At 61.1% G+C, this 56,259-nt stretch carries 56 protein-coding genes and 1 tRNA gene (1 of these 57 only partly in view); 34 read left to right on the top strand and 23 right to left on the bottom strand.

The features are described from left to right. The 5 genes from prpF to NR126_RS16235 form a co-directional block, all read right to left on the bottom strand. Positions 1-402, bottom strand: partial view of a 2-methylaconitate cis-trans isomerase PrpF gene (gene prpF / locus NR126_RS16255; RefSeq protein ID WP_027618046.1) — the beginning only. It extends 789 nt beyond the left edge of the window; 402 of the gene's 1,191 nt are visible here — the first part of the coding sequence; the start codon lies at positions 400-402; its stop codon lies off the left edge, out of view. A gap of 52 nt (positions 403-454) precedes the next feature. Beyond that, a complete protein-coding gene (gene acnD / locus NR126_RS16250) occupies positions 455-3,046 on the bottom strand; it encodes a Fe/S-dependent 2-methylisocitrate dehydratase AcnD (protein ID WP_027618047.1) in 2,592 nt (863 codons plus the stop codon). Between the two features lie 199 nt (positions 3,047-3,245). Beyond that, the gene (gene prpC, locus NR126_RS16245; RefSeq protein ID WP_027618048.1) at positions 3,246-4,373 is read right to left on the bottom strand and encodes a 2-methylcitrate synthase; all 1,128 of its coding nucleotides are present in this window, start codon (positions 4,371-4,373) and stop codon (positions 3,246-3,248) included. 185 nt (positions 4,374-4,558) lie between these two features. Then, positions 4,559-5,449: a methylisocitrate lyase gene (gene prpB / locus NR126_RS16240; protein WP_027618049.1), complete on the bottom strand. Its 891-nt coding sequence runs from the start codon at positions 5,447-5,449 to the stop codon at positions 4,559-4,561. Continuing rightward, positions 5,446-6,165, bottom strand: coding sequence for a GntR family transcriptional regulator (locus NR126_RS16235; RefSeq protein ID WP_177327233.1), 720 nt, complete (start codon positions 6,163-6,165; stop codon positions 5,446-5,448). Before NR126_RS16235 ends, prpB begins: the two co-directional genes overlap by 4 nt. Before the next feature lie 274 nt (positions 6,166-6,439). On the opposite strand from NR126_RS16235, the gene NR126_RS16230 reads away from it, so the two are divergent. The 4 genes from NR126_RS16230 (at position 6,440) to pabB (ending at position 11,030) form a co-directional block, all read left to right on the top strand. Then, complete coding sequence (locus NR126_RS16230; RefSeq protein WP_027618051.1) at positions 6,440-6,976, top strand: ATP-dependent zinc protease; 537 nt, start codon at positions 6,440-6,442, stop codon at positions 6,974-6,976. A gap of 5 nt (positions 6,977-6,981) precedes the next feature. Continuing rightward, positions 6,982-8,514 carry an inactive transglutaminase family protein gene (locus NR126_RS16225; protein WP_105754493.1) on the top strand — a complete coding sequence of 511 codons (1,533 nt, stop codon included), beginning with the start codon at positions 6,982-6,984 and terminating at the stop codon, positions 8,512-8,514. After that, a complete protein-coding gene (locus NR126_RS16220; protein WP_256830625.1) occupies positions 8,514-9,500 on the top strand; it encodes an alpha-L-glutamate ligase-like protein in 987 nt (328 codons plus the stop codon). The genes NR126_RS16225 and NR126_RS16220 overlap by 1 nt, the downstream gene beginning before the upstream one ends. Positions 9,501-9,686: 186 nt before the next feature. Next, a complete protein-coding gene (gene pabB / locus NR126_RS16215; RefSeq protein ID WP_256830624.1) occupies positions 9,687-11,030 on the top strand; it encodes an aminodeoxychorismate synthase component I in 1,344 nt (447 codons plus the stop codon). A 39-nt stretch (positions 11,031-11,069) separates the two neighbouring features. Here pabB and thrH read toward each other — a convergent pair whose 3' ends face one another. Continuing rightward, entirely contained in the window at positions 11,070-11,687 is a 618-nt protein-coding gene (gene thrH, locus NR126_RS16210) for a bifunctional phosphoserine phosphatase/homoserine phosphotransferase ThrH (RefSeq protein ID WP_256830623.1), read from the bottom strand. 174 nt (positions 11,688-11,861) lie between these two features. Between thrH and NR126_RS16205 the strand changes: the two genes are divergently transcribed. Beyond that, on the top strand, positions 11,862-12,596 hold the full coding sequence (locus tag NR126_RS16205) for a phosphoadenylyl-sulfate reductase (RefSeq protein ID WP_027618056.1): 735 nt from the start codon (positions 11,862-11,864) through the stop codon (positions 12,594-12,596). Between the two features lie 145 nt (positions 12,597-12,741). After that, entirely contained in the window at positions 12,742-13,461 is a 720-nt protein-coding gene (locus tag NR126_RS16200) for an aspartate/glutamate racemase family protein (protein ID WP_256830622.1), read from the top strand. A 9-nt stretch (positions 13,462-13,470) separates the two neighbouring features. Here the strand turns inward: NR126_RS16200 and NR126_RS16195 are convergent, their stop codons facing one another. Beyond that, positions 13,471-14,394: a LysR family transcriptional regulator gene (locus NR126_RS16195; protein WP_256830621.1), complete on the bottom strand. Its 924-nt coding sequence runs from the start codon at positions 14,392-14,394 to the stop codon at positions 13,471-13,473. A 125-nt stretch (positions 14,395-14,519) separates the two neighbouring features. Here NR126_RS16195 and NR126_RS16190 point away from each other — a divergent pair, with 125 nt between their 5' ends. Beyond that, on the top strand, positions 14,520-15,266 hold the full coding sequence (locus tag NR126_RS16190; RefSeq protein ID WP_027618059.1) for a 3-oxoacyl-ACP reductase family protein: 747 nt from the start codon (positions 14,520-14,522) through the stop codon (positions 15,264-15,266). 57 nt (positions 15,267-15,323) lie between these two features. Here the strand turns inward: NR126_RS16190 and NR126_RS16185 are convergent, their stop codons facing one another. Further along, the gene (locus NR126_RS16185; protein WP_256830620.1) at positions 15,324-16,016 is read right to left on the bottom strand and encodes an HAD-IA family hydrolase; all 693 of its coding nucleotides are present in this window, start codon (positions 16,014-16,016) and stop codon (positions 15,324-15,326) included. A 256-nt stretch (positions 16,017-16,272) separates the two neighbouring features. Here NR126_RS16185 and NR126_RS16180 point away from each other — a divergent pair, with 256 nt between their 5' ends. Together NR126_RS16180 and NR126_RS16175 are read left to right on the top strand one after the other, a co-directional pair. After that, positions 16,273-16,527: a type II toxin-antitoxin system RelE/ParE family toxin gene (locus NR126_RS16180; protein WP_027618061.1), complete on the top strand. Its 255-nt coding sequence runs from the start codon at positions 16,273-16,275 to the stop codon at positions 16,525-16,527. After that, positions 16,511-16,834: a helix-turn-helix domain-containing protein gene (locus tag NR126_RS16175; protein WP_105754487.1), complete on the top strand. Its 324-nt coding sequence runs from the start codon at positions 16,511-16,513 to the stop codon at positions 16,832-16,834. The genes NR126_RS16180 and NR126_RS16175 overlap by 17 nt, the downstream gene beginning before the upstream one ends. Positions 16,835-16,912: 78 nt before the next feature. Here the strand turns inward: NR126_RS16175 and NR126_RS16170 are convergent, their stop codons facing one another. From NR126_RS16170 to NR126_RS16160, 3 genes are all read right to left on the bottom strand, one after another. Then, positions 16,913-17,278: a glycine zipper domain-containing protein gene (locus NR126_RS16170; protein WP_027618063.1), complete on the bottom strand. Its 366-nt coding sequence runs from the start codon at positions 17,276-17,278 to the stop codon at positions 16,913-16,915. A gap of 320 nt (positions 17,279-17,598) precedes the next feature. Continuing rightward, a complete protein-coding gene (locus NR126_RS16165) occupies positions 17,599-17,790 on the bottom strand; it encodes a hypothetical protein (RefSeq protein WP_027618064.1) in 192 nt (63 codons plus the stop codon). Between the two features lie 142 nt (positions 17,791-17,932). Next, positions 17,933-18,253, bottom strand: a complete 321-nt coding sequence (locus NR126_RS16160) for a YbjQ family protein (RefSeq protein ID WP_256830619.1) — start codon at positions 18,251-18,253, stop codon at positions 17,933-17,935. A gap of 95 nt (positions 18,254-18,348) precedes the next feature. Between NR126_RS16160 and NR126_RS16155 the strand changes: the two genes are divergently transcribed. Beyond that, positions 18,349-18,543, top strand: coding sequence for a hypothetical protein (locus NR126_RS16155; RefSeq protein WP_051550495.1), 195 nt, complete (start codon positions 18,349-18,351; stop codon positions 18,541-18,543). 1 nt (position 18,544) lies between these two features. Here NR126_RS16155 and NR126_RS16150 read toward each other — a convergent pair whose 3' ends face one another. Continuing rightward, positions 18,545-18,880 (bottom strand): hypothetical protein, encoded by a 336-nt coding sequence (locus tag NR126_RS16150; protein ID WP_027618066.1) that lies wholly within the window; start codon positions 18,878-18,880, stop codon positions 18,545-18,547. Between NR126_RS16150 and osmE the strand changes: the two genes are divergently transcribed. Further along, a complete protein-coding gene (osmE, locus tag NR126_RS16145; RefSeq protein WP_372826637.1) occupies positions 18,879-19,271 on the top strand; it encodes an osmotically-inducible lipoprotein OsmE in 393 nt (130 codons plus the stop codon). The two genes, NR126_RS16150 and osmE, sit on opposite strands and share 2 nt — an antisense overlap. A gap of 115 nt (positions 19,272-19,386) precedes the next feature. On the opposite strand, the gene NR126_RS16140 is transcribed toward osmE, so the two are convergent. Further along, a tRNA-Ser gene (locus NR126_RS16140) sits at positions 19,387-19,476 on the bottom strand. Between the two features lie 308 nt (positions 19,477-19,784). On the opposite strand from NR126_RS16140, the gene NR126_RS16135 reads away from it, so the two are divergent. The 3 genes from NR126_RS16135 to NR126_RS16125 all read left to right on the top strand — a co-directional run bounded on the left by NR126_RS16135 (position 19,785) and on the right by NR126_RS16125 (position 22,454). Continuing rightward, positions 19,785-20,474 carry a crotonase/enoyl-CoA hydratase family protein gene (locus tag NR126_RS16135; protein WP_027618068.1) on the top strand — a complete coding sequence of 230 codons (690 nt, stop codon included), beginning with the start codon at positions 19,785-19,787 and terminating at the stop codon, positions 20,472-20,474. 216 nt (positions 20,475-20,690) lie between these two features. Beyond that, the gene (locus tag NR126_RS16130; RefSeq protein WP_027618069.1) at positions 20,691-21,413 is read left to right on the top strand and encodes a 1-acyl-sn-glycerol-3-phosphate acyltransferase; all 723 of its coding nucleotides are present in this window, start codon (positions 20,691-20,693) and stop codon (positions 21,411-21,413) included. A gap of 69 nt (positions 21,414-21,482) precedes the next feature. Next, complete coding sequence (locus NR126_RS16125; RefSeq protein ID WP_027618070.1) at positions 21,483-22,454, top strand: magnesium and cobalt transport protein CorA; 972 nt, start codon at positions 21,483-21,485, stop codon at positions 22,452-22,454. Between the two features lie 6 nt (positions 22,455-22,460). On the opposite strand, the gene NR126_RS16120 is transcribed toward NR126_RS16125, so the two are convergent. Further along, positions 22,461-22,940: a sigma-70 family RNA polymerase sigma factor gene (locus NR126_RS16120; protein WP_027618071.1), complete on the bottom strand. Its 480-nt coding sequence runs from the start codon at positions 22,938-22,940 to the stop codon at positions 22,461-22,463. Positions 22,941-23,264: 324 nt separating this feature from the next. On the opposite strand from NR126_RS16120, the gene NR126_RS16115 reads away from it, so the two are divergent. From NR126_RS16115 to NR126_RS16100, 4 genes are all read left to right on the top strand, one after another. Continuing rightward, positions 23,265-24,440 (top strand): efflux RND transporter periplasmic adaptor subunit, encoded by a 1,176-nt coding sequence (locus NR126_RS16115; RefSeq protein WP_027618072.1) that lies wholly within the window; start codon positions 23,265-23,267, stop codon positions 24,438-24,440. Next, complete coding sequence (locus tag NR126_RS16110) at positions 24,441-26,414, top strand: MacB family efflux pump subunit (RefSeq protein ID WP_256830618.1); 1,974 nt, start codon at positions 24,441-24,443, stop codon at positions 26,412-26,414. 7 nt (positions 26,415-26,421) lie between these two features. Then, a complete protein-coding gene (locus tag NR126_RS16105; RefSeq protein WP_105754482.1) occupies positions 26,422-27,807 on the top strand; it encodes an efflux transporter outer membrane subunit in 1,386 nt (461 codons plus the stop codon). A 156-nt stretch (positions 27,808-27,963) separates the two neighbouring features. Next, positions 27,964-30,423 (top strand): TonB-dependent siderophore receptor, encoded by a 2,460-nt coding sequence (locus tag NR126_RS16100; protein ID WP_256830617.1) that lies wholly within the window; start codon positions 27,964-27,966, stop codon positions 30,421-30,423. 83 nt (positions 30,424-30,506) lie between these two features. Here the strand turns inward: NR126_RS16100 and NR126_RS16095 are convergent, their stop codons facing one another. Continuing rightward, positions 30,507-31,679 carry an MFS transporter gene (locus tag NR126_RS16095; RefSeq protein WP_027618076.1) on the bottom strand — a complete coding sequence of 391 codons (1,173 nt, stop codon included), beginning with the start codon at positions 31,677-31,679 and terminating at the stop codon, positions 30,507-30,509. Between the two features lie 138 nt (positions 31,680-31,817). Between NR126_RS16095 and NR126_RS16090 the strand changes: the two genes are divergently transcribed. Next, positions 31,818-32,429, top strand: coding sequence for a TetR/AcrR family transcriptional regulator (locus NR126_RS16090; protein WP_256830615.1), 612 nt, complete (start codon positions 31,818-31,820; stop codon positions 32,427-32,429). Positions 32,430-32,487: 58 nt separating this feature from the next. Continuing rightward, a complete protein-coding gene (locus tag NR126_RS16085; RefSeq protein WP_256830614.1) occupies positions 32,488-34,314 on the top strand; it encodes a glycoside hydrolase family 15 protein in 1,827 nt (608 codons plus the stop codon). Between the two features lie 9 nt (positions 34,315-34,323). Here the strand turns inward: NR126_RS16085 and NR126_RS16080 are convergent, their stop codons facing one another. Further along, positions 34,324-34,998: a GNAT family N-acetyltransferase gene (locus NR126_RS16080; RefSeq protein WP_256830613.1), complete on the bottom strand. Its 675-nt coding sequence runs from the start codon at positions 34,996-34,998 to the stop codon at positions 34,324-34,326. 45 nt (positions 34,999-35,043) lie between these two features. Then, positions 35,044-35,568 carry a DUF3087 domain-containing protein gene (locus NR126_RS16075; protein WP_027618080.1) on the bottom strand — a complete coding sequence of 175 codons (525 nt, stop codon included), beginning with the start codon at positions 35,566-35,568 and terminating at the stop codon, positions 35,044-35,046. A 201-nt stretch (positions 35,569-35,769) separates the two neighbouring features. On the opposite strand from NR126_RS16075, the gene NR126_RS16070 reads away from it, so the two are divergent. Next, positions 35,770-36,075: a DUF2388 domain-containing protein gene (locus NR126_RS16070; RefSeq protein ID WP_027618081.1), complete on the top strand. Its 306-nt coding sequence runs from the start codon at positions 35,770-35,772 to the stop codon at positions 36,073-36,075. A 213-nt stretch (positions 36,076-36,288) separates the two neighbouring features. After that, positions 36,289-36,498, top strand: coding sequence for a PLD nuclease N-terminal domain-containing protein (locus NR126_RS16065; RefSeq protein WP_105754475.1), 210 nt, complete (start codon positions 36,289-36,291; stop codon positions 36,496-36,498). Between the two features lie 213 nt (positions 36,499-36,711). On the opposite strand, the gene NR126_RS16060 is transcribed toward NR126_RS16065, so the two are convergent. From NR126_RS16060 to NR126_RS16045, 4 genes are all read right to left on the bottom strand, one after another. Then, a complete protein-coding gene (locus tag NR126_RS16060; RefSeq protein WP_027618083.1) occupies positions 36,712-37,260 on the bottom strand; it encodes a cupin domain-containing protein in 549 nt (182 codons plus the stop codon). A 224-nt stretch (positions 37,261-37,484) separates the two neighbouring features. Next, positions 37,485-38,768, bottom strand: a complete 1,284-nt coding sequence (locus tag NR126_RS16055) for an FAD-binding oxidoreductase (RefSeq protein WP_027618084.1) — start codon at positions 38,766-38,768, stop codon at positions 37,485-37,487. A gap of 53 nt (positions 38,769-38,821) precedes the next feature. Next, a complete protein-coding gene (locus NR126_RS16050; RefSeq protein WP_256830612.1) occupies positions 38,822-40,312 on the bottom strand; it encodes an aldehyde dehydrogenase in 1,491 nt (496 codons plus the stop codon). Between the two features lie 147 nt (positions 40,313-40,459). Continuing rightward, positions 40,460-41,836, bottom strand: a complete 1,377-nt coding sequence (locus NR126_RS16045) for a glutamine synthetase family protein (RefSeq protein WP_027618086.1) — start codon at positions 41,834-41,836, stop codon at positions 40,460-40,462. Positions 41,837-42,117: 281 nt separating this feature from the next. On the opposite strand from NR126_RS16045, the gene NR126_RS16040 reads away from it, so the two are divergent. The 5 genes from NR126_RS16040 to NR126_RS16020 all read left to right on the top strand — a co-directional run bounded on the left by NR126_RS16040 (position 42,118) and on the right by NR126_RS16020 (position 47,293). Next, positions 42,118-42,879 carry a gamma-glutamyl-gamma-aminobutyrate hydrolase family protein gene (locus tag NR126_RS16040; RefSeq protein ID WP_027618087.1) on the top strand — a complete coding sequence of 254 codons (762 nt, stop codon included), beginning with the start codon at positions 42,118-42,120 and terminating at the stop codon, positions 42,877-42,879. Between the two features lie 220 nt (positions 42,880-43,099). Further along, complete coding sequence (locus NR126_RS16035; RefSeq protein ID WP_027618088.1) at positions 43,100-44,242, top strand: ABC transporter ATP-binding protein; 1,143 nt, start codon at positions 43,100-43,102, stop codon at positions 44,240-44,242. Between the two features lie 29 nt (positions 44,243-44,271). After that, positions 44,272-45,153, top strand: a complete 882-nt coding sequence (locus NR126_RS16030; protein ID WP_177327234.1) for an ABC transporter permease subunit — start codon at positions 44,272-44,274, stop codon at positions 45,151-45,153. Continuing rightward, entirely contained in the window at positions 45,150-46,016 is an 867-nt protein-coding gene (locus NR126_RS16025) for an ABC transporter permease subunit (RefSeq protein ID WP_027618090.1), read from the top strand. The genes NR126_RS16030 and NR126_RS16025 overlap by 4 nt, the downstream gene beginning before the upstream one ends. 179 nt (positions 46,017-46,195) lie before the next feature. Next, positions 46,196-47,293 carry a polyamine ABC transporter substrate-binding protein gene (locus NR126_RS16020; RefSeq protein WP_027618091.1) on the top strand — a complete coding sequence of 366 codons (1,098 nt, stop codon included), beginning with the start codon at positions 46,196-46,198 and terminating at the stop codon, positions 47,291-47,293. Between the two features lie 186 nt (positions 47,294-47,479). Here the strand turns inward: NR126_RS16020 and NR126_RS16015 are convergent, their stop codons facing one another. Next, positions 47,480-49,843, bottom strand: coding sequence for a DNA polymerase II (locus NR126_RS16015; protein ID WP_256830611.1), 2,364 nt, complete (start codon positions 49,841-49,843; stop codon positions 47,480-47,482). 95 nt (positions 49,844-49,938) lie between these two features. Here NR126_RS16015 and NR126_RS16010 point away from each other — a divergent pair, with 95 nt between their 5' ends. From NR126_RS16010 to NR126_RS15980, 7 genes are all read left to right on the top strand, one after another. Then, complete coding sequence (locus tag NR126_RS16010; RefSeq protein WP_256830610.1) at positions 49,939-50,232, top strand: hypothetical protein; 294 nt, start codon at positions 49,939-49,941, stop codon at positions 50,230-50,232. 211 nt (positions 50,233-50,443) lie between these two features. Further along, a complete protein-coding gene (locus NR126_RS16005; protein ID WP_027618093.1) occupies positions 50,444-50,773 on the top strand; it encodes a hypothetical protein in 330 nt (109 codons plus the stop codon). Between the two features lie 195 nt (positions 50,774-50,968). Next, positions 50,969-51,403 carry a CBS domain-containing protein gene (locus tag NR126_RS16000; RefSeq protein WP_027618094.1) on the top strand — a complete coding sequence of 145 codons (435 nt, stop codon included), beginning with the start codon at positions 50,969-50,971 and terminating at the stop codon, positions 51,401-51,403. Positions 51,404-51,564: 161 nt separating this feature from the next. Beyond that, positions 51,565-52,161 (top strand): paraquat-inducible protein A, encoded by a 597-nt coding sequence (locus NR126_RS15995; RefSeq protein ID WP_105754471.1) that lies wholly within the window; start codon positions 51,565-51,567, stop codon positions 52,159-52,161. Then, positions 52,158-52,802, top strand: coding sequence for a paraquat-inducible protein A (locus NR126_RS15990; RefSeq protein WP_033866079.1), 645 nt, complete (start codon positions 52,158-52,160; stop codon positions 52,800-52,802). The genes NR126_RS15995 and NR126_RS15990 overlap by 4 nt, the downstream gene beginning before the upstream one ends. Then, entirely contained in the window at positions 52,783-54,438 is a 1,656-nt protein-coding gene (locus NR126_RS15985; RefSeq protein WP_256830609.1) for an intermembrane transport protein PqiB, read from the top strand. The genes NR126_RS15990 and NR126_RS15985 overlap by 20 nt, the downstream gene beginning before the upstream one ends. A 16-nt stretch (positions 54,439-54,454) precedes the next feature. Further along, positions 54,455-55,021, top strand: a complete 567-nt coding sequence (locus NR126_RS15980; RefSeq protein ID WP_256830608.1) for a membrane integrity-associated transporter subunit PqiC — start codon at positions 54,455-54,457, stop codon at positions 55,019-55,021. Between the two features lie 13 nt (positions 55,022-55,034). Here NR126_RS15980 and NR126_RS15975 read toward each other — a convergent pair whose 3' ends face one another. Next, the gene (locus NR126_RS15975; protein WP_256830607.1) at positions 55,035-56,081 is read right to left on the bottom strand and encodes a hypothetical protein; all 1,047 of its coding nucleotides are present in this window, start codon (positions 56,079-56,081) and stop codon (positions 55,035-55,037) included. Positions 56,082-56,259: the final 178 nt, after the last annotated feature.

The raw sequence follows: 56,259 nt of genomic DNA, 5'->3' as shown, positions 1-56,259 counted from the left end.
CACCACGGCCACGCCGTTGTGCGGCACACGGCCGGCGTCGACCAGGCCGCTGCTGATGGCGAAGGAACCGACGGCTGCCGAGAGGTTGCCGCAGTTGCCGCTCCAGTCGACAAAAGGCTTGTCGATCGAGACCTGGCCGAATAGGTAGTCAACGTCGTGATCGGCCTTGATGCTTTTGGACACGATCACCGTCTTGCTGGTGCTCGATGTCGCCGCGCCCATGCCATCGATCTGTTTTTCATAAGGGTCGGGACTGCCGATGACCCGCAGCAGCAATGCGTCGCGGGACGGGCCCGGGACCTGCGCCGACTCGGGCAGATCCTGCAGGCTGAAGAACACGCCTTTGCTGGTGCCGCCGCGCATATAGGTGGCGGCAATTTTGATTTGCGGTGCGTGAGCCATGATGCTCCTTTTGGCCTGCGCGGAACCTGCGTCCCGCGCGGCGCGTCGGGGGTTAAACGGCGGCTGCCGATTCGAGGAAGTCCTGGGCAAAACGCTGCAGCACGCCACCGGCCTCGTAGATCGAAACTTCTTCGGCGGTGTCGAGGCGGCAGGTCACCGGCACCGACACCTGCTCACCGTTCTTGCGAGTGATGACCAGGGTCAGGGTCGCACGCGGAGTGCGCTCGCCGACCACGTCGTAGGTTTCGGTACCGTCGATGCCGAGAGTCTTGCGGTCGGTGCCCGGCTTGAACTCCAGCGGCAACACGCCCATGCCCACCAGATTGGTGCGGTGGATGCGCTCGAAACCTTCGGCGGCAATCGCTTCGACACCGGCCAGGCGCACGCCCTTGGCCGCCCAGTCACGGGACGAGCCCTGGCCGTAGTCGGCACCGGCGATGATGATCAGCGGCTGTTTGCGGTCCATGTAGGTTTCGATCGCTTCCCACATACGCATCACTTGGCCTTCCGGCTCGACACGGGCCAGCGAACCCTGCTTGACCTTGCCGTTTTCCTGGACCATTTCGTTGAACAGTTTCGGGTTGGCAAAGGTTGCGCGCTGCGCGGTCAGGTGGTCGCCACGGTGGGTCGCGTAGGAGTTGAAGTCCTCTTCCGGCAGGCCCATTTTCGCCAGGTATTCGCCAGCGGCGCTGTCCATCATGATCGCGTTGGATGGCGACAGGTGGTCGGTGGTGATGTTGTCCGGCAGCACCGCCAATGGACGCATGCCCTTGAGCGGACGCGCGCCGGCCAGTGCGCCTTCCCAGTACGGCGGACGGCGAATGTAGGTGCTCATTTCACGCCACTCGTACAGCGGCGCCACTTTCGGGCCGGTGTCTTCGTGGATCGCGAACATCGGGATGTAGACCTGGCGGAACTGCTCCGGCTTGACCGAGGCCTTGACCACGGCGTCGATTTCCTCGTCGCTTGGCCAGATGTCTTTCAGGCGGATTTCCTTGCCGTCAACCACGCCCAACACGTCTTTTTCAATGTCGAAACGGATGGTCCCGGCAATAGCGTATGCCACCACCAGCGGCGGCGAGGCGAGGAACGCCTGCTTGGCGTACGGGTGGATCCGGCCGTCGAAGTTACGGTTACCGGACAGCACGGCGGTGGCGTACAGGTCACGGTCGATGATCTCTTGCTGGATCACCGGGTCCAGTGCACCGGACATGCCGTTGCAGGTGGTGCAGGCGAAGGCCACGACACCGAAACCAAGCTGGTCCAGCTCTTGGGTCAGGCCTGCCTCGTCGAGGTACAGCGCCACGGTTTTCGAGCCCGGGGCCAGGGACGATTTGACCCATGGCTTGCGGGTCAGGCCCAGCTTGTTGGCGTTACGCGCCAGCAGGCCGGCGGCAATCACGTTGCGCGGGTTGCTGGTGTTGGTGCAGCTGGTGATCGCCGCGATGATCACCGCGCCGTCCGGCATCTGGCCAGGGACTTCTTCCCATTTGCCGGAAATGCCTTTGGCGGCCAGGTCCGACACCGCGACACGGGCGTGCGGGTTGCTCGGGCCGGCCATATTGCGCACCACCGACGACAGGTCGAAGGTCAGGCCGCGCTCGTATTGCGCGCCTTTGAGGCTGTCTGCCCACAGGCCAACCTGCTTGGCGTAGCTCTCCACCAATTGCACTTGCTCGTCTTCACGGCCGGTGAGTTTGAGATAGTCGATGGTCTGCTGATCGATGTAGAACATCGCTGCGGTGGCGCCGTATTCCGGGGCCATGTTGGAAATGGTTGCGCGGTCGCCGAGGGTCAGGGCCGAGGCGCCTTCGCCGAAGAACTCCAGCCAGGCACCCACGACTTTTTGCTTGCGCAGGAACTCGGTCAGCGCCAGCACCATGTCAGTGGCGGTGATGCCCGGTTGCAGTTTGCCGGTCAATTCGACGCCGACGCTTTCCGGCAGGCGCATCCAGGACGCACGACCGAGCATCACACTCTCGGCTTCCAGGCCACCCACGCCAATGGCGATCACACCCAGCGCATCGACGTGCGGGGTGTGGCTGTCGGTGCCGACGCAGGTATCAGGGAAGGCCACGCCATCACGGACCTGGATCACCGGAGACATTTTCTCCAGGTTGATCTGGTGCATGATGCCGTTGCCTGGCGGGATCACGTCGACGTTCTTGAACGCCTTCTTGGTCCAGTTGATGAAGTGGAAACGGTCTTCGTTACGGCGGTCTTCGATAGCGCGGTTCTTCTCGAACGCCTCGGGATCGAAACCACCGCGCTCGACGGCCAGGGAGTGGTCGACGATCAATTGGGTCGGCACCACCGGATTGACTTGCGCCGGGTCACCGCCTTGCAGGGCGATGGCGTCACGCAGGCCGGCGAGGTCGACCAGCGCGGTCTGGCCGAGAATGTCGTGGCAGACCACGCGGGCGGGGAACCACGGGAAGTCGAGATCGCGCTTGCGCTCGATAAACTGCTTCAGGGATTCGGTGAGCGTGGCCGGATCACAGCGACGCACAAGGTTTTCCGCCAGCACGCGGGAGGTGTACGGCAGGGTGTCGTAGGCGCCAGGCTGAATGGCTTCGACCGCCGCACGGACGTCGAAGTAATCCAGTTGGCTGCCTGGCAGCGATTTGCGAAATTCTGTGTTCATCGTCGGGACTCGGTCACGGTAGTTTCAAGAGGTGGGGCCAGGCGCCGAATTCGAAATTCACACTGTCCACTGTGGGAGCTGGCCTGCCAGCGATGGTGGGTCATTCAACATCATCATTGATTGACCCACCGCCATCGCGAGCAGGCTCGTTCCTACAGGGATCTGCGTTGATTCAGATCCCGCTACCGGCCCCCACCATTCAGCGTTGTTCGATTGGCACGAACTTGCGCTGTTCGACGCCGGTGTACTCGGCGCTCGGGCGGATGATGCGGTTGTTGGCACGCTGTTCGAACACATGCGCCGCCCAGCCAGTCAGGCGCGAGCAGACGAAGATTGGCGTGAACAGCTTGGTCGGGATGCCCATGAAGTGGTACGCCGAGGCATGGTAGAAATCGGCGTTGGGGAACAGTTTCTTCTGCTCCCACATGGTCTTGTCGATGGCTTCCGAAACCGGGAACAACACGTTGTCGCCCACTTCGTCAGCGAGTTTTTTCGACCAACCCTTGATCACTTCGTTACGCGGATCGCTGTCTTTGTAGATCGCATGGCCGAAGCCCATGATCTTGTCCTTGCGCTCCAGCATGCCGAGGGTGCCCTTGATCGCCTCTTCAGGCGAATTGAAGCGCTCGATCATTTCCATCGCCGCTTCGTTGGCGCCACCGTGCAGCGGACCGCGCAGCGAGCCGATGGCGGCGGTGATGCAGGAGAACAGGTCGGACAGGGTCGAGGCACAGACGCGCGCGGTGAAGGTCGAGGCGTTGAACTCGTGCTCGGCGTAGAGAATCAGCGAAACGTTCATCACCTTGACGTGCAGCTCGCTCGGCTTCTTGTCGTGCAGCAGGTGCAGGAAGTGCCCGCCGATTGACTCTTCGTCGCTCACGCAGTCGATGCGCTTGCCATCGTGGCTGAAGCGATACCAGTAGGTCATGATCGCCGGGAATGCGGCCAGCAGGCGGTCGGTCTTGTCGTGCTGCTCGGAGAAATCGTTCTCCGCTTCCAGGTTGCCGAGGAACGAGCAACCGGTGCGCATCACATCCATCGGATGGGCGTCGGCCGGAATGCGCTCCAGCACTTCCTTCAGCGCTTGCGGCAGGTCGCGCAGCTTGCTCAGCTTGGTCACGTAGGCAGCCAGTTGCGCCTTGCTCGGCAATTCGCCGTAGAGCAACAGGTAGGCCACTTCTTCGAAGCGCGCCTCGGCCGCCAGTTCGCGCACGTCATAACCGCGATACGTCAGGCCTGCGCCTTCCTGGCCAACGGTGGACAGTGCAGTTTGTCCGGCCACCTGGCCACGGAGCCCGGCGCCACTCAGTACTTTTGCTTCGGCCATTGCTGTCTCCAGTTTTCTTGAATTTGTTAGGGAATCGGCAAATACATTGATCGGGATTCACACCCGACCTTGTAGGAGCGAGCCTGCTCGCGATGCAGGTCCCGACACCACGGTGTGTCAGGGGGCCCGCGTTATCGTTGACGCCCATCGCGAGCGGGCTCGCTCCTACAGGTACAGGGGGTTCATCATTTTTTCGCGGCGAACAACGCATCGAGCTTCTGCTCGAAGGTGTGGTAGTCGATGCGATCGTAGAGCTCCATGCGAGTCTGCATGGTGTCGATGACATTTTGCTGGGTGCCATCGCGGCGGATTGCGGTGTAGACGTTTTCCGCGGCCTTGTTCATGGCGCGGAACGCCGACAGCGGGTACAGCACCAGCGACACATCGGCGGCCTTGAGCTGCTCGGTGGTGTACAGCGGGGTGGCGCCGAATTCGGTGATGTTGGCCAGGATCGGCGCTTTCACACGGCTGGCGAACAGCTTGTACATTTCCAGCTCAGTAATGGCTTCCGGGAACACCATGTCGGCACCGGCTTCGATGCACGCGGCGGCGCGATCCAGCGCCGACTCCAGGCCTTCAACGGCCAGGGCGTCGGTACGGGCCATGATCACGAAGCTGTCATCGGTACGGGCATCGACGGCGGCCTTGATGCGATCGACCATTTCCTGCTGAGTGACGATTTCCTTGTTCGGGCGGTGACCGCAACGCTTGGCGCCAACCTGGTCTTCGATGTGAATCGCCGCAGCGCCGAACTTGATCATCGACTTCACGGTACGGGCCACGTTGAAGGCCGAGGAACCGAAACCGGTGTCGACATCGACCAGCAGTGGCAGGTCGCAGACGTCGGTGATGCGGCGGACGTCGGTCAGCACGTCATCCAGGCCGGTGATGCCCAGGTCCGGCACGCCGAGGGAGCCGGCAGCGACGCCGCCACCCGACAGATAAATAGCTTTGAAACCGGCGCGCTTGGCCAGCAGCGCATGGTTGGCGTTGATTGCGCCGACCACTTGCAACGGTTGCTCGCTGGCAACCGCATCACGGAAACGCTGGCCTGGTGTGCTCTTGTTGGAACTCATGACTCACCTCGTGGAGTGACTGTCTGATGGGCGCCGTCCTGATAGTGACGGGCGATGTTGCGTTTCGAGGCGCCGATGTGACGGCGCATCAGTAACTCGGCCAGCTCACCGTCACGGTCGGCGATGGCATCGAGAATTCGGTGGTGCTCAGCGAACGCCTGGCGCGGCCGATTGGGCGTGGCGGAAAACTTCATGCGATACATACGCACCAATTGATACAGCTCGCCGCAGAGCATTTGGGTCAGCGTGCGGTTGCCGCTGCCCTGGATGATTCGGTAGTGGAAGTCGAAATCGCCTTCCTGCTGGTAGTAGCCGACACCGGCCTGGAACGCGGCATCACGCTCGTGGGTTTCCAGCACCTGGCGCAGCTCGTCGATTTCTTCATTGCTCATGCGCTCGGCGGCCAAACGACAGGCCATGCCTTCGAGGGACTCGCGAATTTCGTAGAGCTCAATCAGCTCGGCGTGGTTCAGCGATACCACACGGGCGCCGACATGGGGCACGCGCACCAGCAGGCGCTGACCTTCGAGACGGTGTATCGCCTCGCGCAGCGGGCCGCGACTGATGCCGTAGGTGCGCGCCAGCTCCGGCTCGGAGATTTTGCTACCCGGGGCGATGTCGCCTTTGACGATGGCTGCCTGAATACGCCGGAAGACGTTTTCAGAGAGGGTCTCCGAATCGTCAGGGGTAATCACCGGGGGATCGAGTTGATCCAGCATATTGTCGACACCTTGTAAGTCAATGAGGCAAAAACTAACCAATATCCTCATCGCAGTCAAAGGAAATAGTGAGATTGTCGACAATCGTCTAATAAACGTTTTTGCTAAAGCAAAATCAAAGGACCGCCTCGGCGCTGGCACCAGAAAAACAGCGTGTTAGAATGCCGCCCGCATTTGCCTGTCATCTTCGCGTGATAGGCATACGAGGGCGCTTGTGCAGTTAATGCCAGTCTCCTTGAACTGAAGAATGGACAGCAACGCGCCAGGATTTATGAGACTCAAGCACCTCCCTTCATTACTTTGCCTTCTCTGCCTGCCAGGCCTCGGTCATGCAGGCGAAAAAACCGTGTACGGCCTCAACGAGTACGCCCAACTGTCAGGCATCGACCTGGAAGTCGCGGCCAAGCTCGACACCGGGGCAAAAACCGCCTCCCTCAGTGCCCGCGACATCAAGCGCTTCAAACGCAACGGTGAGTCCTGGGTGCGTTTCTACCTGGCCATCGACGCCGCACATTCGCACCCGATCGAGCGTCCATTGGCGCGGGTCAGCAAAATCAAACGACGTGCCGGCGACTACGATCCCGAGGAAGGCAAGAAGTACACCGCGCGCCCGGTCATCGAACTGGATATCTGCATGGGCACCGCCTTGCGCAGCATAGAAGTGAACTTGACCGACCGAAGTGCATTCCAATACCCGCTCCTGATCGGCTCCGAAGCGCTGAAACGCTTCGATGCACTGGTCGACCCAAGCCTTAAATACGCTGCCGGCAAGCCTGCCTGCGCTACCGCCGCTCACACCGCAGAGTAATACCCATGCGCTCTCTTACCCTCCACCTGAAAGTCCTCATCGCCATCCTGGTGGTCCTGGGCATTTCAGTTACGGCCTACCAGATTTTCGTGCTGGGCATTCCGGTGACCGAAGACGCCACCGACGACCTGTGGAACATCGACGCCAAGGTCGAGTTCGTCGCCAGCGCCAAGGATCCGGTGAAGATCCAGATGTTCGTGCCGCCGCTGAGCCGCGACTACGTGAGCCTCAATGAGAGCTTCATCTCCAACAACTATGGGGTTGCGGTGAACCGTGTCGACGGCAACCGCAAGGTCACCTGGTCTGCTCGTCGCGCCAAGGGCAACCAGACCCTGTACTACCGCCTGGTGCTGACCAAGCGCTACACCGGGGAAAAACCCAAGGTCAAAGGCCCGACTTTCCGCGACAGCATTGCCATCGAAGGCCCGGAAAAAATCGCCGCCGAAGCCCTGCTCGCGCCGATTCGCCAGCACTCGGCGGACGTCGAGACCTTCATCAGCGAAGCGATCAAGCGGGTCAACAACAGCAACGACGACAACGCCAAGATGCTCCTGGCGGGCGACCCGACGCCGGCGCACAAGGCCAAGATCGTCGAACTGCTGCTGTCGATCGCCCACGTTCCGGTGGAAAAGGTCCACACCATTCGCCTGGTGGCCGACCAGCCGCAGTCACCTGAACTGTGGCTGCGCAGCTTCAACGGCACCGACTGGCTGTACTTCAATCCGGAAACCGGCGAGCAGGGCCTGCCCAGCGATCGCCTGCTGTGGTGGACCGGCGATGACAACCTGATCACCGTCGACGGCGGCAAGAAAGCCACCGTGACCTTCAGCATGAACAACAGCGAAATGAACGCCATTCGCCTGGCCAAGCTGACCGACGAAAATACTGACGCCAACTTCCTCGAATACTCGCTGTACGGCCTGCCGCTGCAGACCCAGCAGACCTTCATGATCATGGTGATGATCCCGATCGGCGTGCTGGTGATCCTGATCCTGCGCAACCTGATCGGCCTGCAGACCCTCGGCACTTTCACCCCGGTACTGATCGCCCTGGCCTTCCGCGAGACCCAACTGGGCTTCGGCATCGTGCTGTTTACCGTGATCACCGCGCTCGGCCTGTCGCTGCGCTCGTACCTTGAGCACCTCAAGCTGCAGATGCTGCCGCGACTGTCGGTGGTGCTGACCTTCGTCGTGGTGCTGATCGCCGCCATCAGTCTGTTCAGCCACAAGCTGGGCCTGGAACGCGGCCTGTCGGTGGCGCTGTTCCCGATGGTGATCCTGACCATGACCATCGAACGCCTGTCGATCACCTGGGAAGAACGCGGTGGCGGACATGCGATGAAAGTGGCCATCGGCACGCTGTTCGCCGCGTCCCTGGCGCACCTGATCATGAGCGTGCCGGAACTGGTGTATTTCGTATTCACCTTCCCGGCGATCCTGCTGATCCTGGTGGGCTTCATGCTGGCCATGGGTCGTTATCGCGGCTACCGCCTGACCGAACTGGTGCGTTTCAAAGCCTTCCTCAAGGCTGATTCGTAATGTTCGGTTTCTGGAAGACCTGGAAGGCCCTGGAAGCGCGGGGCATCATGGGCATCAACCGGCGTAACGCCGACTACGTGCTCAAGTACAACAAGCGCAGCCTGTACCCGATCGTCGATGACAAGATCATCACCAAGGAACGGGCGATCAAGGCCGGCATCCATGTGCCGCAAATGTACGGGGTGATCTCCACCGAGAAGGAAATCGACAAGCTCGGCGAGATTATCGACGGCCACAGCGACTTCGTGATCAAGCCGGCACAGGGGGCCGGCGGTGACGGCATCCTGGTCATCGCCGATCGCTTCGAGGGCCGTTACCGCACGGTGTCGGGGAAGATCATCAGCCACGAGGAAATCGAGCATCAGATCTCCAGCATCCTCACCGGCCTATATTCCCTGGGTGGGCACCGCGACCGTGCGCTGATTGAATACCGGGTGATCCCCGACCAGATCTTCAAGAGCATCAGCTATGAAGGTGTACCGGACATCCGCATCATCGTCCTCATGGGCTACCCGGTGATGGCCATGCTGCGCCTGCCGACCCGGCAGTCTGGCGGCAAGGCCAACCTGCACCAGGGCGCGATTGGCGTCGGCGTCGACCTGGCCACCGGCCTGACCCTGCGCGGTACCTGGCTGAACAACATCATCAACAAACACCCGGACACCACCAACGCCGTCGACGGCGTACAACTGCCCTACTGGGACGGCTTCATGAAACTCGCCGCCGGCTGCTATGAGCTGTGCGGCCTGGGTTACATCGGCGTCGACATGGTCCTCGACCAGGAAAAAGGCCCGCTGATTCTTGAGCTGAATGCGCGGCCGGGGCTGAACATCCAGATCGCCAACGACTGCGGGCTGACGTTGCGCACCCATGCAGTCGAAGCCCGCCTGGAAGAACTGAAGGCACGCGGTGTGACGGAGAGCGTCGAAGAGCGCGTGGCGTTTGTTCAGGAAATGTTTGGGCATATTCCGCCGGTTGAGGGTTGATCCAGATTTTTTCGCGAGCAGGCCCGCTCCTGTAGGAGCGGGCCTGTCGAATTGTCGCACCGTCGCGAAGCCCCTCTGACAAACACCTAAACCCTCAACCTGCCAATTCCCGACATCTCCTCTAGAGGCATTTCCTACAGAGGAATACAATCGCCACCCCGCCTCAATGGCTGATCTACCCCGCTCATGCAGACTTGCTCCGTATACCCCCTGCCCTATCGCTCCAATCCCGCCGACTATTTTGCGGCGATCCGCCATGCCCCCGGCAGCGTGCTCCTCGACAGCGGACGGCCGAGCGCCGAGCGCGGCCGCTACGACCTGCTCAGCGCCTGGCCATTGGCGACCCTGGCGGTAGCGCCAGAGGAAAGCGGTGCGACGTTTCTGCAACGCCTGCGCGACACCCTCGGCCAACTGGGCAACGCTTTGCTGCCGAGCGGCCTTGAATTGCCATTCGCCGGTGGCTTGATCGGCTACCTCAGCTACGACTTCGGCCGTCACCTGGAAGCCCTGCCCGCCCAGGCCCATGACGACCTGCAACTGCCCGACGCACGTTTCGGCCTGTATCCCTGGGCACTGATCAGCGATCACCAGGCGTGCAGCAGCCAACTGGTGTTTCACCCACAGTTGGTGGACAGCGAACGCCAGCGCCTGATCGACCTGTTCAGCCAACCAACCCTGGCCATCGACTCGAGCTTTCACCTCAAGGGCGTGATGCAGGGCGACTTGAGCGCCAGCGAATACCGGCAGGCCTTCGAGCAAATCCAGCAGTACATCCAGGCCGGCGACTGTTATCAGGTCAACTTTGCCCAACGCTTCCGCGCCCAGTGCCAGGGCGATGCCTGGGCCGCCTATTGCGCCTTGCGCGCAGCGTGCCCGACGCCATTCTCGGGCTTCCAGAGCCTGCCCGGCGGCGATGCGATTCTCAGTCTGTCACCGGAACGCTTCGTCAAAGTCACTGCCGGTCATGTCGAAACCCGACCGATCAAAGGCACCCGCCCACGCGGGGCAAACGCCAGCGAAGATGCGGCCAACGCCGCCGAACTGCTGGCCAGCCCCAAGGATCGGGCGGAAAACCTGATGATCGTCGACCTGCTGCGTAACGACCTTGGCCGCACCTGCCGTATCGGCTCGGTGCGGGTGCCGGAGCTGTTCAGCCTGGAAAGCTATCCCAACGTTCACCACCTGGTGAGCAGCGTCACTGGCGAACTGGCCGCCGATAAGGATGCCCTCGACCTGATCGGCGGAAGCTTTCCCGGCGGCTCGATCACTGGCGCACCGAAGATACGGGCGATGCAGATCATCGACGAGCTGGAGCCTACCCGCCGTGGCTTGTATTGCGGCTCGCTGTTGTATCTGGACGTGCGCGGGGAAATGGACAGTTCGATCGCCATCCGCAGCTTGTTGGTCAAGGACGGTCAGGTGTGCTGCTGGGGCGGCGGCGGGATCGTGGCCGACTCGGATTGGCAGGCGGAATACCAGGAATCGATCACCAAGGTCAAAGTGCTGCTGGACACCTTGCAGGGGCTATGAGGCTGACCGGCCGGGGGAGCGCACTCCCCCGCCAGTTACTTACAAGCTCAACTCACGATTCGACGCTTTGAGGAACTCTTGCTTGAGATCGTCGAAGCTGTGCACCGCAGGGAATTGCGGGAATTCCCGAATCACGTTGTCCGGCGCATGGAACAGAATCCCGGCATCCGCCTCACCAAGCATGGTGGTGTCGTTGTACGAATCACCCGCCGCAATCACCCGGTAGTACAGGCCCTTGAAGGCCAGTACCGACTGACGCTTGGGATCTTTCTGACGCAGTTGATAGCCCGTGACGCGCCCGGTTTCGTCAGTGATCAGACGATGGCAGAGCAAGGTCGGGAAGCCCAGTTGGCGCATCAGCGGCTGGGAAAATTCGTAGAAGGTGTCGGACAGAATCACCACCTGGAAGCGCTCGCGCAGCCAGTTGACGAACTCGATGGCGCCGTCCAGCGGCTTCAGGGTGCCAATCACTTCCTGGATGTCGGCCAGTTTCAGGCCGTGTTCATCGAGAATCCGCAAGCGCTGCTGCATCAGCACGTCGTAGTCGGGAATATCCCGGGTGGTTGCCCTGAGGGATTCAATCCCGGTTTTTTCGGCGAAGGCGATCCAGATTTCCGGAACCAGGACACCTTCCAGATCGAGACAGGCAATTTCCACAACACACTCCCATTTGTACTGATTATTGAGTTGAGCGAGCAAAAGGACTGCCGAACTCTAGCGAGTCGCAACCGGCGGCGCAACGCAGACGAGCGCGCCAGGCGCCCCGGGTTTTTGTTACCATCGCCAACATATAGAGCGCTTAGCGCCACCGACCTGTAGGAAACCGCCCTGATGAGCCCATCGTTCGACGTCGCCGAACTCGCCGCGACCTATGCCAACAAATCCGCCCAGGACATTCTCAAGCTGGCGTTCGCCGAATTCGGCGACGAGCTGTGGATCTCGTTCAGCGGCGCCGAAGACGTGGTGCTGGTGGACATGGCCTGGAAGCTGAACAAGAACGTCAAGGTGTTCAGCCTGGATACCGGGCGCCTGCACCCGGAAACCTACCGTTTCATCGATCAGGTGCGCGAGCACTACAACATCCAGATCGAACTGGTCTCGCCGGATCACAGCAAGCTCGAGCCGTTCGTCAAGGAAAAAGGCCTGTTCAGTTTCTACAAGGACGGTCACGGCGAGTGCTGCGGCATCCGCAAGATCGAACCGCTGCGCCGCAAGCTGTCCACCGTGCGCGCCTGGGCCACTGGCCAGCGCCGCGACCAGAGCCCGGGCACCCGCAGCCAGGTGGCGGTGATGGAGATCGACAGCGCGTTCTCCACCCCTGAGCGCACCCTGTACAAGTTCAACCCCCTGGCACAAATGACCAGCGAAGAGATCTGGGGCTACATCCGCATGCTGGAATTGCCCTACAACAGCTTGCACGAGCGCGGCTTCATCAGCATCGGCTGCGAACCCTGCACCCGTCCGGTACTGCCAAACCAGCACGAGCGCGAAGGTCGCTGGTGGTGGGAAGAAGCCACGCAGAAAGAGTGTGGTTTGCACGCGGGCAATATCATCAAGAAAGCCTGATTCCCCTCTCCCCCGTAGGAGCCAGCTCCTACGGGGTGCAATTTGCCCGCCCCATATATTGCATGCAATTTTTGTATGCAATCATCTCGAATCACGGTACAACTGCCATTCCCGCACCCACAACAGAACGTTGCAAGGACGGTCCATGCGCATACTCGTGGTCAACGTCAACACCTGCGAATCCATCACCCAGGCCATCACTCGCCAGGCGCAAAGCGTGGCAGCGCTCGGCACCGAAATCATCGGCCTGACCCCGCACTTCGGTGCCGAGTCGATCGAAGGCAACTTCGAAAGCTATCTGGCAGCCGTCGCTGTGATGCAGCGGGTCATGGCCTATGACCAGCCGTTCGATGCAGTGATCCAGGCCGGCTATGGTGAACACGGTCGCGAGGGTTTGCAGGAGTTGCTTGAGGTGCCCGTGGTCGATATCACCGATGCTGCCGCCAGTACCGCGATGTTCCTGGGGCACGCCTACTCGGTGGTCACTAGCCTCGACCGCACGGTGCCGTTAATCGAAGATCGCCTGAGACTGTCCGGGCTCTGGCAACGCTGTGCCTCGGTGCGTGCCAGTGGGCTGGCAGTACTGGAACTCGAGCAAGATCCCGAGCGCGCCCTGCAGGCCATCCTGCAGCAGGCCGAAATCGCTGTGCGCGAGGACAAGGCCGAAGTCATTTGCCTCGGCTGCGGCGGCATGGCCGGGCTGGCGGAGCAGATTCGCCAGCGCAGCGGCGTGCCGGTGGTGGACGGGGTGACGGCGGCGGTGACTTTGGCCGAATCGCTGGTTCGCCTCGGCCTGTCGACCTCCAAGGTACGCACCTATGCCGCCCCGCGGGCGAAAGCCATCGTCGGCTGGCCCGCCCGCTGAAATCGAGGCTCAGAGCGCACTGAAACGCCGCGCCATGCCCTGTTCGGTAAATTGCTCGATAACAAAATCGACGAACGCTCGGGTCTTGCCCGGCAACAGTTTGTGCTCGGCGTAATAGATCGAGATATTTCCATCATCGACATACCAGTCCGGTAACACTCGCTGCAGGGTTCCCGCCTGCAAATACCCCAGCGCGAACGGCATGCTTACCAAAGCGATGCCCAGGCCCTGGGCCGCCGTGGCGCAAGCCGCCTCCGAATCGCTCATGGTCATCCGCGCCCGCAGGCTCAGCGGACTGTGCCGCTGATCACGACTCGTCAGCTGCCAGGAACGCACACGCCCGGTCTGCGGCGAACGAATCAAGATGCCGTCATGCAGTTTCAGATCATCCGGCTCGAGCACCGCAGGATTGCGCGCCAGGTACTCGGCGGATGCCACCAGCACCCGATGCGCCGGCGTCAGCTTGCGCGCCACCACGCCCTGGGGCAGCTCGAAACCGCCGCCGATGGCCGCATCGAAACCCTGCCCGATCAAGTCGACCTGACGGTTATCGAAGTGCCAGTCAGGGTTGATCGCCGGAAAACGCCGCAGAAACTCGCCGAGCAACGGCACGATGTACAGGCGCCCGAACACTGTCCCCATGCTGACCTTGAGTGTGCCGGCCGGTCGCCCCTCGGCGCTGGCCAGGTTGGCCACCGCGTTCTGGATGGTGTGCAGGCTGACGCTGACCTCACTCAAAAACAGCTGTCCGGCCTCGGTCAGTGTCAGGCTGCGGGTGCTGCGCTGGAACAGCCGCACACCGAGGCGCACCTCCAGTTTGGCGACACTCTTGCCCACCGCCGCCGGCGTCAGACTCAAGCGCCGCGCCGCCTCGGCGAAGCTGCCGACTTCGGCGCTGCGGACGAAGCATTCGATACTGCTGAAGGTTTCCATGGCCGCCACTATCAACTTCTGGTTTACACAGACTATCGCAATTACCGTCTACACAGCAGGTAATCGGAAATCGATACTAGGCTCCATCAACCGCGGCATCTCGCCTCGGGACTTTGGAGATCAACATGACCACTCACACCCTCAGCGGCAAAGTAGCGCTGATCCAGGGCGGCTCCCGCGGCATCGGTGCAGCCATCGTCCAACGCCTGGCCGCTGAAGGCGCCGCCGTGGCCTTCACCTATGTCAGCTCCGCCGCCAAGGCCGAAGCACTGCGTGACAGCATCACCGCCAATGGTGGCAAGGCCCTGGCGATCAAGGCCGACAGCGCCGACGCAGAGGCCATCCGCAGCGCGGTCAACGCCACGGTGCAGACTTTTGGCCAGTTGGACATTCTGGTCAACAACGCCGGCGTACTGGCAGTCGCACCGCTGGAAGATTTCAAACTGGAAGACTTCGACCAGACTCTGGCGATCAATGTGCGCAGCGTGTTCATCGCCACCCAGGAAGCCGCCCGCCACATGACTGAAGGCGGTCGCATCATCAACATCGGCAGCACCAACGCCGACCGCATGCCCTTCGCCGGTGGCGGCCCCTATGCCATGAGCAAGGCGGCGCTGGTCGGCCTGACCAAGGGCCTGGCGCGCGACCTTGGTCCACGGGGCATCACCATCAATAATGTGCAACCCGGCCCGGTCGACACCGACATGAACCCGGCCCACGGTGACTTTGCCGAGAGTCTGATCCCGCTGATGGCTGTGGGTCGCTACGGCACTGCCGAGGAAATAGCCAGCTTTGTCGCCTACCTGGTGGGCCCGCAAGCGGGTTACATCACCGGCGCGAGCCTGACCATCGATGGTGGTTTCGGCGCCTGACGCCAGACCAGCAAAACCAACGCCGGGAAACCCTGATCAGGTTACCCGGCGTTTTGTTCAGACCGTCTCGAACACCGGCAAGCCATAGGCCTGCAGCGGGAAGGCATCGAGACTGCGCAGAATGCGATCGGCATGAGCATACTTTTCATCGGCCATGGCCGCGTCCGGCACCGCAATGGCGGTCATGCCTGCCGCCTTGGCCGCGGTCACGCCGAACGGCGAATCCTCGAACACCAGGCAATCGGCGGGCGCCACGCCCAGGCGTCGCGCGGCGGTGAGGAAGATATCCGGTGCCGGCTTGGCCGCGCCCACCTCTGGGTCATCCGCTGTGACAATGGTGTCGAACAGGGCAAACCAATCACCATGCCGGGTGGCTTTCTGGGCGAATGAACCGCTCGAGGAACTGGTGCCAATGGCGATCGGAATCCGCCAGGCCTTCAAGTGCTCAACCAACTCGCGCGCGCCCGGCATTGCCGGGGCGTGGGGGAATCGCTCCTGCAGCAACGGCTCGCGAATCCGCAGGAACTCCTCGGCGCTGATCGGCAAGTCCAATGCCTGCACCACGTAACCCGCCAGGTCCAGAGCACCGCGACCAATGATGTTCTGCTTGATGGTCCAGTCGAAATGGCGGCCATAGCGCTGCGCAATGATCTGCGTAACCTCGGTGTAAATCCCCTCGGTATCGAGTAACAGACCATCCATATCGAAAATAACGGCCTTGATCGGGGCCAGCTTCAACGGTGCATTCATCGCATCTGATCCGTTATCAACACAACATTCCGGGAACGGCTCAGGTAAAGCCATGACCCAATCCACCTCGCAGCCTGGCGCGATGAAAGGGTTCAGCAGCATAGCGAGACAGGTTTACATGGAGCAACCATTTGCCAGCTACTCCTCTTCGATCCCTGTCTAGGGTGATTCGTGAGCGCAAGGAAAGCGTGGTTCAATGACTTATTTTTTTATAAGTCAAGCATTGCAAGTCTTATGCTTAACTTATTAAACTCTCATGAATTCAATTTTCTGGACCCGCAAAGCCGTCAAGCAGTTGTTGCGAATACACAGCGAACACCGTGTCAGGATCCGCGATGCGGTCACTCAACTCGAACACATGCCCGATGTGCCCAATGTCAAAGCTCTCACCTTGCACACCTATGGCTATCGGCTGAGAGCCGGCGATTACCGGGTGTTGTTCGACTGGGACGGCGCGATTCAGGTGACCAGCATTCAAGAGGTTAAAAAACGCGATGAACGCACCTACTGACGTACAAATCATCCACGGCCCCGACGGCGAGCCGGCCTTCGTGGTGATCCCCTACCAGCAGTACGTCGCCCAGCAAGGTAGCGACGAACTGATTCCCCATGCCGTGGTCAGCCGTATTGTCGACGGCGCGACCCCAATCCGCGCCTGGCGCGAACACCTGAACCTGACCCAGGATGAAGTCGCCCGACGCCTGGGCATCTCCCAGCCGGCGCTTGCCCAGCAGGAAGCGGTCAACAAACCGCGCCGGGCGACTCGCGAAAAAATTGCCGCAGCGTTCGGCATCCGCGCTGATCAACTGGAGTTGTAACGGCTCCCGCGCCCCTCCCGGCACCATGCAAAAGCCCGGCATTTCGCCGGGCTCTGGTGCTGCAGACGGGGCGAAGGATCAGTGCCCTTTCTTGCCCATGCTGTTGCCCACTGCGCCACCTGCCGCGCCGCCAAGACCGGCACCGATAGTCGCGCCGTCCTTGCCACCCAACGAACGGCCGATCACCGAACCACCGGCAGCGCCAACGCCACCGCCGATAGCCGCCTTGGTGCGGTTACCCTTGTGCGCACCGGCTGCGCCACCGGCCGCACCCGCGACACCGGCACCGATGGTCGCGCCAGTGCTGCCGCCGAGCTTTTGTCCAACCACGTTGCCCAGCGCACCACCCAAGCCACCGCCCAGCGCTGCGGTGCCATTGCTGGCCGCCATTGCACCTTGAGCAACCAGAAGGCCCAGAACCAGAGCAGGCAGAGTTAAACGCATGACATGAACCTCAAAAAGTGTACGAATCCGTTGATTATTGGCTGCGGATGAAGGGCGTATGTTCAGCCAATACGGCGGCAACCCTTCTACGCGCGAGGGTTGGACAGCATTTTCGCCAAGAGTTTTATCGCAGGCAAAAAAAAGCCCGCTGGGGAACGGGCTGACAAACTTGCTTCTAACGGATGATTCAAGACTACGGCCTGAGTTGTGAAAGAAACGTGAAAGGACCAGGCCGTCCCAACCGACTTCAATACAAGATGTGACACCAATAAGCAGACAGAAAAAACCCCGCACATCGGCGGGGTCAGTGGGGCGTTGGATCACTTGCGCAAGCGCATTGCGACTTTGGGCATAAAGGGTTTCGTCGTGGTTTTGCTGGTTGAAGGTAACCGGGCCTGGCCTGGCTTGATCGGCGTTTCACCAAACCCCGAGACGTAGTCCGTCTGCCCGCAGTGCACGCAGTTATTCACCGGGTACTCAGCGCCATCATCTTCAATATACGGATTGCTCATCTCTGCGTCCCTCCACACGGGCCTGCGCCGGCAAGCAACTGATTGCCTAAAGAACACAGCCCCTCAAGAGATTCCAGACTAGCCGGTCATTCCAGGACCACCCATTCAACCTGCAAGCAACCGACGAATGGCTCTAAACCGCCTATTTGAGCCTGACCGCCGTGCCCGTCACGAACACCACCAGCATACTGCCCTTGCCCGACGGCATGCTGATTTCAAAGTTGACCCCCACCACCGCATCGGCTTGCAGTTTTGCAGCACGCTCCTTGAGCTCGTCGGTCGCCTGGGTCCGTGCTTCGCGCAAAGCTTTCTCCAGCGTCTGCGAGCGCCCGCCGAAGAAGTCGCGCATCCCGGCGAACATATCCCGCACAACGTTGATGCCCTGTACCGACTCGGCGCTGACGACGTCCAGGTAGGCAGCAATCTGCCGGCCCTCGACACTGTGGGTCGTGGTGATAATCATGAAGTGTTCCTTGTAGAACTGGCCGAAGCCTTGGAGACGTACATACTCAATGATGACGGCAGTTGCCTGCCGCTCAAGGATGCGCAGGAGTGTGTATGACGGTATTTCTGTTGCTGTACCTGTGCACCGACGCGTCGCGCAGCAGTTGCCAAGTGATCCCGGTCGAACACTGGGTGCAGGCTGACGCCTACCAACTGTGCGTCGCCGAGGCCAAGCGGTTGACCCGCGACCTTACCGCGAAAAACCGCCAAAGCAACTACTTCGTCTGCGAAACCCAGGTCGCCCCCTGACCTACAGGCAATCGCGCACCGCCTTGCGCAATGCCCCGGACTTGGCCCACGGCGGCCCCTGATAGAGCGAGACCTTGCTGCCGTCCTTGTATTTGACGATGTCCAGAATCTCGTCAGCGGTGATCAGGCTAGGTGCGTTGATCCTGTAACCATTGGATACCGAGGTCTGACTCGCTTTGGGCACCTCACGCTGCCAGGCTGGCAGCACGCATTCGGCGACCTCTTTGGGTGGCTTGGCCGATTCCTTGCTCAGGTTCGGCTCACCCGGCACCAGCGAAGCCGGCAACGAGCATCCTGCCAACAGCACACCCGCCAGCGCCGCGATCCATATCCGCATGATTGTTCCTTGCACCCAAAAGGGAAAATGTAGCTGCACTTGCTCTCCCCGACCAGCACCCACAACTGTCCAGACGCTGGCAACGGGCTGCAGCACCAACGCACAGGTCTTCGCCAACCAGCCGTTGGTGGCCAAGGTCAAAGACGGCATGAGCCAGGCCCAAGTCGAGCAAATCGGCGGCAAACCGCTCTCCACCAGCGCCCGCACCATCGAACCCGGCACCTGCAACGACTACCTGCTGACCGAGACGGATCGCACGCAACACTACAACGTCAGTTTTGATGGCAACGAAAAGGTCGATCACAAAAGCTTCATGACCTGCGCCGAATGGAGCATGGCGCAGAAAAAAGCGCGGGAACCTTCGAGTGGGGGTGGTGGGGGCGGGTATTGAGAATACTTGAGTCGAAATTCCCACGACCGCTCCCATATCGCCCATTTTCCACACGCCAAAAACCACAAACCCCCGACTTTCTCTAGGAAAATCAGGGGTTTGTGTTTGCAGAATGTGGCGGTGAAGGAGAGATTCGAACTCTCGATACAGTTTCCTGTATACACACTTTCCAGGCGTGCTCCTTAAGCCACTCGGACACTTCACCGTATCTCTTCAAACAAGTTCTGTCTGTCGAGGCGCGCTAATGTAGTCGAAAGCTTTTCTGATGGCAAACATTTTTTTCAGAATTTTCATGCGCTTAAGCGATTTGGCGATTCCTGTGGGTTTGCGGACAGGGCAAACCGGCCAATCTTCGGCCAGGCGCGTGCGTCTATATAGAAGCGAAGGCTGTGCAAGCGTGGCTGATAGTAGAGGGCGGCGTTGGTTTGGCTGACTGGCCGGTCAGTCACGGCGCTTTACCTGGCCTGCGGCCATGGGTAACGTCTGCCCCACTTCTCTATAAGGAATAGCGTCATGAGTGAGTTGATTTCGTACCACCTCGAAGACGGTATCGCGACCCTGACCTTGAGCAATGGCAAGGTCAATGCCATCTCGCCGGACGTGATCGGCGCTTTCAATGCTGCGCTGGATCAGGCGGTAACGGATCGGGCGGTGGTGATCATCACCGGTCAGCCGGGCATCCTCTCTGGCGGCTACGATCTGAAGGTCATGACGTCCGGGCCGAAAGAAGCCGTGAGTCTGGTCACTGCCGGCTCAACCCTCGCCCGCCGGCTACTGGCCCACCCGTTCCCGGTGATCGTCGCGTGCCCTGGGCATGCGGTGGCCAAGGGTGCGTTCATTCTGCTGTCAGCCGACTACCGGATTGGTGTCGACGGCCCGTTCAGCATTGGCCTGAACGAAGTGCAGATCGGCATGACCATGCACCATGCCGGCATTGAACTGGCCCGTGATCGCCTGCGCAAGTCGGCGTTCCACCGCTCAGTGATCAACGGCGAGATGTTCGATCCGCAAGGCGCGGTGGATGCAGGGTTCCTCGACAAGGTGGTGACCGCCGAAGAACTGCACGGCGCAGCGTTGGCCGCAGCGCGCCAATTGAAGAAGATCAACATGACCGCACACAAGAACACCAAGCTCAAGGTACGCAAGGCCCTGCTGGATACCCTGGATGCAGCGATCGTCCAGGATCAGGCCCATCTGGTTTAACGGCTCAGCCGCCAGCAAAGAAAAGTCCGACAAAAGAGTCGGGCTTTTCCCTACACTGTAGATGAATCCAGCCTCAACAGCTCTAGCCTGCGTCTGACAGCAAATCCCGGAAACATGCGCTTAAACATCGCCCATCTCCCGTCGCTATCGCAGTAATTGCCGAAAACAGTGCACATCCGTACACTGCGCCACCTTTTGTCCCCGGTGGGCCTGTTGATGCTGTTTGTGTTTCGTATGTTATTGATGGGCCTGCATTTTGTTCTGGCCGGCGTGCTCGGCGTGGTGCTCGGCCTGGTTCGCCCGTTCAATCCGGACAATAGTCGCCTGTGTGCCCGGCTGTATGCCTGGCCGGCCATGTGCATTCTGCGCTTGCGGGTCAGTGCCGATGTCGACTCGCTGACACACAAGCAACAGAGCTGCGTGGTGATTGCCAATCACCAGTCCAACTACGATTTGTTCGTGCTGGGCAACGTGGTGCCCCATCGTACGGTGTGCATCGGCAAGAAAAGCCTGAAGTGGGTGCCATTGTTCGGCCAGTTGTTCTGGCTGGCGGGCAATGTGCTGATCGACCGCGGCAACGCGCACAAGGCGCGCCAAGCGATGCTGACCACTACCGATACGCTGCAACACAAGGACACCTCGATCTGGGTGTTCCCCGAGGGTACGCGCAATCTCGGCAAGGAGCTGCTGCCGTTCAAGAAAGGCGCGTTCCACATGGCCATCGCCGCCGGCGTGCCGATTGTCCAGGTGTGCGTCAGCAACTACATCAATCACATGCGCCTCAATCGCTGGAACAGCGGCAGGATCCTGATCCGCTCGCTGCCGCCGATTCCGACCGCCGGCCTGACCCTGGATGACATACCGGCGTTGATCGAACAGTGCCAGGCGCAGATGCGCGAGTGCATCGATGGGCTGGATCGGCAACTGCAGGCGGCCTGAGCACCCCGCTCCACCCACAAGCAGGCTAAGCTGCACGCTGATTGTCACTGGAAGAAGTGAATAGGCACTATGGGTAGAGTCGTTGCGGCTGCTGTTTACAGCGCCGGGAAGAAAGTCACCAATATCACCCTCGATGAAGGCGCGGCCTGGGCGGCGAAACCGGATCACTTTGTCTGGATCGGTCTCGAAGAGCCGAACGCCCAGGAGCTGGCCAACCTGCAACGCCAGTTCAACCTGCACGAACTGGCCATCGAAGACGCCCTGGAAAAGCACAGTCGACCCAAGCTCGAGACCTTTGGCGACGCCCTGTTCATCGTCACCTACTCACCGGTGCGCGAGAACGGCGTACTGGTGTTTATCGAGACCCATATTTTCGCCGGCAACGGCTACATCATCACCTGCCGCAATGGTCACTCAGCCTCCTACGGCCACGTGCGCCAGCGTTGCGAAGCGCGACCGCTGCTGCTGGAGCATGGCGAAGATTTCGTGCTCTATGCCTTGCTGGATTTCGTGATCGAGAACTATCAGCCGGTGGGCGAAGCGATCCATGCCGAGATCGATGAGCTGGAGCGCAACGTGTTATGCAGCGCTCTCAACGAGCGAGATATCCAAAACCTCCACGGCCTGCGTCGCGACGTGCTCCGCCTGCGCCGCTATGCCGCGCCGATGGTGGAGATCAGTGAGGAATTGCAGAAGCTCAAGTTCCCGTTTATCGACAAGAACATGCGCCCCTACTTCCGTGACGTGCAGATCCATGTCACGCGGCAGATGGAAGACCTCACCACCCTGCGCGACATTGCCAGCCAGACCATCGAGATCGGCGTCCTGCTGGAGGCTTCACGGCAAAGCGTGGTGCAACGCAAATTCGCCGCCTGGGCGGCAATCCTCGCGTTTCCCACGGCCGTGGCAGGGATCTACGGGATGAACTTCCAGAACATGCCGGAATTGAGCTGGCACTACGGCTATTTCGGTGTGCTGGGGTTCATCACCGTCGGCTGTATTGGTTTGTGGGCGAGCTTCAAACGCTCGGGATGGCTATAGGAGGACTCACGTGCCCTCCCATTGCCGCAGGCGCACGCGGCAATGTTTCATCGCGTTGACGATGTGCTTCTCCACCAGGCTGCGGGAAATACCCAGGCGTTCGGCGATTTCCGGGTGCGACATGCCGTCGAGTTTGCGCAGCAGGAAACTCTCGCGGCATAGCGGCGGCAGTTCGTCCAATGCCCGTTGCAGCAAGTCCAGCCGCTGGCCGTGGTCGAAGCTGCCATGGGGTGACGGCGTCTCGAAACGCTCTTCGCTGTCGAGCACTTCCAGGGGCTCGACCTGACGCACGACATTGCGCCGATGACCGTCGATCACCAGGTTCAATGCGGTGCGATAGAGAAAGGCCCGGGGTTGCTCGATGGGCGTATCGCTGGCCCGCTCAAGCACCCGGACATAGGCGTCGTGCACCACATCTTCGGCCACCTGACGGTTGCCCAGCTTGGCGTTGATAAAACACACCAGCTCGCGATAGTAGTTTTCCAACCTGACTCCCGACCGCTTGAATGAGCAGCTTCAATCCCTGAACCCGAGCCATGCCTGCGAAAAAAGGTAAAGGCACGATGATGGCAACTTCCAGTGGTGTAATTTATAGTAATTCTCATATAGATTTAAAGCACCGCTTCCGTTGCGCAGCAAATAAAGCTCGATCACAGGTAAAAACCTTTGTGTCGAGGCCTAAATTTGCGTGTTTTTTCTTCGTACTAAGGACAGTTCCCCATAGCTGCCAGTGGCATGGCGGCGCCCAGTGCTGCGCGGGACGCGCCGCCGGCTGGGCAACGGGACGATTTCCATTGACCGGAACCCTGCATGAAACACCCCCGAAAGCCTCGTCGTGCCCTGCTTGTCGCCCTGTGCCTGATTCCCGCAATTGCGTTCGCCGCCTGGCAGATGATTCCGCCCGGGCGCGATAAATTCGCTACCGTGCAGGTCAGTCGAGGCGACATCGAAAGCAGCGTCACCGCCCTCGGCACCCTGCAACCGCGACGCTATGTCGACGTTGGCGCTCAGGCGTCGGGGCAGATTCGCAAGATCCATGTCGAGGTCGGCGATCGGGTCAAGGAAGGCCAATTGCTGGTGGAAATCGACCCTGCGACCCAGAACGCCAAGCTCGATGCCGGGCGGTTTTCCATCGACAACCTCAAGGCGCAACTGCTGGAACAACGGGCACAGAACGAGCTGGCGCGACAGAAATACCAGCGCCAGCAAAACCTCGCCGCCGGCGGCGCCACTCGCGAAGAGGACGTGCAGACCGCCCACGCCGAACTGCGCGCGACCGAGGCGCGGATTCAGATGTTCCAGGCGCAGATTCGCCAAGCCGAAGCCAGCTTGCGCAGCGATCAGGCCGAACTGGGCTACACGCGCATCTATGCGCCAATGTCCGGCACCGTGGTCGCGCTCGATGCCCGCGCCGGCCAAACCCTCAACGCCCAGCAGCAGACACCGCTGATCCTGCGCATTGCCAAACTGTCGCCAATGACCGTCTGGGCGGAAGTCTCGGAGGCCGATATCGGCCACGTCAAACCTGGCATGCAGGCCTACTTCACCACCCTCGCCGGCGGTGCACGGCGCTGGCAAAGCACAGTGCGGCAGATCCTCCCGGTGCCGCCCAAGCCTCTGGATCAAAGCAGCCAGGGCGGTGGAGGCAGCCTGTCCAGCAGCAGTAAAAGCGGCAGCGGCCGGGTGGTGCTGTACACCGTGCTGCTCGACGTCGACAACACCGACAACGCGCTGATGGCGGAAATGACCACCCAGGTATTTTTCGTCAACGGCGAGGCAAAAAACGTCCTGACCGCACCGGTGTCCGCCCTGCAGAACGGCACGCAGGCCGGCATCCAACGCGCACGGGTCGTGGCGAAAAACGGCGACATTCAGCCGCGGGAAGTGCGCACTGGCCTCAGCGACCGCTTGCAGGTGCAGATCCTCGAGGGCTTGAACGAGGGCGACCACCTGCTGATCGGCCCACTCGACGGTCACGAGGGTTGAATGCAAACGCCGCTGATCGACCTTAAAGACCTGCGTAAATCCTACGGCGGCGGTGACGCCCCGCAAGTCCATGTGCTGCGCGGCATCGACTTGGCGATTCACGCCGGCGAGTTCGTGGCGATCGTCGGCGCCTCCGGTTCCGGCAAGTCAACGCTGATGAACATCCTTGGCTGCCTGGATCGCCTGTCCTCAGGCGAGTACCGCTTTGCCGGGGAGAACGTCGCCCATCTGGACAGCGATGAACTGGCCTGGCTGCGCCGCGAAGCGTTCGGCTTCGTGTTCCAGGGCTATCACCTGATTCCTTCCGGCTCGGCCCAGGAAAACGTCGAGATGCCGGCGATCTATGCCGGCACCCCGGCAGCCGAACGCCATGCCCGCGCCGCCGCGCTGCTTGCCCGTCTCGGCCTGGCCGAACGCACTGGCAATCGCCCACATCAACTCTCCGGTGGTCAGCAGCAGCGGGTGTCGATTGCCCGTGCACTGATGAACGGCGGGCACATCATTCTCGCCGACGAACCCACCGGCGCCCTCGACAGTCACAGCGGCGCCGAGGTCATGGCCTTGCTTGATGAGTTGGCGAGCCAGGGCCACGTAGTGATCCTCATCACCCACGACCGCGAAGTGGCTGCCCGGGCAAAGCGGGTGATCGAGATTCGTGACGGCCTGATCATCAGCGACAGCGCCGTCGACAATCCCGACGCGCAGCACTCGGCCAACCCCGGCGCCTTGCAGGCCGTCGATCTGCGCAAGCGTCTGAGTGAAGGCAGTGAAGCCACCGGCGCCTGGAAAGGCGAATTGGTGGATGCGCTGCACGCCGCCTGGCGAGTGATGTGGATCAACCGCTTCCGCACCGCCCTGACCCTGCTCGGGATTATCATTGGCGTGGCGTCAGTGGTGGTGATGCTGGCGGTGGGTGAAGGCAGCAAGCGCCAGGTCATGGCACAAATGGGCGCCTTCGGCTCGAACATCATTTACCTCAGTGGCTCGGCGCCCAATCCGCGTACGCCGCCGGGCATCGTCACCTTGAGCGACGTCGCCGCTTTGGCGCGCCTCCCGCAGGTCAAGCGGATCATGCCGGTCAACGGCTCGGAGGCCGGGGTGCGTTTTGGCAACGCTGACCACCTGAGTTACGTCGGCGGTAATGACACCAATTTCCCGGACATTTTTAATTGGCCAGTGGTCGAGGGCAGTTACTTCACCGACGCCGACGAGCGCAATGCCGCCGCCGTAGCGGTGATTGGCAAGAAGGTCCGCGACAAGCTGTTCAAGGACATGGCCAGCCCCATCGGCCAGTACATCCTGATCGAAAACGTGCCGTTCCAGGTGGTCGGCGTGCTGGCTGAAAAAGGCGCCAGCTCCGGGGACTCGGACAGCGACGACCGCATCGCCATCCCCTATTCCGCCGCCAGCGTGCGCCTGTTCGGCAAGTACGAGCCGGAGTACATCGCCATCGCTGCGGCGGACGCGCGCAAGGTCAAGGAAGCGGAACAGGCCATCGACCAGTTGATGCTCAAACTGCACAACGGCAAGAAGGACTACGAGCTGACCAACAACGCGGCGATGATTCAGGCCGAAGCGCGCACCCAGAACACCCTGTCGCTGATGCTCGGCTCGATTGCCGCGATCTCGCTGCTGGTGGGCGGCATCGGGGTGATGAACATCATGCTCATGACCGTCCGCGAGCGCACCCGCGAGATCGGCATCCGCATGGCCACCGGCGCCCGTCAACGCGACATCCTGCGCCAGTTCCTGACCGAAGCGCTGATGCTCTCTGTGGTCGGCGGTATTGCCGGGATTGCCCTGGCCTTGCTGGTCGGCGGCGTGCTGATCCTCAGCGAAGTCGCGGTGGCGTTTTCCCTATTCGCGGTCCTCGGCGCCTTTGCCTGCGCACTGGTTACCGGCGTTGTCTTCGGCTTCATGCCGGCCCGCAAAGCTGCCCGGCTTGACCCGGTCACGGCCCTTACCAGTGAATAATCGAGTGATGAAGTCGCCCTTGAGCCTGTTGTCCCTGTGCCTGTTACTCAGCGCCTGCGCCTCCCCCACCGAGCCGTTGGACAGCGGCATCGTCGCGCCGTCGACCTGGCAATCACCCAACACCCGTGCCGCCGCCGAGCACCGCCAGCAATGGTGGACGACCTTTGGCAGCGCCGAACTCGACCGCCTGATTGCCCAGGCGCAACTCGGCAGCCATGACCTCGCCGCAGCGGTCGCGAGAGTGCGCCTGGCACAGGCCAGCGCGGTGGTCGCCGGCGGCCCGCTGCTGCCCCAGGTGCAGGCCGGCTTCAACGCCAGCCGCGAGAAGCTGCTGCGCGGCAATGGCTACAGCCAACTGGATGCCGACAGCAGCAATAAGGCGGTGGATTACTTCGACACCAGCCTCAGCGCCAGCTATGAAGTCGACTTCTGGGGTGGCCGCCACGCCGCCCGCGACAGCGCCTTGCAAGGAGTACGCGCCAGCGAATTCGACCAGGCCACCGTTGAGCTGACCCTGCTCAGCGGCGTCGCCAACAGCTACACGCAGAGCCTGGCGCTAATCGAGCAAAGGCGCATTGCCGAGCTGAACCTGAGCAATGCGCAAAGCGTGTTGAAGCTGGTGCAGACCCGCTATGACTCAGGCTCGGCCACCGCCCTGGAACTGGCCCAGCAAAAAAGCCTGGTGGCCGCCCAGCAACGGCAACTGCCGCTTGTACAGCAACAAGCTGAAGAAGCGCGGATCACCCTCGCCGCCCTGCTCGGCCAGCCGGTGCAGGCGCTGCCGCCCAGCAGCGAGCGCTTCGAGCAGTTGCATTGGCCGCAAATCAACGCCGGCGTGCCCAGCGACCTGCTGCGCCGCCGCCCTGACATTGCCCGCGCCGAGGCGCAACTGGCCGCCGCTCGGGCCGACGTCACTGTGGCCCGCGCCGCGATGCTGCCGACCCTGACGCTGACGGCCAACCTCGGCTCGGGCGCCGATACCTTTGGCGACCTGCTGCGCAGTCCTTTCTATAACCTCACCGCTGGCTTGGTGGCGCCGATCTTCAACAACGGCCGCCTCAGCGCCGAACGCGACCGCGCCACCGCGCGCCAGCAGGAGCTGCTGGAAAACTATCGCGGGGCGATCATCAACGGCTTTGCCGACGTCGAAAAAGCCCTGACCGCGATCCACGGCCTCGACCAGCAGCGTCAGTGGCAAACCGAAGAACTGAATCACGCGCAGACCGCCTTCGACATCGCCCAAAGCCGCTACCAGGCCGGCGCCGAAGACCTGCTGACGGTGCTGGAAACCCAGCGCACCCTGTACGCCGCCCAAGACCTCAACGTGCAACTGCGCCTGGCACGGGTGCAGGCCAGTGTCGGGCTGTACAAGGCCTTGGGGGGTGGCTGGTAACCCGACGCAAAAGCTGGTCCTAGAGCCGTAGCGAGCATGACTGTGAAAATTTCGTAAATAAAAACGTAGGAACTTTCCGGTTTCCCGAAGGTGCAACGTCTTACTTACAGCGAATAGAAATAGTTCTCAGTCAACACCTTGAAGAGTAAAAGAATAATGCCCGCATCACTCGGTCTCCACCCACTCGCCAAGGCTCTGCGCCTGCGCCATTCCTTCCGTCCACGCCTGCCGACGCTTTGCGCCCTGGCGCTGACCGCACCGCTGATGAGCCAGGCCCAGGCACAGGTGGTCGAGGTCAACATCCAGGCCCAACCCCTCGCCAGTGCGCTGCAGGAATTTGGCCGCCAGACCAACCTGCAAGTGCTGTACAGCCCGGATGACGTGGCCGGCCTGCGCAGCACCGCAATCAAGGGCAGCCTGGATTCCAACGCGGCGATTGCCCAGTTGCTGCAAGGCACCGGGATCAATTACAGCGTGCAAGGCAACACCGTGACCCTGCGGGTGCGCAGCAGCGCGAACTCGGTGGACCTCGACCCGACCAACGTATTCGCCATCCAGGAGCAGGCCTACGGGCCGGTCGACGGGATTGTCGCCAAGCGCAGCGGCACCGGCACCAAAACCGATACCCCGCTGAATGAAATCCCGCAGACCGTCAACGTGGTCACCGCCGACGAAGTCAAGGTGCGGGGTGCGCAGACTGTCACCGAAGCCCTGCGCTACACCGCCGGCATGACCGGTGGCGGCTTCTCCGACCGCGTAGGAATTTTCGACGAGCCGACCTCCCGTGGCTTCTCGCCCACACCGGTGTACCTCGATGGCCTGCACCTGCCCTACGGCGGCGGCAGCACCGGCGGTTCGCTGCAGATCGACCCCTACACCCTGGAACGCATCGAAGTGCTCAAGGGCCCGGCCTCGGTGCTCTACGGACAGAACCAGCCAGGCGGCATCGTCAACCTGGTGGGCAAGCGCCCGACCGCCACGCCGCTGCATGAAGTGGTGCTGGGCACCGGCAGCTACGACCGCAAATACGGCGCCTTCGACTTCGCCGGGCCAATCGACGATCAGGGCGAGTTCCTCTATCGCCTGACCGGCCTGGCCAGCGACGCCAACTCGAGCATCGACTACGCCGACACCAACCGCATGCTGCTCGCGCCCAGCCTGACCTGGCTGCCGAACGACCGCACCAGCGTGACCGTATTCGCCCAATACCAGAAAGACCGCGACACCCCGGAAGCCCAGGGCCTGCCGGCGGAAGGCACGGTATTCGACAGCCCCAACGGCAAGATCAGCCGTGACCTGTTCATTGGCGAGCCGGGCCTGAACAAGTACGACCGCGAACAGTTCGTGATGGGCTACGACGTCGCCTACGAGCTCAACGACATCTGGACCCTCAAGCAGCGCACCAGCTACGCCTACGTCGATGACCAGTACGTCGCGCCGCTGCACGGTTACTCCTATGCGACTAACCCGAACACCGGGATCAATGACCGACGCTACCAGAATCGCTTCGGCGTGGACTGGTCGCAGACCAACAAGGTGTACGGCATCGACAGCACCGCCCAGGCCAAATTCAAGACCGGCGAACTGGACCACACGGTGCTCCTGGGCGTCGACTACTACCACTTCAACACCCAGTTCCTCGGACTGTACGACCGCAGCGGTCCGCCAATTGACCTGTTCAATCCGGTGTACGGCAGCGAATTCACTTTCACCCAACCCTATCGCTGGGACAACACCATCAAGCAGACCGGCCTGTACGTGCAGGACCAGATGAAGTGGGACAAATGGTTCCTGACCCTCGGTGGCCGATATGATTACGCCACCACCGAGAACACCCAGCCTGGCAGCGCTGCGGCGGATACCAAGTCCACCGACGAGAAATTCACCGGGCGTGCCGGCCTTGGCTATATGTTCGAGAACGGTCTGACGCCGTATGTCAGCTATTCCGAGTCGTTCCTGCCACAAGCCGGTGTCGACTTCGACAACAAGCCGTTCAAGCCCACCGAAGGCAAGCAGTACGAAGCCGGGGTGAAGTACGAGCCAACCATCATCGATGGCTTTATCCAGCTGTCGGTGTATCAGATCGACCAGGAAAACATGCTGACCAACGACCTCTTCAACCCGGGTCGCAGCGTGCAGAGCGGTGCAGTACGTTCGCGCGGTGTGGAGCTGGAAGGCAAGGTCAACGTCACTCAGAACCTGCGAGTGCTGGGTGCGGTGTCGCGCAATCAGATCAAATGGCAGAGCATCAACGACGGTCGCGAAGGCCGCACCCTGGCCACGATGCCGCCATTGACCGCCTCCGGCTGGGTTGACTACAGCTTCGACCAGGGCGCCCTCGCCGGCCTCGGCGCTGGCTTGGGCGTGCGCTACGTGCGCAGCAGCTACGGCTCGGATTACGAGGACGATTCGTTCCAGATCCCGTCCTACACCGTGTACGACGGCATGGTCTCCTACGACCTCGAACGTTCGCCACTGCGGGTCAAGGGCGTCAAGGTCAAGCTGAACCTGGAAAACATCGAAGACAAGAAATACGTCGCCAGCTGCAACAGCACCCTGGACTGCTACTACGGCGAAGGCCGCACCGTCACCGCGGACATGACCTACAACTTCTGATCACTTCCCCGAGCAACACAACGCCGCTGACCCAAGGATGGGCAGCGGCGTTTTTTTTGCGCCAGCGGTGGGTGTGCCGTCGCTCACTTCAAGCAGCGATGACTCTGCCACGCCGCCAGCAACACCACCAGGCCGCCCACCAGCGCCAGCCAGAAACCGCTGCGCGCGCCATAGGCATCCACCAGCCAGCCGGAACCGGCGGCGCCAACCGCCACGCCGATGCTCAGGCCCGTCACCAGCCAGGTCAGGCCTTCGGTCAATTTGGCCGGCGGCACGATGCGCTCGATCAGCGCCATGGCAACAATCAGGGTCGGGGCGAAGAACAGGCCGGCGACAAATACCGTCAACGCCAGACTGAGGATGTCGCTGGCCAGCAGCAGCGGCAAGGTGGTCAGCGCCGTGGCGACCCCGCCGTAAAGAAACAGCCGTGGCAGCGGCACGTCGAGCTTCAACGCGCCGAAGACCAGGCCGGCCAGGCAGGAGCCGATCGCATACACCGACAGCACAATGCTCGCCGCCGCAGGCTGCCCCTGCTGCTGGGCGAAGGCGACGCTGACCACATCCACCACGCCAACGATGGTGCCCAGGGCGACCATCAGCAGGATCAGCCAGCGCACCGGCACCGAGGCAATCGCCGAGCCGGGTTGCTGCTGATCATGGGGATGGATCGCCGGCTCGGTGCTGCGCTGCAGGACGAACGCGGTCACCCCGATAGCCAGCGCCAGCAAGGCCGCCAGTGGCCCGGCTTCGGGAAACAGCACCACGCACAAACCCACGGATAGCGGCGGCCCGACGATAAAACATACCTCGTCCAGGACTGACTCCAGCGCATAGGCAGTTTGCAGTTGTGGCTGGCCGCGATAGATCTCGGTCCAGCGCGCCCGCACCATCGCCGACATGCTCGGCATGCAGCCGGCCAGCGCGGCGAATACAAAGAGGGTCCACTGTGGCGCCTGCAAACGTGTGCACAGCAACAGCAGCAACAAAGCGCCGCCACCGACCAGGGCCGCGATAGGTAACACCCGACCCTGACCGTAGCGGTCGACCAGTCGCGACACTTGCGGCGCACAGAAGGCTGTGGCCAGGGCGAAGGTCGCCGCCACCGCCCCGGCCAGTGCATAGCCACCGTGCAACTGCGAGAGCATGGTGATCAGGCCGATGCCGGTCATGGAGATCGGCATGCGCGCAATCATCCCCGCCAACACGAAAGCTCGGCTGCCGGGGGCGGTGAAAAGCGCTGAGTAAGGGTTTGCCATGGGTGTCCAACCTCTCCTTGAGGGCGAGCAACTTGCTATAAAACAGCGCAGCAGGAAAAATACATACGGCGCGTATGCGAGAAATCATGTAAACATACGCAGCGTATGTCAAATCAAAAAAGCCGTGCAGAGGATGTCATGAGCCAAAAGCCCCGCGCCGAAATGATCGAGCAAACCCGCGCCAAACTGATCGCCAGCGCCCGCCAGGCATTCGCCAGCCAAGGCTACGGCAACACTTCGATGGATGACTTCACCGCCCAGGTCGGCCTGACGCGCGGCGCGTTGTATCACCACTTCGGCGACAAGAAAGGTTTGTTGGCGGCGGTGGTTGCGCAACTCGACAGCGAAGCGGACAGCCGTCTCGATGCCATCTGCGCCGACGCCAGCGATCCGTGGACGGGTTTTCAGCAGCGCTGCACGGCCTACCTGCAGATGGCCCAGGAACCGGAGATCCAGCAAATCCTGCTGCTCGACGCGCCCGCCGTGCTGGGAGAAATGACGCTATCGCTGCAACTCGATTGCATCGCCACCCTGACCGGCCTGCTGCAACAACTGATAGACGAGCACTACCTCCCCCCCGCCCCGGCCGAATCCCTGGCGCGCCTGATCAACGGCAGCCTGGTGCACGCCGCGCTGTGGATTGCCCGCGACGAGACGCCCGGCGACCGGTTAGACGGGGCGCTGCAGGCGCTGGAGATAATGTTGCAAGGCTTGCGCAACGGAGCCGCAAATAAACCAGGCCAAAGCTGAACTCCACCCGCCTTGCACCAGTCAGCTGAATACCTCCTCTGTGCAAGGCTGAGCTGGCATGTCCGATCCTCACCAAGAACGCCAAAGTGCCATTGATGCCCACGGCATCATCGGCGACCTGCGCAGTGCTGCGCTGATCAACGACAAGGGCAGCGTGGATTTTTTCTGCTGGCCGGAGTTCGACAGTCCTTCCGTCTTCTGCTCGCTGCTGGACACCCCAGACGCCGGGATTTTCCAGCTGGCCCCGGACCTGCCCGATGCCCGTCGCGAACAGATCTACCTGCCCGATACCAACGTCCTGCAAACCCGCTGGCTGAGTGCGCGGGCGGTGGTGGAGATCACCGACCTGCTGGCCATCGGCGACAGCGAAGATGACTTGCCGCTACTGATCCGCCGCGTGCGCGTGGTCAGCGGCAGCGCGCGTTTGGACCTGCGTTGCGCGGTGCGTTTTGATTACGCCCGAGCCGCGACCACCGCACAGAGTGCCGGCGACGACGTTTGTTTTGTGGCGAGCGGTCAACCTGGCCTGCGCCTGCGCAGCAGCCAGCCGTTGCAGATCACCGACAACGCCGCCTGCGCCAGTTTTGAACTGCAACAGGAGCAGTGCGCCGAGTTCATTCTCGGTGCGGTTGATGACCCACGTTTCCAGGCCGACAACAGCGACCTGTGCCTGCAACGCACGCTCAAGTTCTGGCGCGACTGGATCGCCCACTCGACTTACCGTGGACGCTGGCGCGAGATGGTCAATCGTTCGGCGCTGGCGCTCAAGCTGCTGACCTCACGCAAGCACGGCGCGATACTCGCCGCCGCGACCTTCGGCCTGCCGGAAACCCCGGGCGGTATCCGCAACTGGGACTACCGCTACACCTGGATCCGCGACGCCTCGTTCACCGTCTACGCCTTCATGCGCCTGGGCTTTGTCGATGAGGCCAACGCCTACATGCGCTGGTTGCGCGGGCGGGTCAGCGACTGCCAGGGCCACTCGATGAAACTCAACATCCTGTACGCCATCGACGGCCGCCAGGAGCTGCCGGAACAGGCGCTCGAGCACTTGTCTGGCCATGGCAACGCGCGGCCGGTGCGCATCGGCAATCAGGCTTATGACCAGGTGCAGTTAGACATCTATGGCGAGCTGATGGACGCGGTGTACTTGGTCAACAAATACGGCGAAGCGATCTCCCATGAGGGTTGGAAGCACGCCGTGGAAGTGGTGGACCAGGTCTGCGCCACCTGGCAACAGGAGGACGTCGGCATCTGGGAAATGCGCGGCGAGCAGCATCACTTCCTGCATTCGCGACTGATGTGCTGGGTGGCGCTGGACCGGGCGATTCGTCTGGCCTCGAAACGCTCGCTGCCGGCGCCGTTCGCACGTTGGGACCAGACACGCCAGGCCATTTACGCCGACATCTGGAGCAACTTCTGGAACGAAGAACGTGGGCATTTTGTGCAGCACATCGGTAGCACCGCGCTCGACGGTTCGATGCTGTTGATGCCGCTGATGCGCTTCGTCAGCGCCCGGGACCCGCGCTGGCTGTCGACCCTGGAAGCGATCCAGAAATCCCTGGTTCGCGATGGCATGGTCTATCGCTACCACAACGACGACAGCCAGATCGACGGTCTAAGTGGCACCGAAGGCGCGTTCGTCGCCTGCTCGTTCTGGTACGTCGAATGCCTGGCCCGCGCCGGGCAACTGGACAAGGCCCATCTGGAGTTCGAACAGCTGCTGCGCTATGCCAACCCGTTGGGCTTGTACGCCGAGGAATTCGACAGCCACGCCCGCCACCTGGGCAATACCCCACAAGCCCTGAGCCACCTGGCGCTGATCAGCGCCGCGTGTTTTCTCGATCGCAAGCTCAGTGGCGACGACGGGTTCTGGCAGCCCTAGCAGGCGCGATTAGCGTTGCTGCAAAAAGGCCTGGACCTTGGCGGTCAACTGATCGAGATGACGATCGCGCTGTTTTTCCGCGTCAACCATCGCCCGCTTGCCGTTGCGTTGGAGCAGGTAGCTGTGGATCTGCCGCACTTCGTTGGAGCGATAGATCGGGGCCACATCCAGCACGGCGATCAGGCCGTCGGTGACATGCTCGTGGGTGTTCATCAGCACCTGGGTCCCGCGCGCGCCCAGCACCTGGAAGCCCAGCGCCTCGAAGTACGGAACCTTGGCCACCGCGCAACTGAGTTCGATGTGCGGGCAGCGCTTGCGCAACTCCTCAAGCATGGTGCGGGCGATACCCCGGCGGCGCTGGCTGGCATCGACCGCCATGAACGCTACGCCGCAGGCCTGGGGGTTGTCTTTGACCGGCAGGTACAGCACAAAGCCGAGGACCTTGTCCGGGTCTGTGGCGTCCATGGCGGTGATCAATTCGACATTAACGCCCCGCGTGCCATCGAGGGCCTGCAGGTAGAGGTGGACTTCGTAGCCCACCGCGTATTGATAGATGGCGAACAGCGGGTTGCTCGGCGGCAAGGCGACGCTGCTGATGTCGGTCAGGTTGTCGACCACCAGCTGCAAGATCTGGTCGGTCACCGTCTCCGGGCAGGGGGTGTCGAAATGGCTCAGGGTAAACATCGATCAGGGGTTCCGAGGAAGAGGTCCGGGAAAAAATGAAAGGGCTCAGGCCTTAGCTTTCAGTGCCGCCAGCCACTCGGGCTGCAGACGGGTCTGCTCGGTATCCAGGCCCTGGGCCTGCAGGCGCTCCAGGTGCTGGTCGACCTCGCGGATCAGTTGGCTGTGGTCGCTGGAATTGCCGTCCAACTGATGCATTTGCGTCAGCCCCAGGTGGTAGAAGCGCAACAGCTTCATTGCGCTTGGGTTACCGGCCTGGACCGCATCGGTGACCTGGTGCATGACGTTGGTGATGCGCATCAGGCTGCGCTTGAGCTGCCAGCCGTAAACGGCGGCGGCCATCCAGGGCTGGGACCAGAACTTCAGTTTCATCAGCGCCGCGCAGAGCAGCAGCGCCGCAATCACGCCACCGAGGTTGTAGCGGAAATTGTCGCCACCAGGCTCACCGAAAACCATCACCGCCAAGGTCGACAGAGCCATCGCCAGGGCAATGAAGGTCACGGCGATGATCAACGTGCTGCGGCGCGTCTGCTGGCGAAAGGTTTCGGGGTTCCACGGCTTGATCTCGAACATCAGGACGGCGCTCTCTGGCGAAGTTGAAGGCTTGAATGCCCGGGATTATCGCCCGTCAGGCCCGCAACAGACAGTTTTAATCCGCAGCGCGGTGCATCGTCCGTCGCCCACCCGTGCAGTCAGCGGAACTACCGGCATTACCCGCACCTCATATGAGTATGTGGCAAACCCTTTAGGCTTCACGCTTTTGGAGGACACACCATGCGCCGCCTACTGCTCGTTCCGATGCTGCTCTGCCTGCCCCTTGGTTCGGCCATGGCCGATGTCGACGCCGGCGATGTCGCGACCTCAGCCGGGGTTTCCGCCTCGCTGTATTCGACCTTCAAGGACCACAAACTGGTGGTCCCCGCCCGCGATGACCTCTCCAGCTTCGTCGCCAGCGGCGGCACCATCCGCGGTGCCTACCTGGAGTCGGTGCTCAAACAAATCCGCCAGGACAATCCGGGGTTGAATGCCACGGATGCAGAGTTGGCCGAAGCGTTGCTGATGCAGCCTGACGTTCAGTAATAGTCACGAGCAATGATCCTGGAGGAGCGAGCCTGCTCGCGAAAAACTTGAGGGCGCCGCGTGCATTCAGGATGCACGCGTAATCGTTGACGTTTTTCGCGAGCAGGCTCGCTCCTACACCACAAAAAGCCCCACACCTGAAAAAAAATGAACCCTGCCGCTGGCCATCGCCCTAACCCGATGACTATCAGGAGATTTTTCAGGAGGTAAGGCATGCAAATCGAATACCTGTGGATCGCCCTCGCGGCGCTGCTGTTGCTCGCCGAATTGTGGGCAATCAATCGGGTGGTGAAGAGCCAGGGCAAGGCCAGCAACAAAGGCGTGTGGATTGTTGCGATCGTGTTTGTGCCACTGATCGGGCTGGTGCTGTGGGCGCTGGCGGGGCCAAAACATATTGCCCATCAGCCCCAGGTTCGGCATTGATCGGCCATTCGGCACGCCCTGACACCGGGTTTCAGACAACTAACCCGACGCTTATAGTTCGCCCCGTCGCTGACAGCCGTCGGCGATAGGGCAGTTATACGCGTGAGACCTTTAAGGTCTGCCGGGGTTTAGTGTTAATCGTCCGGTCTGCGAACTCGCGTGTAACTGCCGCCCTGCCTTGCAAGGAGCAGGAGGAAAGCCCATCCAATACCTTCAGAAGTTCGCCGGCGTGTTCGCGCTAATGATTTCCGCTTCATCCGCACCAATGTTGCGGAAGCGATGCGGCAGGGTCGTCGGGAAGTAGTAGCCGTCACCGGCGTTCAGCACACTCACCTGACCATCGACGGTCAACTCCACCGTACCTCGGGTTACCAATCCGCACTCCTCACCTTCGGCATGCACGATCGGCTCTTCACCGGAGCTGGCGCCGGGGGCGTATTGTTCGCGCAGCAGGCGCATCTGCCGGCTGGGCACCGAGGCGCCGATCAGCAGCAGGCGCAGGCCGTGGCGGCCGAGGTCGGGTTGCTCGTTGGCGCGGAAAATGTATTGGTGTTCGCGGGGTGGCTGGTCGAAGGTGAAGAAGTCCGCCAACGACATGGGGATGCCTTCCAGCAGTTTCTTCAACGAACTGACGGAAGGGCTGACCCGATTCTGCTCGATCAGGGAAATGGTGGCATTGGTGACGCCGCTACGCCGGGCCAGCTCGCGCTGGGAGAGTTTGTAGCTTTCGCGTACTAATTTGAGTCGAGAGCCCGTGTCCATGACAGCCTTATGTGAGAAAAACTTAAGGGTGGTGCGAGTGGATGGCGGGCGACCGGTGTCGCGAAAATCGCCGCTCCTCTGTCCCGAAGACGTGAAAGGCGGCTATTAAATCACGTTTGTTCCCGCAGCTCAGTAGCTTCGATAAACGGTGACGCAAATGCAGACTCCCCCGCAGTGCGGCCGGTTGCGCCGCGCCTGCGAGGGCTGTGTCGATCATGCCGCAATCAGATGCCGAAACGGTCACGCATGGCGTAATACACCGCGCCCATCGCGGTCAGCGGCGCCTGGAAGGTGCGCCCGCCGAACATCGGCATGTGCGGCAGGGAGGCGAACGCGTCGAAGCGCTCGGCATCGCCGCGGATCATTTCCGAGATCAGCTTGCCGGCCAGGTGCGAACAGGTCACGCCGTGGCCACTGTAGCCTTGCATGTAGTAGGCGTTTTTCTCAATTCGACCGAATTGCGGCATGCGCGACATGGTCAGCAGGAAGTTGCCGGTCCAGCGGTAGTCGATCTTCACGTCCTTCAGTTGCGGGAAGGTCTTGAGGATTTTCGGCTTGATCAGCTGTTCGATGTCATCCGGTTCGCGCGCACCGTAGACCACGCCACCGCCGTACAGCAGGCGGTTGTCGGCGGTCAGGCGGTAGTAGTCGAGCAGGTAGTTGCAGTCCTCGACGCAGTAGTTGTTGCTGATCAGGCTTCTGGCGACTTTTTCCGACAACGGCTCGGTGACCACAATCTGCGAACCGCACGGCATGCTTTTGCGCGTCACACGGTTGTCGAGGTCTTGCGGCAGGTAGGCGTTGCCGGCGATCAGCAGGTACTTGGCGCGCACCACACCTTTGGCAGTACGAACCACGATCGGCTCGCCGTAGGTGATTTCCACCGCTGCCGATTGTTCGTAGATTTTACCGCCCAGGCTGAGTATCGCTGCGGCTTCGCCCAACGCCAGGTTCAGCGGGTGGACGTGACCACCCTGCATGTCCAGCAGGCCGCCGACGTAGTTCTTGGTGCCAACTTCCCTGGCGATTTCTGCCGCATCCAGCAAGCGCAAGTTGTGGTTGCCGTAACGCTCCCAGCCGCTTTTCTGCTCGGCCAGGCCCTTGAGTTGTTTCTTGTTCAGCGCGGCGAAAATGCCACCGGGCTTGTAGTCGCATTTGATGTCGTACTGCTTGATCCGCGAGCGGATGATGTCCGCGCCTTCGAAGATCATGCTGCCGAGGACTTCGGCGGTCTTTTCGCCGTAGCGCTGCTCGATCACATCGACGTCGCGGCTGTAGGAGTTGACCAGTTGACCACCGTTGCGCCCGCTGGCGCCGTAGCCGACCTTGGCGGCTTCCAGCACAGTGACGCTGTAGCCGGCTTCGCTCAAGAACAGCGCCGAGGACAGACCGGTATAGCCAGCGCCGATCACACAGACGTCGCACTCGACCAGTTCTTCAAGCACCGGGAAGTCGATGACTTCGTTGCGGGTCGCGGCGTAGTAGCTGTTTACGTGTTTTTGCATGATTGAATTCCCGAGCGTCGGCACGCTGCTGCCTGCCGCCGCTGCTGTGAACATAGTTAGAGCTTGATCCAAGTGGCCTTGAGCTCGGTGTACTTGTCGAAGGCATGCAACGACTTGTCGCGACCGTTACCCGATTGCTTGAACCCGCCGAATGGCGCGGTCATGTCGCCGCCGTCGTACTGGTTGACCCAGACACTGCCGGCGCGCAGGCCACGGGCGAAGGTGTGGGCCTTGCTCAGGTTGCTGGTCCAGACCCCGGCGGCCAGGCCGAAGATGCTGTCGTTGGCAATCGCCAGGGCTTCTTCTGTGGTGTCGAAGCTGATCAGCGACAGCACCGGGCCGAAGATTTCCTCGCGGGCGATGGTCATGGCGTTGCTCACGCCGTCGAAAATCGCCGGCTCGACGTACAAGCCCCCCGTGTCTTGGAGAGTGCGCTGACCGCCGGCGATCAGCTCGGCGCCCTGCTCCTTGCCGATCTCGATGTAGCGCAGCACGTTGTCCAGTTGACGCTGGTCGACGAGCGCGCCGACGGTGCTCGCCGGATCCAACGCGTGCCCTGGTTTCCACGCTTGCAGGGCCTCGACCAACAGCGGGATGAACTGCTCGCGGATCGAGCGTTCCACCAGCAGCCGCGAGCCGGCGGTGCAGACTTCTCCCTGGTTAAAGGCAATGCCGCTAGCGGCTGCCTGGGCCGCCACGCGCAGGTCCGGCGCGTCGGCGAACACCACGTGCGGGCTCTTGCCGCCCGCTTCCAGCCAGACCCGTTTCATGTTGCTCTGCCCGGCGTAGATCAGCAGTTGCTTGGCGATTGCCGTCGAACCGGTGAAGGCCAGCACGTCGACGTCCATGTGCAACGCCAGCGCCTTGCCCACGGTGTGGCCGTAGCCCGGCAGGACGTTGAACACGCCCTTGGGAATGCCGGCTTCCAGGGCCAACTGAGCGATGCGGATCGCGGTCAGCGGCGACTTTTCCGAAGGCTTGAGGATGAACGAGTTGCCCGCTGCCAATGCCGGGGCGAATTTCCAGCTGGCCATGATCAGCGGGAAGTTCCACGGCACGATGGCCGCGACCACGCCGGCGGGTTCGCGCGTGACCAGGCCCAGTTGATCGTGGGGGGTGGCGGCAACTTCGTCGTAAATTTTGTCGATGGCTTCGGCGGTCCAGCGGATCGCGTTGGCGGTCGCGGGAATGTCGACGTTCATCGAATCGCTGATTGGCTTGCCCATGTCCAGGGTTTCCAGCAGCGCCAGTTCTTCGCGGTGGGCGAGGATCAGGTCGGCGAAGCGGATCAGGGTGCGCTTGCGCTCGGCCGGCGCCAGCTTGGCCCAGACGCCGGATTCGAATGTCTGGCGCGCGACGGCGACGGCGGCATTGGCGTCGGCTTCGTCGGTGCTGGCGACATTGGCCAGGAAGCGGCCGTCGACCGGGCTGATGCATTCAAAGGTCGCACCGCTTGCCGCTGCGCAGTATTGGCCGTCGATGAAGGCACGGCTTTCGATAGTTAGGGACTGGAAGCGTTGTTCCCAGTCGCTGCGGGTCATGGTCATGAGAGTGACTCACACAGAGAAAGTAGTGGACGAATCCCTGTAGGAGCGAGCCTGCTCGCGATGGCGGCGGACCAGCTACATTGATGGTGGCTGACCGGGCCTCATCGCGAGCAGGCTCGCTCCTACAGGTGATCGGTGGGGTTCGTCTTAGACGGTATGCAAGTACCAGTTGTACTCAAGGTCGGAAATGGAGTTCTCGAACTCGGCCAACTCGCTTTCCTTGCACGCGACGAACACGTCGATGTACAGCGGGTCGATGTACTTGGCCATGACCTCGCTGTCGTCCAGCACCCGCAGGGCATCGCGCAGGTTGTTCGGCAGGCTCTGCTCGTTCTGCTCGTAGCTGTTGCCTTCGACCGGCGCCCCCGGCTCGATCTTGTTGGTCAGGCCATGGTGAACGCCAGCCAGGACCGAGGCCATCAACAGGTACGGGTTGGCATCGGCACCGGCCACCCGGTGTTCAATGCGCACGGCATCCGCCGAACCGGTGGGCACGCGCACGGCCACGGTGCGGTTGTCGATGCCCCAGCTCGGCGAATTCGGCACGTAGAACTGCGCGCCGAAACGGCGGTAGGAGTTGACGTTCGGGCAGAGGAAGGCCATCTGCGCCGGCAGGGTCTCGAGCACACCACCGATGGCGTGACGCAACGAAGCGTTCTGCTCGGGATCTTCGCTGGCGAAGATGTTGTTGCCTTCTTTATCCAGAATCGAAATGTGCACGTGCAGACCGTTGCCCGCCTGACCCGGGTACGGCTTGGCCATGAAGGTGGTGTCCATTTCATGGTCGTAGGCGATGTTTTTCACCAGGCGCTTGAGCAGGACCGCGTAGTCGCAGGCCTTGATCGGGTCGGCGACGTGATGCAGGTTGACTTCGAACTGCGCCGGGGCGCTTTCCTTGACGATGGCGTCAGCGGGAATGCCCTGCTCTTTCGCACCTTCGAGGATGTCCTGCAGGCAGTCGACGTATTCGTCGAGGTCGTCGATCAGGTACACCTGGGTCGACATCGGACGCTTGCCCGACACCGGCGAACGTGGCGATTGCGGACGACCGTTCACGTTGTCCTGGTCGATCAGGTAGAACTCCAGCTCGAACGCGGCGCAGATGGTCAGGCCCAGGTCATCGAACTTGCGCACGATGTTGGCCAGCACTTCCCGTGGGTCGGCAAAGAATGGCTGGCCTTCGATTTCGTGCATGGTCATCAGCAATTGCGCGGTCGGGCGCTTCTGCCAGGGCTCGATGCTCAGGGTGCCAGGGATCGGGTAGCAGATCCGGTCGGCGTCGCCGATATCCAGGCCCAGGCCGGTGCTTTCCACCGTAGAGCCATTGATGTCCAGGGCAAAGAGCGAGGCCGGCAGGTTGATGCCTTTCTCATAAACCTTATGAAGACTGGTGCGCTCGATGCGCTTGCCGCGCACCACACCGTTCATATCCGCAATCAGAAGGTCGACGTACAAAACCTCAGGATATTTCTTAAGGAATGCGTTTGCTTCGTTGAGTTGAACGGCACGCAGAGGGACCGACATGATGCACCTATTAGCTGTTAATTATTATGTTCACTTCACTTTCTGGAGCTCAGTCAATCCGAAAGACAATGTGAAGTCAAGCAGGGGCTATCGGTGTTTTTTGTTGATTTTATTGGTCATCACAGCCACTCATCGTCGAAAAACCTTCAGCAAACCCGCAGCTGATCAGGTTTCCGGTCCTCTAGCCGTTTAGAATTATTTACATGAGAGTTGTTAAAAAAAATCAACGAGGCTAAGCTCTGGAAAAGCTCGTTCAAGTGTCAAACTTCGAGGTGATAAAAATGGCATTCAAGCCATTGATCGGCGTTACTGCGTGCGTCAAACAGATTGGCCTGCACCCCTACCATGTCAGCGGCGACAAGTACTTGCGTGCTGTCAGCGTCGCGGCTTTGGGGCTGCCGGTGATCATTCCTTCCCTGGCCGAACTGACTGAAATCGATGACCTGCTGCCGCAGCTCGATGGTCTGCTACTGACCGGCTCGCCCTCGAACGTGGAACCCTTCCACTATCAAGGCCCCGCCAGCGCCCCCGGCACCGAACACGATCCACAACGGGACAGCACGACCCTGCCGTTGATCCGCGCGGCCGTGGCGGCCGGTATTCCAGTGCTGGGCATTTGCCGTGGTTTCCAGGAAATGAACGTGGCGTTCGGTGGCAGCCTGCATCAGAAGGTTCATGAGCTGCCGGGCTACCTCGATCATCGCGAAGCCAATCATCCGGACCTGGCGGTGCAGTACGCACCGGCGCACCCGGTCAATGTGCTGGCGGGCGGGGTATTCGAAGCCCTCGACCTGCCGCCGGTGTTCCAGGTCAATTCGATTCACAGCCAGGGCATCGACCGCCTGGCACCAGGCCTGCGCAGCGAAGCCGTCGCGCCCGATGGCTTGATCGAGGCGATTTCCGTCGAACACAGCAAGGCCTTCGCCCTCGGCGTGCAATGGCACCCAGAGTGGCAGGTCCTGGCCAACCCTCCCTATCTGAGAATTTTCCAGGCCTTTGGTGACGCGTGCCGGCAACGGGCCGCACAACGCAACGCGCGCTGACTTAAAAACCCGAACCAACGATTTACTGCCCCCACGAGCCAGGTGGGCCGCTTTTGCGCGTCTGCCGCTCGTGACAGCAACACCCTGCGATAACAACAAGCACTACCAGGCAGCCAGGACGGCGGCGCCGAATAAACCCGGCAGATGCACGCTGGGTTTGCAATCAACTATTAAGTCAGGCCGCGTTGGCCCGGCGACTGAAACCTGTTGGGAGTTTCACATGGCAAACGCCTCCAGCACTTACAGGAAGGCTCTTGAGGGTCACCAGCAACCGAAAAAGGTTCTGGTGAAAGTCGATCGCGTCACCAAGAAATTCGACGAGACCACGGCGGTGGACGATGTGTCCCTGGAAATCCATCAGGGCGAAATCTTCGCCCTGCTCGGTGGTTCCGGCTCCGGCAAATCGACCCTGCTGCGCATGCTCGCCGGCTTCGAGCGTCCTACTGAAGGGCGGATCCTGCTCGACGGCGTGGACATCACCGACATGCCGCCGTACGAACGGCCGATCAACATGATGTTCCAGTCCTACGCGCTGTTCCCGCATATGACCGTCGCGCAGAACATCGCCTTCGGCCTCAAGCAGGACCGTTTGCCCGCCGCTGAAATCGATGCCCGTGTTGAAGAAATGCTGCGCCTGGTGCACATGACCCAGTACGCCAAGCGCCGCCCCCATCAGTTGTCCGGCGGCCAGCGCCAGCGTGTGGCCCTGGCCCGCTCCCTGGCCAAGCGCCCGAAGCTGCTGCTGCTCGACGAACCGATGGGTGCGCTCGATAAAAAGCTGCGTTCGCAGATGCAGCTGGAACTGGTGGAGATCATCGAGCGTGTCGGCGTGACCTGCGTGATGGTGACCCACGACCAGGAAGAAGCCATGACCATGGCCGAGCGCATCGCGATCATGCACCTGGGCTGGATCGCCCAGATCGGCAGCCCGGTGGACATCTATGAAGCGCCGGTCAGCCGCATGGTCTGCGAATTCATCGGCAACGTGAATGCCTTCGACGGCACCGTGGTCGAAGACCTCGAAGGCCACGCGATCATCCACAGTCCGGACCTTGAGCAGAAGATCTACGTCGGTCACGGCGTCAGCACTTCGGTGCAGGACAAGTCGATCACCTACGCGATCCGCCCGGAAAAAATGCTCGTCAGCACCCTCAAACCCGAGACCCCGTACAACTGGTCCCAGGGCAAGGTGCATGACATCGCCTATCTTGGCGGCCACTCGGTGTTCTACGTCGAGCTGCCCGGCGGCAAGATTGTCCAGTCGTTCATGGCCAACGCCGAACGCCGTGGCGCCCGCCCGACCTGGGACGATCAGGTGTACGTCTGGTGGGAAGATGACAGCGGCGTGGTACTGCGCGCATGAATACCCTCACTCAGCAGTTCCAGCGGTTTTTGCCGAGCGGCCGCAAGGTCGTGATCGGTATTCCATTCCTGTGGCTGTTTCTGTTCTTCATGCTGCCGTTTTTCCTGGTGATGAAGATCAGCTTCTCCGAAGCCGCCCTGGCCATTCCGCCCTACTCCGAGATCTACAGTTTCGCCGAGCAGAAATTCCAGCTGCTGTTGAACATCGGCAACTACGCCATGCTCGGCGAGGACGAGCTGTATCTGTCGGCCTACCTCGGTTCGCTGAAGGTTGCGGCGCTGAGCACCCTGATGTGCCTGGTGATCGGTTTCCCGATGGCCTACGCGATCACCAAGGCCAGCAAGGAAACGCAAAACGTCCTGCTGCTGTTGATCATGATGCCGACCTGGACCGCGATTCTGATCCGCGTCTATGCGTGGATGGGCATCCTCAGCAACAACGGCCTGCTCAATGGTTTTCTGATGTGGAGCGGGCTGACCGATCACCCGATCGAAATCCTCAACACCAACACTGCGGTGTACATCGGCGTGGTCTACGCCTACCTGCCGTTCATGGTGCTGCCGCTGTACGCCAACCTGGTCAAGCACGATGGCAGCCTGCTGGAAGCGGCGTCGGACCTCGGTTCGAGTACCTTCAACAGCTTCTGGAAAATCACAGTGCCGCTGGCCAAGAACGGGATCATCGCCGGCTGCATGCTGGTGTTCATTCCGGTGGTCGGCGAGTTCGTGATTCCGGAACTGCTGGGTGGCCCGGAGACGCTGATGATCGGTCGCGTGCTGTGGCAAGAGTTCTTCAATAACCGCGACTGGCCGGTGGCGTCCGCCCTGGCGGTGGTGATGCTGTTGATCCTGATTGTGCCGATTCTGCTGTTCAACCGCAGCCAGGCCAAAGAGATGGAGGCACGAGGATGAAACGCTTCGGATTTGCAAAATTCATGTTGATCTTCGGCCTGACGTTTATCTATCTGCCGATGCTGATCCTGGTGATCTACTCGTTCAACGCCTCCAAGCTGGTGACGGTGTGGGGCGGCTGGTCGGTGAAGTGGTACGCCGGACTGCTGGATAACTCGCAACTGATGGGCTCAGTCGTGCGCTCGCTGGAAATCGCCTGCTACACCGCGATTGCCGCCGTGGCGCTGGGCACACTGGCTGCGTTCGTGCTGACCCGGGTCACCCGCTTCAAGGGTCGCACCCTGTTCGGCGGCCTGGTCACCGCACCGCTGGTGATGCCGGAAGTGATCACTGGTCTGTCGTTGCTGTTGCTGTTCGTGGCCATGGCGCAATTGATCGGTTGGCCGATGGAGCGTGGCATCGTCACCATCTGGATTGCCCACACGACATTTTGTGCCGCCTACGTGGCAGTGGTAGTCTCCGCCCGCCTGCGCGAGCTGGACCTGTCGATCGAGGAAGCCGCCATGGACCTCGGCGCCAAGCCGTTCAAGGTGTTCTTCCTGATTACCATCCCGATGATTGCGCCCTCGTTGGCTGCGGGCGGCATGATGTCGTTCGCCTTGTCGCTGGATGACCTGGTGCTCGCCAGCTTCGTTTCCGGGCCAGGCTCCACCACCCTGCCGATGGAGGTGTTCTCGGCGGTGCGCCTGGGCGTGAAGCCAGAGATCAACGCGGTGGCCAGCCTGATTCTGTTGGCGGTGTCGCTGGTGACCTTCCTCGTCTGGTATTTCGGCCGCCGTGCCGAAGCCAGCCGCAAGCGGGCGATCCAGGAAGCCATGGAGCAGACGGCGAATGAGTCGTGGCGGCAACCCGCAACGGCCTGAACAATCCCCTGACCCTGTAGGAGCGAGCGCCCGCTTGCGGCTTGCTCGCGAAGAACCTGAGACCGCCACGGAGTGTCAGGTTACGCGCGATGTCGTTAACGACCTTCGCTAGCAAGCCGCTAGCTCCTACACATTTTTGACCCTGTGGTTTGAATAAAAAAAGAACTGGAGTTGTACCGATGAAAATGTTTGGCAGAACGCTGCTGACACTGTCCCTGTTGGGCGCAATCGCCACCGGCGCCCAGGCCAATGACAAGGTTCTGCGTGTGTACAACTGGTCCGATTACATCGCCCCGGACACCCTCAAGAAGTTCGAGGACGAGACCGGGGTCAGCGTCACCTACGACGTCTTCGACAGCAACGAAACCCTCGAGGCGCGGCTGCTGGCCGGCAAGTCCGGGTACGACATTGTCGTGCCGTCCAACAGTTTCCTGGCCAAGCAGATCAAGGCCGGGGTCTATCAGCCGCTGGACAAGTCGAAGCTGTCGAACTGGAAAAACCTCAACCCGGTGCTGCTGAAAAACGCCTCCGCCAGCGACCCGGACAACGCCCACGCCTTCCCCTACATGTGGGGCTCGATCGGCATCGGCTACAACCCGGCCAAGGTCAAGGACGTGCTGGGCAGCGATGCGCCGGTGAACTCCTGGGACCTGCTGTTCAAGCCGGAAAACGCGGAAAAACTCAAGGCCTGCGGTATCAGCTTCCTCGACTCGCCGACCGAAATGCTTCCAGCCGCCCTGCACTACCTGGGCTACCCGGTGAACAGCAAGGACAAGGCACAGATCGCCGAGGCCGAAGCCCTGTTCATGAAGATTCGCCCGTCGGTGGCGTACTTCCACTCATCCAAATACATCTCTGACCTGGCCAACGGCAACATCTGCGTGGCGGTCGGCTATTCCGGCGACGTCCTGCAGGCCAAAGCCCGCGCCCAGGAAGCCGGGGGCAAGGTCAAGGTCGAGTACAGCATTCCCAAGGAAGGCGCCGGCAGCTTCTACGACATGGTGGCGATTCCCAAGGACGCGGCCAACGTCGACAACGCCTACCTGTTCATGAACTTCCTGATGCGTCCGGAAATCATGGCCGAGATCACCAACAGCGTTGGCTACAGCAACGCCAACTCGGCCGCGACGCCGCTGGTGGACGAGGCGATTCGCAACGAGCCGGGGTCGTACCCGCCGGAAGCCGTGATGGCCACGCTTTACGCGGTGCCGGACGTGCCCATCACTACGCAGCGAATCATGACCCGCGGCTGGACCCGGGTAAAACTCGGCAAGTAAATCCACCACGCCCGTCGGGGGCGTGGTTTGCACCACCGTTCGGGCAGCGTACCAGCGCTGCGGCAACCTGAACGGAGACTCACCGGGCTCCCTCGGTCACGGTGATTCGAACGTCCCTGGTTTGCTGTCTGGCGGTTGTGCATTGCATGACGGCCAGGCAGCGGCCCCGGGGCGTTTTTTTGCTTTCTAGAACAAGCCCAATTGCCCACCGACCAGGGTGCTGAAGTCGTCATCGACAAACGGCAAGATCGCGTCCGCCACCGGCTGTAGCTGACGGCTGAGGTAATGCTCGTAGTCGATGGCGGCGTTGCGCGTTTCCAACGGTTCAGGTCCGGCGACGGTAATCAGGTAACTGATCCAGCCGCCGCGCTGATACTGCAGCGGTCGCCCCTGCCGGGCGTTGTACTCGTCGGCCATCCGCGCGGCACGCACGTGCGGCGGCACGTTACGCTCGTAGTCATCCAGGCGCCGACGCAGGCGCTTGCGATAGATCAGCAACTCGTCATGTTCACCCGCCAGGGTAGTGCGCACGAATTCACGTACGTAGTCCTGATAGGGCCGGCGATGGAATATCCGCAGGTAGAGCTCCTGCTGGAACTGCCGGGCCAGTGGCGACCAGTCGGTGCGCACCGTCTCCAGGCCCTTGTAGACCATTTCCTCGCTGCCATCGTCGCGCATCACCAGGCCGGCATAGCGTTTCTTGCTGCCCTCCTCGGCACCGCGGATGGTCGGCATCAGGAAGCGCCGGAAGTGGGTTTCGTACTGCAACTCCAGCACACTGTGCAAACCGAACTCGGCCAGCAGGTGCTCGCGCCACCACTGATTGACGTGCGCCACCAGTGCACGGCCGATCTGCGCCGCTTCTTCCTGGCCGTGGGGGCGACGCAGCCAGACGAAAGTCGAGTCGGTGTCACCGTAGATCACCGCATGCCCCTGGGCCTCGATCAACTGCCGGGTGCGCTGCATGATTTCGTGCCCGCGCAGGGTGATCGAGGATGCCAGGCGCGTGTCGAAAAAACGGCAGCCGCTGGAACCGAGCACACCGTAAAACGCATTCATGATGATCTTCAGCGCCTGGGACAACGGCGCGTTGTGCTCGCGCTTGGCCACTTCGCGACCTTCGGAAACCCGAGCCACAATAGCCGGCAGACAATGTCGACTGCGGGAGAAACGCGCGCCGCGAAAGCCCGGTACTGAGTCACTGTCGGCGGGATGGCGCAGGCCCTCTATCAGACCTACTGGGTCGATGAGAAAGGTGCGAATGATCGAGGGGTACAGGCTCTTGTAATCGAGCACCAGCACTGACTCGTACAGGCCCGGTTTCGAGTCCATGACAAATCCCCCGGGGCTGGCCTGGGGCGGGCGTTCGCCCTGGTTCGGCGCGACAAAGCCCTGGCGATGCATCAGCGGCATGTACAGGTGAGTGAACGCTGCCACCGAGCCGCCGCTGCGATCGGCCGGCAAACCAGTGACGCTGGCGCGCTCGAGCAGGAAGGTGAGCAGTTCGGTCTTGGCGAAGATCCGCGTGACCAACTCACAGTCCTTGAGGTTGTAGCGCGCCAGGGCCGGCTTGTCCTCGGCAAACATGCGGTTGATTTCATCCATGCGCTGGTAAGGGTTGTCGATCGACTTGCCTTCACCGAGCAGGGTTTGCGCGACGCTCTCGAGACTGAACGAGGGAAAGCTCCAGGTGGCCGATCGCAGCGACTCGATGCCATCGATAATCAGCCGACCGGCCGCTGAAGCAAAAAAGTGATTGTTGCCCGAACCATGTTCACGCCATTGCATTTCCTCCGCCCCACGGCCCAGGCGCAACGGCACCGCCAAGCGACGCGCATGCTCGTGCAGTACCCGCAGGTCGAACTGCACCAGGTTCCAGCCGATGATGGCGTCCGGATCGTGCTCGGCGAACCACTGGTTGAGTTTTTTCAGCAGCGTGGCACGGGAGTCGCAGTACTTCAGGTCGAAGTCCACGTTCTGGTCATCGCCATTGGCGGCGCCAAGCATGTACACCTGGCGCTGGCCGCAGCCTTCGAGGGCAATCGAATACAACTCGCCCTGCTCGGTGGTCTCGATGTCCAGCGAGACCAGTTTCAGGCGTGGACGATAGTCGGGAGCAGGCTTGAGGTGGGCATCGACCAGCACGCCCTCGGCGTCGGGCGTACCGCGAAAAGTCACGGGGGCGGTGATGAAACGCTCCATCAGGTAGCGCTCGGGTGGGCGGATGTCCGCTTCGAAGATGTCGATGCCGGCGCGGCGCAGTACACCTTCCAAGTGCATCAATTGCCGGTGCTGCTGGCAATAGAGACCGAACACCGGGCGATGCTGGAAATCCTGCAGCCCCAGAGGACGCAGTTCGACACCCGCCTCTTCGCGCACCAACGCCTCGGTTTGTGCGCGAAATTGCTCGGGGATGAACGCCACCGACGGTTGCACGGGTAGGCGCACGCGCCGAGGACCAGAATCGGTAGCCAGCCAGAACTCGACGAGCGTGCCGGCCGGGGTGTCGCGCCAATGCCGGGTCAGGACAAAGCCCTGCTGTGAATCCACCACTGCTACCTCGAAGATGATCTCAGGGTGATTCTACCCGTCATTGAGGCATGAGGTTGCCTTTGCATGTCTTGCGCAAGGGATTGTAGGACAAGGTGAAATCCGCTCTGTCACAGCCTCTAGTTATTTTTGTAGTGAATGAAATATTTCACTACAAAACCGTTGACGAGCGGTTTTTCACCTTGCATGATGCAGCCATCTCCCCGATCGGGAGTTCAGGCAAAAGTGTTGTGAAAAAGGCTCGACTGACCGCCGAGCTGTTCCCGGATGTGTACTGCCCACAAGGCAGATTGATGAAGCTGACCTGGCAAGGGCGTCCACTACTCGGGCGAGAAACGCCGGCGATCAATCCTCAAGATGCTTGTGGCCGAGCTGGCAAGAGTCGGTAGCAACTTCCAGGCAATCGCTGTTTCTCCCCGCTGTACCGCCAGTGCGTAGCAGTTTCTCGGCAAGACTACATGCATCCATCCAAGGCCCTGCCGATATTCGGCAGACAACCACTGTCGCCCTGGTTTCGGTACCAGATATCAACTTACCGAATTAGAGAAGTGAACGTGCGAATCAACTAGACAGATCAAACATTGGTCAAGGGGCTTTAACATGAATCTGAACAACCAACCGACTATCGATCAACTGGCTCGTATCATTGCCGCTCAGAAAGACACCCATGACAGTCATATCCTGTGGGTTGCCGAGTCTGGCCAGGTACACATCGACTGCCTGTCGCCCCACGCCCATGAAGACGATTTCGAAAAGAACACCCGTGAGTTGCGCGCCCGGATGAAGATGTTCCGCCGTGGCCAGGGTTATGTCGGTAAAAAAGCCGCCGCCGACAAAGACTTCGTTGGCCGGGTCCTGGCGACCCTGACCCAGGAATGGCAGAACCTGCAGGCCAAGCCTGAAGTGCGCGTCATCGACCGCTACTGCTGAGTTGCCTCGCAGAGCCGCTGATGACCTGAGAGGGTGATCAGCGGCTTTTTTGTGGCCGTCGACTTTACAGTGACGTTATCGAATGCGATTGACGCCGCTTTGCCTACTTGCTCAGTGGGCTGGCGTCGAGGATGCTGTACTCATGCCCGGGCGCCTGGCGCCTGCTAACAATGACAACACTGCAGAGGCTCCTCCATGAAAACCGTCGCGCAACTGCTCAAGCTGAAAGCCGAGCAAGAGGTTCATACCATCAAGGCCGATCAGTCGGTATTCGAAGCACTGGTGGTGATGGCGGCGAAAAACGTCGGTGCCCTACCAGTTCTGAAGGAAGGGCAAATCGTTGGCATCATCAGCGAACGAGATTACGCGCGCAAACTGATACTCAAGGGTTTGTCATCCGTGGTGACCCCCGTCAGCGCGATCATGAATTCGCCGGTCATTACCGTTGACTCGCATCAGAACGTGCAGACCTGCATGAACATCATGACCGACAAACACCTGCGCCACTTGCCGGTGTTCGAAGATGGCAAGTTGCTGGGGCTGCTGTCGATTGGCGACCTGGTCAAGGAGTCCATTGCCGAGCAGGCCGAGTTGATCCAGCAATTGGAACAGTACATTCGCGGGGAGTGAATATCTCTCGGCATCACGGACTGCGCGCCTGCCTGGAAGGGGGAGCGCAGTTTTTCATTGATGCCCGCGCAATCCTCGAAACTTTGTATTTGCTATATCGCGAGGCACTTCTATATTCATTTGACTCCCTGAAGCGTTTTGCCTCCCCTTGAGTGCTAACCATGGCCAGGAATGACCCTCTGATCATCTGTGAGCACTGCGATGGCGTGTATGAAAAAGCCACGCTCGCCAAACACCAGACTGCTGTTTGTCAGCGTTGCGGTGGTGTGCTGCAGCGCTACAACGGCTTGACCGTGCAGCAACGCTTGGCGCTGACCTTCACCGCCGGCGTGTTGTGGATTTTCGCCAACTTCTACCCGGTCATGAGCATCAGCCTCAAGGGCCTGAAAAACAGCGCAACCCTCTGGGACTCGGTCGTAGCCCTGAGTCAGGGGCCGATCCTGTTCATTGCCATGGTAGCGGCCATCTCCATCATTATTGCCCCGGCATTCCAGCTGTTGCTGCTGATCTGGGTGTTGAGTTTTGCCCTCGCGTCGCGTCGCTCACCCGCGTTCAAACTGTGCATGCGCTGGCTGGAAACCTTGCGCCCTTGGAGCATGCTCGAGGTCTGCCTGCTGGGCGCGATGGTCGCGGTATTCAAGCTCGCCGGGCTGTTGGATGTGATTCCCGGTATCGGCCTGTTCGCCCTGGCGGTCCTGAGCCTGTTGCTGATCCGCATCGCGGGACGCGACGTGCGCGAGCTGTGGGACATCCTATGAACGATCTTCCCGAGGCACGCGACCTAAACCTGTGCCTGTGCCACAGCTGCGGCCTGGCCTGCGACATGACAGGCGAACCACATGAGTGCGAACGCTGTGGCGCCCCCCTTCACCGGCGCAAGAGCAATTCGCTGACCCGGACATGGGCCTACCTGTTGGCGGCGTTGGTGTTCTACATTCCGGCCAACCTGTTGCCCGTGATGAATACCAGCATGCTCGGCAGTGGTTCCGACAGCACCATCATTGGCGGTGTGCTGGAATTCTGGGAGCACGGCGCCTGGGACATTGCGCTGATAATTTTCATCGCCAGTATCGCCGTACCCGGCGTCAAATTCGTCGCCCTCAGTTTGCTGTTGATCACCGCGCAACGGGGCAGTTTGTGGGCGCGCAAGGAGCGCTCCAAGCTGTACCGTTTTGTCGAACTGATCGGCTACTGGTCGATGCTCGACGTGATTGTCGTGGCACTGGTGGCTGCACTCGTTAAATTTCAGGCGCTCGGTGATATCGAGCCGCGAGCCGGCATTCTTTTCTTCGGCATGGTGGTGGTGTTCACCATGCTTTCGGCCATGAGCTTCGACCCACGGCTGATTTGGGATACCCGTCAATCAGAGGAGATCATGGATGGAATCGCGAGTCACTGAGGGGCAGCCGCAGCCGGGGTCAGCCAAAATCAAGACCCGTCGCTGGAGTGTGTCGCTGGTCTGGATCGTGCCTATCGTGGCCGTGCTGGTGGGCATTTCCCTGGTGATCCACAACGTGATGCAGCAGGGGCCGGTGATTGTCCTCAACTTCAAGACCGGCCAGGGGCTGACGGCCAACAAGACCGAGGTCAAGTACCGTAACGTGGTCATCGGCCATGTGTCTGACGTCGAACTGAGCGAGGACCAAAAGAGTGTCAATGCCACGGTGAAACTGGCCAAGACTGCCGAGTCGTTCACTCGCAAGGACTCGCAGTTCTGGGTGGTGCGCCCGCGGATTGGCGCCGGTGGCGTCTCGGGGATTGATACCCTGCTGTCGGGTGACTTTATTGGCGCCGATGCTGGCCAGTCGAATGACCGCGCGAAACACTTTGTCGGCCTGGAGGCCCCCCCACCGATCACCTATGGCGAACCCGGCAAGCGCTTCATGCTGCACGCCGAAGACCTCGGCTCGCTGGATATCGGCTCGCCGGTGTACTACCGCAAAATTCCAGTCGGCCAGGTGGTCGCCTATGCCCTGGACGCCGATGGCAAAGGGGTGAACATCGAGGTATTCGTCACCTCGCCGAACGATGCCTACGTCACCGAAAATACCCGTTTCTGGAACGCCAGTGGCCTGGACATCGACGTCGGCGCCAATGGTTTTGCAGTCAAGACCGAATCCCTTTCCGCCCTACTGCTCGGCGGCATCACGTTCCGCGCGCCCGCCTATAGCCCCGGAGACAAACCCGCCGCCGAAGACCGGAACTTCGAACTGTTCGAGGATCAGATGACCGCCCTCGCCCCACCGAATGGCAAGCCACAGTATCTGGCGCTGCGCTTCGACCAGGCCTTGCGCGGTCTCAAGGTGGATGCGCCGGTAGAATTCCAGGGGCTGGAAATCGGTAAAGTGGTGGCGATCAACCTGGACTTCGACGAAAAAACCCGCTCCTTTCCGATCAACGTCGGCATCGTGATTTACCCACAACGCCTCGGCCAGGCCCATCTGAAAATGCTCGCGGCACTCAATCACAACCCCGAGGACGAGCAGGCCGGCATCCGCCTGATCGGCACGTTTATCGAGAACGGTCTGCGTGCCCAGGCGCGCAGTGGCAACCTGCTGACCGGCCAGCTGTATATCGCCCTGGAATTCGTGCCCAAAGCGCCGAAAGTGGTGTTCGACGTCAATGCGCGCCCTGTGATGATTCCAACCATACCAGCCAGCCTCGAGCTGTTGCAGGCGCAATTCCAGGCGATGATCGAGAAGATCAACAAACTACCGATCGAACGAATTGCCAACAACCTCGACAGCAACCTGACAGAAATGCGCAAGGGCATCAAACAGTTCAGCGGCCAGACCCTGCCGGGTGTACAGAGCACCCTGGAAGATGTCAGCAAAACCCTGCAGTCGGCTAACTCGACGCTCGCCGAAGGTTCGCCACAACGCGAGCAATTGACGGAAACCCTCGACGAATTGGGACGTATGTCGCGTTCTCTGCGTGAGTTGTCGGATTACCTGAGCCGGAATCCGGAATCCTTGTTGCGTGGCCGTCCGGACGACGCCTCGCCAAAAAATCTGCAACCGTCTTCGCGTCGCTGACCACAGGAGCAGGTCCATGTCTTTGCCGTTGAAAGTGTCATTAGTCGGTGCCCTGTTGTTGCTCGCAGCCTGTCGCAGCGATCCGATCCACTATCACACCCTGATCCCCGCCCAACCGGCGGCCGATGCCCAGGGTGGGGCGAACATACAGTTCGAGTTGGTCAGCGTGCCGCCCCAGGTGGACCGGCCGCAGATGGTGATACGCGAAGGCAGCAGTGGCCTGGCGATCCTGGAAACCGAATGGTGGGGGGCAAGTCTGTCGGAAGAACTGCAAAGTGCGCTGGTTGATCAATTGTCGAGCGCGGGCAACGGGCACAAGTGGTTGCTACGGGTCGAGGTGCAGCGCTTTGATACGGTCCCCGGACAGTACGCACTGGTAGATGCCCAATGGCGTTTGCGCAACGCAGGCAGCGCAGGCAGCGCAGGCAGCGCAGGCAGCGAGGCCAGCGTGCTGACGTGCCGAACCACGGTGCAGACCCCGGCAGGCCCGACCATCGATGATCTGGTGGTGGCACATCAGAACAACGTCAAACGCCTGGCCTCCGCCATACGCCAGGCGGCGAGTAGTGCGCGCTGCCCTTGATTGAGCTGGGTATTCATTCAACGCCGCTGCCGGGCGTGTTCGGATTGAACACTTCAGTGGATTTGGGCTCAACCGGCACGCTGGCGGCCAATCCGCCGGCAATTTGTCCGCTGATGTAATTGACGCCAGCCATCACGCCGTTGGTTTCATTTTCCATCAAGCCGAGCCACGCCTTGTCGAAGGCCGCATTCAGGCTCTTGCGCATCTGCGCCTGAGCCTCGGGCCGATCACTCTCGTTGGACATCGCACCAATGCCCAGGGACACCACGGAGATCACCGCGCCTGCTACCCTGCCAACGGCCGCAGCAACCGCACTGGCCACGCTGCGCGAGGCAATTTGCGCTTCCAGACGCTCACTGGCCCGCTTGGCCACTGACGAGATCCCGGCGTCCGACAACCCGGCCCCGGCACCGCTGTTAGAGCTGCGCACCTGCTCGACCAGTGCCAGATAGGCCGGCAGGCGGTTGACCGGCTCGGCATGAACGATCTGATAGAGCGAGGCATTACGTGCGGGCGGTGGCGCCAGGGTGATGGCCGGAATCAGGTTCAGGCGCTGGTCAAACTGGTCTTGGGGGATCGAATACTGCTGTTGTATTTCCAGCAAGTGGGCACTGAGCATTTGCAGGTACAAGATCACTGCATCACCCATGATCACGTTCGGATCGGTGACTTTGGTTACGGGGTCCAGCACACGTTCGTGATATTGCTCCTGCAGGTATATCGCCAGCCGGTTGACCACCGTGTCTGTCTCGCCCTTGGCGCTCATTTTGTACCAGCCGACTTTCACCCCCAGCCACTGCTGCGTCCAGTAGCCGGTAAACCAGGGGATGAAGTCGGTCTCGGTGCGCTGAAAAACCTGCTCACGCCAGCGCTCCATGGCCTTGCGGGTGTAGGCCCTCACGGTTTCCCTTGAGGTCGATGACGCGTTTTCAATGTCCTGGTCGATCCGCTGCCACGTCGCCTCGCTGATCACAATGGGCGCTACGGGCTCACTGCGACGCGCCGTGGAGCATCCGCCGAGAACAACCAACAAGACCATGAACAGGAGACGCAGACTCAAGATCGCAGGCCCTCCAGGATCAGTGAGGCAGCCGACGCCACGCATCAACCCGAACGGGACGCTTGGCAGTTTCGAAGAAGATGCCTGGAGTATAGGCTGGGAAAGGAAGGCTTTTCGGACGCAAAAACAAAACCCCTACCTGCATTCGCAGATAGGGGTTTCGGAATTTAATCTTGAC

This window comes from Pseudomonas sp. Pse1, assembly GCF_024519635.1.
Classification (GTDB): Bacteria; Pseudomonadota; Gammaproteobacteria; order Pseudomonadales; family Pseudomonadaceae; genus Aquipseudomonas.
This window is presented reverse-complemented; position numbering and strand designations above follow the sequence as displayed.

Excerpts from the sequence above, each read along its gene's own strand:
- acnD (WP_027618047.1), bottom strand. The coding sequence starts at position 3,046 with ATGAACACAGAATTTCGCAAATCGCTGCCAGGCAGCCAACTGGATTAC.
- prpC (WP_027618048.1), bottom strand. The coding sequence starts at position 4,373 with ATGGCCGAAGCAAAAGTACTGAGTGGCGCCGGGCTCCGTGGCCAGGTG.
- prpB (WP_027618049.1), bottom strand. The coding sequence starts at position 5,449 with ATGAGTTCCAACAAGAGCACACCAGGCCAGCGTTTCCGTGATGCGGTT.
- NR126_RS16230 (WP_027618051.1), top strand. The coding sequence starts at position 6,440 with ATGAGACTCAAGCACCTCCCTTCATTACTTTGCCTTCTCTGCCTGCCA.
- NR126_RS16225 (WP_105754493.1), top strand. The coding sequence starts at position 6,982 with ATGCGCTCTCTTACCCTCCACCTGAAAGTCCTCATCGCCATCCTGGTG.
- NR126_RS16220 (WP_256830625.1), top strand. The coding sequence starts at position 8,514 with ATGTTCGGTTTCTGGAAGACCTGGAAGGCCCTGGAAGCGCGGGGCATC.
- pabB (WP_256830624.1), top strand. The coding sequence starts at position 9,687 with ATGCAGACTTGCTCCGTATACCCCCTGCCCTATCGCTCCAATCCCGCC.
- NR126_RS16205 (WP_027618056.1), top strand. The coding sequence starts at position 11,862 with ATGAGCCCATCGTTCGACGTCGCCGAACTCGCCGCGACCTATGCCAAC.
- NR126_RS16200 (WP_256830622.1), top strand. The coding sequence starts at position 12,742 with ATGCGCATACTCGTGGTCAACGTCAACACCTGCGAATCCATCACCCAG.
- NR126_RS16195 (WP_256830621.1), bottom strand. The coding sequence starts at position 14,394 with ATGGAAACCTTCAGCAGTATCGAATGCTTCGTCCGCAGCGCCGAAGTC.
- NR126_RS16190 (WP_027618059.1), top strand. The coding sequence starts at position 14,520 with ATGACCACTCACACCCTCAGCGGCAAAGTAGCGCTGATCCAGGGCGGC.
- NR126_RS16185 (WP_256830620.1), bottom strand. The coding sequence starts at position 16,016 with ATGAATGCACCGTTGAAGCTGGCCCCGATCAAGGCCGTTATTTTCGAT.
- NR126_RS16180 (WP_027618061.1), top strand. The coding sequence starts at position 16,273 with ATGAATTCAATTTTCTGGACCCGCAAAGCCGTCAAGCAGTTGTTGCGA.
- NR126_RS16175 (WP_105754487.1), top strand. The coding sequence starts at position 16,511 with ATGAACGCACCTACTGACGTACAAATCATCCACGGCCCCGACGGCGAG.
- NR126_RS16170 (WP_027618063.1), bottom strand. The coding sequence starts at position 17,278 with ATGCGTTTAACTCTGCCTGCTCTGGTTCTGGGCCTTCTGGTTGCTCAA.
- NR126_RS16165 (WP_027618064.1), bottom strand. The coding sequence starts at position 17,790 with ATGAGCAATCCGTATATTGAAGATGATGGCGCTGAGTACCCGGTGAAT.
- NR126_RS16160 (WP_256830619.1), bottom strand. The coding sequence starts at position 18,253 with ATGATTATCACCACGACCCACAGTGTCGAGGGCCGGCAGATTGCTGCC.
- NR126_RS16155 (WP_051550495.1), top strand. The coding sequence starts at position 18,349 with ATGACGGTATTTCTGTTGCTGTACCTGTGCACCGACGCGTCGCGCAGC.
- osmE (WP_372826637.1), top strand. The coding sequence starts at position 18,879 with ATGATTGTTCCTTGCACCCAAAAGGGAAAATGTAGCTGCACTTGCTCT.
- NR126_RS16150 (WP_027618066.1), bottom strand. The coding sequence starts at position 18,880 with ATGCGGATATGGATCGCGGCGCTGGCGGGTGTGCTGTTGGCAGGATGC.
- NR126_RS16135 (WP_027618068.1), top strand. The coding sequence starts at position 19,785 with ATGAGTGAGTTGATTTCGTACCACCTCGAAGACGGTATCGCGACCCTG.
- NR126_RS16130 (WP_027618069.1), top strand. The coding sequence starts at position 20,691 with ATGCTGTTTGTGTTTCGTATGTTATTGATGGGCCTGCATTTTGTTCTG.
- NR126_RS16125 (WP_027618070.1), top strand. The coding sequence starts at position 21,483 with ATGGGTAGAGTCGTTGCGGCTGCTGTTTACAGCGCCGGGAAGAAAGTC.
- NR126_RS16115 (WP_027618072.1), top strand. The coding sequence starts at position 23,265 with ATGAAACACCCCCGAAAGCCTCGTCGTGCCCTGCTTGTCGCCCTGTGC.
- NR126_RS16110 (WP_256830618.1), top strand. The coding sequence starts at position 24,441 with ATGCAAACGCCGCTGATCGACCTTAAAGACCTGCGTAAATCCTACGGC.
- NR126_RS16105 (WP_105754482.1), top strand. The coding sequence starts at position 26,422 with ATGAAGTCGCCCTTGAGCCTGTTGTCCCTGTGCCTGTTACTCAGCGCC.
- NR126_RS16100 (WP_256830617.1), top strand. The coding sequence starts at position 27,964 with ATGCCCGCATCACTCGGTCTCCACCCACTCGCCAAGGCTCTGCGCCTG.
- NR126_RS16095 (WP_027618076.1), bottom strand. The coding sequence starts at position 31,679 with ATGGCAAACCCTTACTCAGCGCTTTTCACCGCCCCCGGCAGCCGAGCT.
- NR126_RS16090 (WP_256830615.1), top strand. The coding sequence starts at position 31,818 with ATGAGCCAAAAGCCCCGCGCCGAAATGATCGAGCAAACCCGCGCCAAA.
- NR126_RS16085 (WP_256830614.1), top strand. The coding sequence starts at position 32,488 with ATGTCCGATCCTCACCAAGAACGCCAAAGTGCCATTGATGCCCACGGC.
- NR126_RS16080 (WP_256830613.1), bottom strand. The coding sequence starts at position 34,998 with ATGTTTACCCTGAGCCATTTCGACACCCCCTGCCCGGAGACGGTGACC.
- NR126_RS16075 (WP_027618080.1), bottom strand. The coding sequence starts at position 35,568 with ATGTTCGAGATCAAGCCGTGGAACCCCGAAACCTTTCGCCAGCAGACG.
- NR126_RS16070 (WP_027618081.1), top strand. The coding sequence starts at position 35,770 with ATGCGCCGCCTACTGCTCGTTCCGATGCTGCTCTGCCTGCCCCTTGGT.
- NR126_RS16065 (WP_105754475.1), top strand. The coding sequence starts at position 36,289 with ATGCAAATCGAATACCTGTGGATCGCCCTCGCGGCGCTGCTGTTGCTC.
- NR126_RS16060 (WP_027618083.1), bottom strand. The coding sequence starts at position 37,260 with ATGGACACGGGCTCTCGACTCAAATTAGTACGCGAAAGCTACAAACTC.
- NR126_RS16050 (WP_256830612.1), bottom strand. The coding sequence starts at position 40,312 with ATGACCATGACCCGCAGCGACTGGGAACAACGCTTCCAGTCCCTAACT.
- NR126_RS16045 (WP_027618086.1), bottom strand. The coding sequence starts at position 41,836 with ATGTCGGTCCCTCTGCGTGCCGTTCAACTCAACGAAGCAAACGCATTC.
- NR126_RS16040 (WP_027618087.1), top strand. The coding sequence starts at position 42,118 with ATGGCATTCAAGCCATTGATCGGCGTTACTGCGTGCGTCAAACAGATT.
- NR126_RS16035 (WP_027618088.1), top strand. The coding sequence starts at position 43,100 with ATGGCAAACGCCTCCAGCACTTACAGGAAGGCTCTTGAGGGTCACCAG.
- NR126_RS16025 (WP_027618090.1), top strand. The coding sequence starts at position 45,150 with ATGAAACGCTTCGGATTTGCAAAATTCATGTTGATCTTCGGCCTGACG.
- NR126_RS16020 (WP_027618091.1), top strand. The coding sequence starts at position 46,196 with ATGAAAATGTTTGGCAGAACGCTGCTGACACTGTCCCTGTTGGGCGCA.
- NR126_RS16005 (WP_027618093.1), top strand. The coding sequence starts at position 50,444 with ATGAATCTGAACAACCAACCGACTATCGATCAACTGGCTCGTATCATT.
- NR126_RS16000 (WP_027618094.1), top strand. The coding sequence starts at position 50,969 with ATGAAAACCGTCGCGCAACTGCTCAAGCTGAAAGCCGAGCAAGAGGTT.
- NR126_RS15995 (WP_105754471.1), top strand. The coding sequence starts at position 51,565 with ATGGCCAGGAATGACCCTCTGATCATCTGTGAGCACTGCGATGGCGTG.
- NR126_RS15990 (WP_033866079.1), top strand. The coding sequence starts at position 52,158 with ATGAACGATCTTCCCGAGGCACGCGACCTAAACCTGTGCCTGTGCCAC.
- NR126_RS15985 (WP_256830609.1), top strand. The coding sequence starts at position 52,783 with ATGGAATCGCGAGTCACTGAGGGGCAGCCGCAGCCGGGGTCAGCCAAA.
- NR126_RS15980 (WP_256830608.1), top strand. The coding sequence starts at position 54,455 with ATGTCTTTGCCGTTGAAAGTGTCATTAGTCGGTGCCCTGTTGTTGCTC.